This is a genomic window from Actinoplanes solisilvae (assembly GCF_003999975.1).
In the GTDB taxonomy this organism is placed as follows: Bacteria; Actinomycetota; Actinomycetes; order Mycobacteriales; family Micromonosporaceae; genus Actinoplanes; species Actinoplanes solisilvae.
The window spans coordinates 112122-169390 of record NZ_RJAC01000015.1; the positions used below are offsets into that span (position 1 = coordinate 112122).

Here is a 57269-nt window from a genome sequence, read left to right on the forward strand (position 1 = left end):
CCGGGCGCCTGCAGCGTGTACGACTTGAGCAGTTTGCCGCTGTGGGCGTCGACGACGCGGGCGGTGCCGGCGGTGCCACCCGAGACGAAGAGCCGGCCATGGTCGTCGATCTTGAGACCGACCGACGGGTTGCCGGCCCCGGGTCCCTGGCTGATCACCTTGCCCTTGCCGCTGCGCAGATCGGCGCGGTAGATGTCGCCGTCGACCCGGGAGCCGAAGTAGGCGTACGGCTTGTCGCCGATGGTGATTCCCTCAGGCTGGAAACCGTCGGGCAGGTCGAAGGACGAGGGCCACCGTGCGGAGGAATGTGCTGCGGCAGGCGACGCGCCTGCTACCACGGCGAGCATCGTGGAGATGACAATCGCGAGAGTACGTCTGGACACGGACGACTTCCTTTCCAGGCGGAGCGGAGCTGTCACCGACTACATACCCCGCACGACCGGCATCGGTTCGGCTACCGCTCCACCGCCCCTCTCCCCCTCTCGCCCCTTGCAAGATCAAGTAATATTGCACTTATTGCGATGTACGCATACATTGGCCGAGCGCTGGTGCACCGACGGAAGGTTGAGACATGGGAGCGGGGCACGACCACGGAGGCCAGGCGCTGCGGGCGGGGGCCAAGCACCGCAAGCGGCTCTGGTGGGCCGCCGGCCTGCTCGCCGCCTTCCTGGCCGTCGAGACGGTGGCCGCGTTCATCACCGGCTCGCTGGCCCTGCTCTCCGACGCCGGCCACATGTTCACCGACGTGCTCGGCATCGCGATGGCCCTGGCCGCGATCACCGCGGCCGGCCGGGCCGCCACCGACTCGCAGCGCACCTTCGGCCTTTATCGGCTGGAGGTGCTGGCCGCGCTGGCCAACGCCGTGCTGCTCACCGGGGTCGCGATCTTCGTGCTGATCGAGGGCGTCCGCCGTTTCAGCGACCCGCACGATGTGCCGGCCGGCTCGATCCTGGTCGTCGCCGTGGGCGGCCTGATCGTCAACCTGATCGCCTTCGGGCTGCTGCGCGAGGGCGCCAAGGAGAGCATCAATGTGCGCGGCGCCTACCTCGAAGTCGTCGGCGACCTGCTCGGCTCGGTCGGCGTCATCGTGGCCGCCGTGATCATCGCGACGACCGGCTGGTCGTACGCCGACCCGATCGTGGCCGTGATCGTCGCGCTCATGATCCTGCCGCGCACGTTCGCGCTGGGCCGCTCGGCGGTACGCATCCTGGTGCAGGCCGCGCCCGCGCACCTGGACATCACCGAGGTGCGCGCCCGGCTGGCCGCCGTCCCCGGCGTCTGCGACGTCCACGACCTGCACGTCTGGACGCTCACCTCGGGCATGGACGTCGCCTCGGCCCACCTGAGCCTGGAACCCGCGGCCGAGCTCGGCGCGGTGCTCACCACCGCCCGCGAGGCGCTGCACGACGACTTCCACATCGACCACGCCACGCTTCAGGTCGAGCCGGTGGCCGCCGACGGGCCGTGCTCTCCGGCCGGATGGTGATCGAGCGGTCGCAGACTATGGCGATCATCACACCTCACGGTGCACGATCTCCTCAACGGTCACCGCGTGTGCCGACCGGCATCGGACGAACAGGTTCATCTCTACGCTTGGTGACCATGCCATCACGGGAGGACAGCATCATGACCACGGTCACCCACCAGCCCAGAGTCGCGTGGGACGGCGCCCGCGCGATCGTGCACGCGGCGGGCAGCCCGCACTCCGAGGGCTTCGCCGCCCGGGTGCTGAGCCGCCTCGGCAGCGAGATGTACGGCCACTTCGCCGACACCCGCCAGCGCCTGCTGACCGCCCTGGTCGAGACCGGCGGCGACCGGTACGCGGCCGACGTCGAGGCCGGCAAGTGGCGGGTGCGTCTGGAAGATCTGCTGCGCACCCGGCCCGAGCTGACCGGCCCCGTGGCCGAGCTGACCAACGAGGGTTTCGAGCTGTAGAAGGGCGTCCCCGGCATCCTCGGGGCCGGGGCCGCTTTTGCGGTAATCCGCCCCGAGCGGTCCGCTAGCGACAACAATGCCCAGTATGGGCGACGCTCGTGTGATGGTTTTCGCGCCGGCACCTCAACTGACGGTGACTATCGAACAGCAACACAACCAGGCGGAGCTGCATGTGCACCCGGGTGGTCAGGGCATCTGGCAGACCCGCATGATCACCTCGCTCGGCGCCGAGGTGACGCTCTGCACGGCGGTCGGCGGTGAGGTGGGCCGGGTCCTCAAGCCCCTGCTCGACTTCAAGGGCGTGCAACTGCGCACGGTGCCCCGCGAGAGCGGCAGCGGGTGGTACGTGCACGACCGCCGCAACGGCAAACGCCAGGAGCTGGCCGAACACCCGGGCGCCCCGTTCACCCGGCACGAGCTGGACGAGCTCTACAACCTGGCGCTCGCCGAGGGCCTGCGAGCCGGCAACGCCATCCTCAGCGGCCCGGCGCACCCCTCGGTGATCCGGCCCGAGGTCTACGGTCGCCTCGCCCACGACCTGCGCGCCCACGGCTGCCGGGTGATCGCCGACCTGTCCGGGGAGCACCTCAAGGCCGTCCTCGGCGCCGGGCTGAACGTCGTCAAGGTCAGCCACGAGGAGTTGCTGCGCGACGGCATGATCAAGGACGACTCGGAGAAGTCGCTCACCGACGCACTGATCAAGCTGCACGAGGACGGCGCCGAGATGGCGCTGCTCTCGCGGGCCGACGCGGGAGCACTCGCCCTGTTCAACGAACAGATCTACCGGGTCGGCATCCCGAAGCTCACCATCGCCGACCACCGCGGCGCCGGCGACTCGATGACCGCCGGGGTCGCCGCGGTGCTGGCCCAGGGCGGCGAGATGACGCAGGCGATCCGCACCGGCGCGGCCGCCGGGGCGCTCAACGTCACCCGGCACGGGCTCGGCACCGGGCACATGGACGCCGTCCACGTGCTCTCCGAGCGCGTCAAGCTCACCCCGATCAAGAAGGCACGATGACAAGAATCCTGGTCACCAACGACGATGGCATCGACGCGCCCGGCCTGCGCTGGCTGGCCCGGGCGGCGGCCCGCGAGGGACACGAGGTGGTGGTCGCCGCGCCGGTCACCGAGGCCAGCGGCAGCAGCGCCGCGATGACCGCGGTCGAGGAACACGGCAAGATCATCCTGCACAAGCGTGAGCTGCCGCACGCCAAGCACATCCCGGCGTACGCGGTGGCGGCCTCACCCGCGTACATCGTGCTGCTCGCGCTGCGGGAGGCGTTCGGCGAGCCGCCCGAGATGATCTTCTCGGGGATCAACCGGGGCGCCAACGCGGGGGCCGCGGTCGTGCACTCCGGCACGGTCGGGGCCACGCTCACCGGGTCGTACGCGGGTCTGCACGGGCTGGCGGTCTCGCTGGACGTGCTGTCGCCCCGGGCCGGCACGGCGCGCAGCGGAGGGGCGGCGCTCGCCGCGCTCGATCACGAGGAGGACGAGAAGCGGCACTGGGGCAGCGCGGCCGAGCTGGCGGTGCGGCTGGTGCCGACGCTGCTGCACACCCCGGTCGGCACGATCTTCAACCTCAACGTGCCCGACCTGCACCTGGACGGCATCCGTGGGCTGCGGCGGGCGTCGCTGGCCCAGTTCGGGCAGGTGCAGGTGAGCATCGTCGAGGAGGGCGAGGGATTTGTGCGCACGGCCGTGCAGGCGGCCGACGACACCCTGCAGCCGGACACCGACCTGGCCGCGCTGGCGGAGCACTTCGCGGTGGTCACGCCGATCCGGCCGCCGCACGAGATGACCGAGGTGAAGATCAACCTGGAGGCCGTGCCGGTGCACGCCTCGGCGCTGCAATAACCCAGTCTTCGCACGGTCAGCGCCCCTTGCGCTGTCGCCGGCCCGGGAATGCCGACGGCCTCCGGCCTGTCCCTCGATCGAGGGACGGACCGGAGGCCGTTGGTTAAGGCTCCGTGGCGCCGGCTGCCCCCGCCGGCCCCTTCAACAGACTCCCGGTGTCAGGCTCCGGACACCGCCGGCTGGGCCGCGGTGGCCTCGCCGAACGGCTGCGGGTTGCCGAACAGGCCCAGCAGCCCGGTCACCCAGAGCTGGCGATGCGCGAAACGGCTGGGTCGGGTGACGATCAGCTTGATGTCGCTGACCTGCGCGAGCTGGAACGCGGCGACGAGCGCGCTGATACCCACGGAGTCGATGAAGGTCACATTCTGAAGATTGAGCTCGATGCGTACGAATCGTCCGGTGTTGAGCTGCGTCGCCACAGCCTCGCGGATCTCGTATGCGTTTTCGACGTCGATCTCGCCGCTGGGCGAGACCTCCACCACGTCGTCGGCAAGCGTCGACGTCATTATCGACAGCGTCACGCCAATTCCCTCCACCCGCCCGGGATTTCCGAGCGTCGTTCCTGTCGCACGAGCCACGGACGAGCGATCTGATCTCGCTCGGCATGACCCGCGCCCGGGGTTCGTAGAGACTCCCCCCGGAAGGTTCGGTGAATCTGACCGAAAGGTTAGGACCCGAACCTGTCAGACACCTGAGTGCCCTGTGTGAACCGGGTCCAGAGTACCGGTGTGCAGCAAGTCGTTTCCGAAACGTGATGACGTCCACAGCGGACACGTTTGCTGAACGGCGGCCCAGGGCAGGGTTAACCTGCAACGGCGAGCGCGGGAGGTAACAAGGATGTTCTCCAGCAAGAGCAAGACGGAACGCACGGCCGCGCAGGCCTGGGACTATTTGACGGCCGCCATGACGGCCGCGAGCGAGGCCGCGAGGGACACAAGCGGCAAAGCGGCCAAGTTCGCCGGCAAAGCCAGTGACGAGGGTCACAGGTTCGCCGGGAAGGCGGGCGGGAAGGCCGACGTGGCCTGGTCGCGTGCCAACGCCGCGGCGGCCGCACTGGCCGGACGTAAACCGTCCCGGCCGTGGGGTCTGATCGTCGGGGCCGGGCTGCTCGGCGTGGCGGTCGGTTATGCCGTGGCCGTCTCGGCGCGCACCGCCCTCGAGATGCGGGCCGAGCAGGAGGAACTGGAGCTGGCCGAGACCGCGGTCGTGGTCACTCCGACCTTCGACAAGTAGGCCGGGTTTTGTCACACCCCGCTTCTAGGCTCGGGGCATGGAGGCACAGTTCTTCGACACCCCGGCCGAGCTGCGCGCCTGGTTCGAGCAGCATCACGAGAGTGCGCCCGAGCTCTTCGTCGGTTACTGGAAGAAGAGTTCGGGCCGCTCCGGGGTCACCCACCCCCAGGCGATCGAGCAGGCCCTCTGCTTCGGCTGGATCGACAGCGTCGGCCGCAGCCTCGACGAGCAGCGCTACCAGGTGCGCTTCACCCCGCGGCGCAAGGGCAGCGTGTGGAGCGCGATCAACGTAGCCAAGGTCGCCGAGCTGATCGAGGCGGGCCTGATGCGCCCGGCCGGGCTGAGCGCCTTCGAGCTGCGCAAACCCGACCGGGTCGCGGTCTACTCCTACGAGCAGCCCGCCGACGCCGTCCTCGACGACGAGCAGACCGCTCTCTTCCAGGCCGACGAGGCCGCCTGGCAGTGGTTCTCAGCGCAGCGCCCGTCCTATCGACGGGCGGCAGTGCACTGGGTGGTCAGCGCCAAACGGGCCGACACCCGGCAGCGCCGGCTGGCCCAGCTCATCACCGACTCGGCCGCCGGCCGCAAGGTGCCCCCTCTCGTCCCCCGGTGAAAGCCGGGGCTCGGTACAGTTGAGCCCCGCTCGGCTTCGCCGTCTCCCCGCTGTGGCCTGGCCACCCGAACAGATAAGGTCCGTTGGTGCTCACAGTCGGCCACCTCCTGGGCAACCGTTATCGGTTGGACGAGCGCATCGCCACAGGCGGGATGGGTGACGTCTGGCGCGGCACCGATGTCGTGCTGGGTCGCGTCATCGCCGTCAAGGTGCTGCGCGCCGCTATGATGTCCGACCCCGAGTTCGCCGCCCGCTTCTACGGCGAGGCCCGCATGATGGCCGCGTTCCGTCACCCGGGCGTGGTCGAGGTCTACGACTACGCGTCCGCCGCCGAGTCCGGCGGTGACGACGACGTGGCCTACCTGGTCATGGCCTACGTCGAGGGCGAGCCGCTCTCGGCCCGGGTCAAGCAGGGCCCGATGCCGGTCACCGAGGTCATGTCGATCGTGGCGCAGGCGGCCGACGCGCTGCACGCCGCCCACGAGAACGGCACGGTCCACCGCGACGTCAAGCCGGGCAACCTCATCGTCAAGCCCAACGGCACCGTCGTGCTGGTCGACTTCGGTGTGGCCCGCTCGGCCGCCGTGACCAGCGTGACGGCGGTCAACGCGATCGTCGGCACCGCGCTCTACATGGCGCCCGAGCAGGTCGCCAAGGGCAACGTCACCGCCGCCACCGACATCTACGCGCTCGGCGCCGTGGCCTACCACTGCATCGCCGGCGAGCCCCCCTTCGACGGCGACAACGCTCTGCAGGTCGCCCTGCGCCACCTCGAGGACGAGCCGCTCCCCCTGCCCGACTACGTGCCCCTCGAGGTGCGCGAGCTGATCCAGCGGGCGATGGCCAAGCAGCCGGCCGACCGGTTCCAGACCGCCGCCGAGTTCGCCGAGGCGGCGTTCGCCGCGGCCGGCCCGCTCGACTGGAAGAGGCTGACCGGCACCTCGATGGTCGCCCCGCTCAGCCCGGCGGCGCCCACCCGCGCCGTGCCGATGCCCCGTGACCTGCCGCCCGTGCAGCCGTCGACGCTGACCTCGACGCCGACCCGCGCCCAGCGCCGGTCGCGCAGCCAGACCGCCCTGCTGTTCGCGGTGATCGGCCTGCTCGTCGTGGCCGGGGGTCTGGCCTTCGCCATCGCGATGAACGGCGGCGGCGACGACAAGAACGCGGTGAACAACCAGAACCCCGCACCCGCCTCCCAGCCCGTCACCGACGCGACCAGCGAAGAGGCACCCCCGTCGAGCGCGGCGCCCACCATCCGCTCGACGAAGCAGGGCAGCGTCCCGAGCCGCACGCCGTCACGCAGCGCCTCGGCCCCCACCTCGACCCCGACGTCGAAGCCGACCACGACGCCGCCGACGTCGAAGCCGACCTCCACCCCGCCGTCGACCGAGCCGACGAACACCACCGAACCGACCGACACGCCGACGACGCCCGAGACTCCCCCGACAACGCCCGACACCGGCTCGGGCGGCGGAGTCCTGCCCTTCCCGTAAAGCCCTTGACCCTCACACTGTGTCAGGGCGGAGTGTGAGGGGACCATGTTCAGTATCGGAGAGTTCGCCGGCCTCGGGCGGGTGTCGGTGCGCATGCTGCGGCACTACGACGCCATCGGTCTGCTGCGGCCCGCGCACGTCGACCCGTACAGCGGCTATCGGTTCTATGCGGCCGAGCAGTTGCGGCTGCTCAACCGGGTCACCGCGCTCAAGGATCTCGGGTTCAGCCTGCACCAGGTGCAGACGCTGATCGACGAGAAGGTCGACCCCGCCGAGCTGCGCGGCATGCTGCGCCTGCGCCGGGCCGAGCTGGCCGCTCGGATGGAGCAGGACACCGTACGCCTGACCCAGGTCGACGCGCGCCTCCGGATGATCGAGAGCGAGGGACACATGGACACCGCGGACGTCGTCCTGAAGAGCATCCCGGCGACCCGGGTGGCGACGCTGGCCGCCACGGCCACCAGCTATGACCACCCGACGTCGATCAGCGAGAACCTCAGCCCGCTCTACCCGCGGCTGATGGAGCTGATGGAGAAGCACGGCGTGCCGATGACGGGCTCGCCGATCGCCTACTACACGGCGGCGCCCGTCTCGCCCGGCGACGAGACGATCGGGGTGCACGCGGCCTTCCCGATCGGGGACGGCCCGGTGCCCGGCGACGCCGGCTTCGACGTGGTGGTGCTGCCGCCGGTCCGGCAGGCGGCGACCGCGATCCACCACGGCGCGATGTCGGAGGCGTTCCGCACGGGGCAGAAGCTCGCCGAGTGGATCGACGACAACGGCTACCGGGCGGTCGAGCCGGGCTTCGCGGTCGAGGTCTACCTCGACTGCCCGCCGGGCGAGTTCGACAAGTGGGTCACCGAGCTGCAGGTCCCGCTGCAGGAACCCTCAGCTCGGTAGCGGGGCGGCCGATGGGGCGGGTCGGCCGGAAAGCAACCGAGCCGCTACCGAGGGAGCCCGCCGATGACTGCCCCGATCCCGTCCGCCGAGTACTCGACCGCGCCGCCCTGGGTGACGCCGGAGCTGGCGCCCGTGCCCGTGCCGGATCCGGGACCGCACACGTCGCACGGCCGGCTGCTCGTCCGCTTCCCGGAGGAGATGGCCCGCGCCGCGCGGCCGACGGCGCCGTCGTGGGCCCCGGTGGTGTTCTGGACGCTGCTGGCCGTCGTGCCGGGGCTGATCTCGGCGACCCGGCGCGGCGCCGAGGCCCGGCGGGGCGGCAACGAGCGGTACCCGTACTGGATCGCCTTCGGCACCGTGCTGGCGACGGGCGTCGTGACGTTCCTCAGCCTGGCCCCGGGCGCTGGCTCGGGCTGAGGCATGTCACGACTCCTGCCTGCCCCCGCAGTGACACTAAGTGATCTCGACGGTGCTCGGACGGAATAGCCGCCGACCCGGGCCGACGGGAAGCAATCGGACAGTCATCAGTTCACGGGCAACGGCCCGTTGACGCCGGACGTTGCCGAGGTCGAGCCAGGTCTGCCCAGGGTCTCCTGCCGCGAGCACCTCGGCAAGCGCCGGCTTGCCAGCAGACCCGGCGAACTGCGTAGCGATCTCCGCTAATCGGTCATCGATGATCTGCCGTGCCTCTGCCACCTCCGCTTCGGTGAGCGTGCCGATGGCGAACATACGCGGTATGGCCTTGCGCCGCTCGCGAAGTTCCTCTGCCTCAACCTGTAGCGGCCGGAGGTCGGCGGCAGGCTTGGCGACCAGGCAAGGCAAGTCGGGGCACTGAAGCCGTTCGACAGTGACCAGGGAGACGTAGTCGTCGATGGGTTCAGCGACGCGCGTGATCAAGCATTTCGGGCACTTGTAGATTCGAGCCTGCGTGCCCCGGGAGGCAATGCCCCGGTAAGTGGCCTTCATAGCAACGTCAGTCATGCAGCGCCCGCAGAGGTAGAAGCCGCTGCCCAGCCAGCGCAGAGCGTTATCACCGGCGGGCTTACGACCTGGCATGGCCAAGATGTCGCATGCCGCTTTCCAGGTCGTCTCGTTAACAGTGGGCGGCCAGGCCCCAGGACCCCGGTACTCGCCGAGATGCCACCGCTGGGCGCAGTAGCGGGGGTTCTTCAACATCGACCGGACGCTGGTCACGGTCCATGCACCGCCGACAGTGGTGTTCCAGGATTCGTTCAGGGCTTCCGCGATGCTCGTAAGCGTCGAGCCGTCAAGCAGCATCGAGTAGGCGCCGCGCACGGCCTCGGATTCGCCATCGACCAGCTCCGTGCCGAGGTAGCCGAAGGCCCGGCGACCTCCCGGGGCAGGCCACGGTCTGCGCGCTGCCGGGACTCGCGGCGCTGCCGGTCGGACTTGGCGTCGATCTCGTGCCGGGCCACCGCGCCGAGCATCCGTGCGACCAATCGTCCCGCGGGGGTCGAAACGTCCAAGTCTGAGCCACGCACGAGGATGATCGCGACGTTGCGCCGATCGCAAAGTTCGATCAGCCTCTCTAGGTCGGCGGTACGACGGACCAGCCGATCGAGGGACCAGGCCACGATCGCGTCGAGGGTGCCGGAGTCGACAGTGATGAGGAGCCGCTCGTAGTCCGGCCGCCGCCGGCCGGACGTCGCAGAGTGGGATTTGTCGAGGTACTCACCCGCCACGGCGCCGCCACGCCGACCGACCAGGTCGCGGCAGTCAGCTAGCTGTCTCTCGATGCCGAGGCCCTCGCCGGTGCGGTCATCGGAAAGTCTGCAATAGATAGCGCACCTCACCTCGTCAACTCCCGTCGGCAGTGCGGGAAAGGCACCCTGGTGTGCCCGTTATCGAGGCGGGGAGCGGCGGAAACCAGGCGTCGGAGCAACGACACAGCACCGACCGGGCACCTGGCGGTATCGAGCTCACCGAGGACGCCCTGCCCGGACACCGACCGCCGCCGGCACAAGTCCTGATATGGCGTGGCAGGCCTATCTCCACAGAGGCGCGGCCACGCGTTGATCTCCAGCACACGCCAACACGTCCCCGGCCAAGCCCAGCAGACCGAGACGGCATTGCCGCTGAGAGCAGATCAAACGCCAGCCGGTCCGGGCGGTGCGATTTACCGCCGGAACCGATGTCTACGTCACGATGTCTAGGCATGCGACCATCATGTCATACGACTAGCTTATGCGCGACCACCTTCGATCCGACCGACGTTTGCGGGCATCGCAGTAGCCGTCGATATTCACATCTGCTCGGGGATCGGGATGCCGAGCAGGTCGAGGCCGAGTTCCAGGGTCGCGCCGGTGCGCGCGGTCAGGGCCAGCCAGCTCGGCGACGTCGTGATCGGACGGCACCGCTCGTAGAAGCCGGAGAACGCCGCCGCCACCTCGTGCAGGTGGACGGCGAGCCGGTGCGGTTCGCGGAACTCGATGGCGGCGGCTACCGCCGGCTCGAAGCCGAGCAGGGTCAGCGCGAGCCGCCGCTCGGCCGGGTGCTCGAGCACGATGGTCCCGGGCGAGACCTCGGCGTCGCGCAGCAGCGACCGGATCCGCCGGACGGCGTACTGCAGGTAGGGGCCGGTGTTGCCGGTCGCGGCGAGCATGCGGTCCCAGTCGAAGACGTAGTCGCCGCGCCGGTCCGAGGACAGGTCGGCGTACTTGATCGCACCGATGCCGATGGCCGGCGAAGTGGCGCGGGCGTCCGCCTCGTCGAGCAGGTCGGCCAGCTTGATCGTCTCGCCCGACCGGGTCTTGAGCATCTTGCCGTCCGGGCCGAGGACCGAGCCGAAGCTGATGTGCTCGGCCGACACCCCGTCGTGCAGCCAGCCGGCGTCGCGGGCCACGGCGAAGACCATCTCGAAGTGGTTGCGCTGCGGGGCGCCGACGACGTAGAGCATGCGGTCGGCCTTAAGGTCACGGACGCGATGCCGCAGGGCCGCGAGGTCGGTGGCCGCGTACCCGAAACCGCCGTCGCTCTTGCGCACGATGACCGGAAGCGGTTCGCCGTCGCGGCCGAGGAAGCCGGCCGGGAACGCGCAGAGTGCCCCCTCGCTCTCGACCAGCAGCCCTTTCTCGGTCAGCTCGTCGACCACCGAGGCGAGCTGGTCCTGATAGGAGCTCTCGCCGGCGAAGTCGTCCAGGCCGAGCGTGATGCCGAGCCGGGCGTAGTCGGCCACGAAGTGCCGCGTCGACTGCTCGACCAGCCGCCGCCACATCGCCCGGGTCGCCTCGTCACCGCTTTGCAGCGCCACCACCCGCAGCCGGGCCCGCGTACGGAATTCGGGGTCGCCGTCGAACTTCGCCCGCGCTTCGCGATAGAAGTCGGTGAGGTCGCTGAGGCTGTTCGTCTCGTCGTTGTTCACGTCGGACATGTGCTCGATGAGCATGCCGAACTGGGTGCCGAAGTCGCCGAGATGGTTGGCCCGGACCACGTCGTGACCGGCCCACGTGAACAGCCGGGCCAGCGCGTCGCCGATGACCGTCGAGCGCAGGTGGCCGACGTGCAATTCCTTGGCGACGTTGGGGCTGGAATAGTCGATGACCACCCGCTCGGCGACGACCGGGGGCGGCGAGTCGGGCTCGGCCAGCAGGGTGGCGAGCACGTCGTCGGCGACGGTGAGGTTGAGGAAGCCGGGGCCGGAGATCTCGACGTCGGCCAGGCCCGCGAGGTCAGCGGCCGCAGCCACCTCGGCGGCGATCTCGCGCGGCGGCCGGCCCAGCCTGCGGGCCAGTGCAAGCGCGGCATTGGACTGGAAGTCGGCGTGCTGCGACGACCGCACGGCCGGATCGACCGGCTCGCCGGCGACGGCTTCGAACGCCGTGGCCAGCCGGGCGGCGAGCAGAGCTTCGAGATTCATGATCAAACCCATCGACGTACGCGGGGAAGCGGGTCGACCGGTCTGGCGGAGAGGAACCGGCGGGATCGACCCGCCGGAGGACAGCAAGACTCAGCGGCGGTCGTCGGAACGCCGGCGTCGCTCGCTGAAGGTCTGCATGCGGTCAGCGTAGCGCACGATGCACGATGGGATCGTGGACGTTTTGTGGGACGCGGACGAGGCCGGCGTACTGCGGCTGCCGTCGGGGCGGCTGGTGCGCGGCCGCGGCCTGCGCAAGCCGATGCCGTCCGGGCATCCGCCGGCCTTGGGGATCTATCTGCTCGGCCGCCGCCCGCCCGAGTTCGGCTGGGACAGCCGGTGGGTGCGATGGCGCGACGGCTGGCTCCCGGCCGATCGGGCGTACGCGATGGAGGTGCTCGGCGAGGCGTTGGAGCGCTCGGCATCGGAGCGGGTCGAGTTCGCGTGCCTGGGCGGGCTGGGCCGGACCGGCACCGCGCTGGCGACACTCGCGGTCCTCGACGGGGTGCCGCCCGAGCAGGCCGTGGCCTACGTGCGGGCCAACTATCACCGGCGGGCGGTCGAGATGCCGTGGCAGCGGAGCTTCGTCCGCGCGCTGAAGAAACCCGGGCACTGATCAGAAGCGGCCATTAGTCTGAAGCGGCACGCCGACGCCCTGGGGGACCGATGATCGTCGTGGAGCGCACGCTGGCCGTCAACGTCGCCCCGGCGCCGGCCCTGAGCTATCTCACCGACTTCGGCAACACGGTGCGGTGGGACCCGGCCGTGCGCCAGGCGACCCGCAAGGACAGCGGGCCGATCGGGCCGGGGTCGCGCTGGCATCAGGTGTGCCGCGTCCTGGGAATCACGACGGAGCTGACCTACACGCTGGTCGAGGCCGGGCCCGGACGTTTGGTGTTCCACGGACGCAACGAAGGCTGCACATGCGTCGAGACGGTGACCGTACGGCCGGTCGAGGCGGGCAGCGAGGTCACCTATCGGGTCGAGCTCGAGATGCACGGCCTCGCGAAGCTCGCCACCCCGGTGATCAAGGTGGAGTTCGAGAAACTGGGGACGGCTGGGGCGGCGGCGCTGACCGACGCGCTCAACGCCCGCACCGGTGAACTGCACTTCCCCGGCGCTGAGATCTTTGAGCCGCCCTTCGGTCAGGAAGCCCAGGCGTGAGACCGGCCCGGCCTCCCCCTCGAGGCCGGGCCGGTGCGCTCGTCACGCTTTCGTGGCGACGATCTGCAGATAGGCGGACGGGATGCGGGCCGTGCCGTCCTCGGCGGTGTTGTAGCGGCCGACCAGTTCGACCAGGTCGTCGTAGAGGGGCTTGCCGCCGTCGGGGCCCAGAGCCTCGAACGCCTTCAGGGTCGGGCCGTAGTTCTCGCGGAAGTAGTCCGCGAACTGCTCCGGCGAGGTGAATCGGAAGACGAACTCACGGCGCTCCGTACGTACATCGGAGACGCGGTCGCCGAGGAGCTCGCGGACGCGGGCCTCGCTGCCCCACTCGACCGGCCCGCGAATACCGGGCGGCGGCGGGACCCGCCGGCCGACCGTGCGGAACATCTCGCCGATGAAGCCGTCCGGGGTCCAGTTCGCCATCGCGATCGTGCCGCCGCTGCGCACCACCCGGGTCAGCTCAGAGGCGACCTTCTCCTGGTCGGGGGCGAACATCGCGCCGACCACGGAGACCACGGCGTCGAAGCGGCCGTCGGCGTACGGGAGGTTCTCGGCGTCGGCGATCTCGATCGTCAGGGGCAGGTGCTCGGCCTCGGCCCGCTCCTTGGCCCGGGCGAGCAGCTCGGGCACGTAGTCGGTGGCGATCACCCGGGCGCCGCTGCGGGCCGCCGCGATCGAGGCGTTGCCGGTTCCGGCCGCGACGTCGAGCACCTCGTGCCCCGCCGAGAGATCCGCCGCCAGCACGGTCTCCTCGGCCATCGGATGGATCAGGGCCGCCACCGCGCCGTAGTCGCCGCTCGCCCAGGTCTTCTGCTGCTTGGCCTTCAGGCCTTCCAGTACCAGTTCGCTCATGTCCTAGACGTTAAAAACTCGCGGGCCCCCGCACATGGGGATTGCTCCCTATGTTGGCCGGCCACGGCGACACAGACATAGTGTCCGACTCGACGGCGGACGCCGCCCCGACCGGAAAGGGCTCTCTGATGGATCTCGGAATCAACGGTCGCACCGCCCTCATCGTCGGCGGCAGCGGCACACTGGGCCGCGCCGTCGCCGCCGCCCTGCTGGCCGAGGGCGTACACGTGGTTCTCGCCGCACGAGACCGGGGCCGCCTGGAAGAAGCCGCCCGCAGCCTCGACGGTGCGGTCACGTTGCTCACCGTCGACACCACCGACGAAGCCACGATCCGGGCCGCCGTCGAGCAGGCCGGGCCCGTCGACATCCTCGTCAACGCGGCCGCCCCGCCCGCCCAGACGCTCGACCCGGCCCGCAGCCACGAGGCCGACGAGGTGCTCACCGCGTTCGAGACCAAGACCGTCGGCTATCTGCGCACCATGAACGCGGTTCTTCCCGGCATGCGCGACCGGGCTTTCGGCCGGGTGGTCAACATCAGCGGCCAGGGTGCCAACACGACGGTCTCGGCGGCCGGATCCGTCCGCAACCAGGCGGTCATCACCGCCTCCAAGGTTCTGGCCGACGCCTATGCCGGCACCGGCGTCACCGTCAACGTCGTCAACCCCGGGACCGTCACGGCCGACCCGTCCCCCACAATCGCTCCTGCCACGGCCGGCGAGTCGACTCCCGAGCAGGTGGCCGCCCTGGTGACGTTCCTCTGCTCGGCTCCGGCCGCCGCCATCTCGGGCGATTCCGTCGCTGTCGGCCATCGAGTGCGCGGGGTTCAGTAGCGAGCGGACCCGCCCGGTTGGCGGACGCCTCACGCACGAGGAGCGGACGCCTCACGCACGAGGAGCGGACGCTCAGTCGCCCAAACCGCGAGCGAACCTGCGCCGTGCAGGCGGGACAGCCGCGATCACGCGCAACACGGCGCGAAAAAGGGCCCGGCTGATCACTGTGGAGTGGGCCGCCTGCCGGGCATTGCGCAACGACAGTCGTACGGCGGCGAAGCCGTAATCGAGCATCTCGCGCTCGTACTGCTCGACCGCCGCGAGCAGCGGCATCTCCCCGGCGTGGGCCGCGCTGAGCTTGCGGCGCAGCAGGTCGGCGTCGCGCAGCGCGGTGTTGGCGCCGACCCCGGCCATCGGAGTCATGCTGTGGACAGCGTCGCCCAGCAGCGTCACCCGGCCTGTGGATAACTCGGGTACCCCCGTCGCCGAGGCGAGTAGCGTCGAGCCCACCCCCTCCCCGGGTGGGTGGGGCGCTTTACGGACGGGTACCGCGGCGACCGGTGCTGGGCTCACCGGTGCCGGGCTCACCGGTGTGGCGCTTTTGACCCGGAAAGCGTTGACCGTGGCGGGATCGCTGTTGGCGATGAGGCGGTGAAACTCGGGGGCCCAGCCGCGCAGGCGATCGCGGACGAGGCTCAACAGTGCGTCCGGAGCGAGCTGCTCGACGTCGGCCGGGAAGCGGGCGGTGGCGTCGGAGTAGCCCCAGAGAACCTGGTCGCCGTCCGGGCTCGTCCAGGCCGCGGTGAAGAGCGAGCCACGGCCGCGCGGGATGACGACGTTCGCGCGGGTGAGCAGGGACGGCGGCAGTTCGGCCGCGGCCAAACCAGGCGAATCGCCGGCCATGAACGTGCCAACCGGTAACGCGCCAACTGAGGACTCGTCAACCGGCGACGCGCCGGATGGGGACACTCCGGACGGGGACGCTCCGGACGGGGACGCTCCGGACGGGGACGCTCCGGACGGGGACACTCCGGACGGGGAGAGGCAGCGGCCGGCGATCGTGAGTACGCCGGTGTCGATGCGGGCCGCGGCGGCGGGGATCAGCTGGGCGCGCACCCGGGAGTTGGCACCGTCCGCTCCGACCAGCGCCGAGCCGCGCGCGGAGGAGCCGTCGGCGAAGTGGGCGACCACGGCGTCGGGCTCCTCCTCGTACGAGATGAAGGTCTTGCCGGTTTCGAGGTCGAGGCCTTCGAGCAGGACCGTGCGGAGCTGGATGCGGCCGATGCCGTGGTGCCGGTCGGCCGGTCCGGCGCCCGGGGTGTTGATCTCGTCTTCGGCCAGGCCGAGCAGGTCGGTGCCCTGGTCGGTGAGGAAGCCGAAGCCGCCGCCGGGTGAGACGGCCCGGGTGAACGCCGTCCAGCCGGCCGGTGGCAGGCAGTCGCGCAGGGCCCGCGCGCCGGCCGGGTTGATGTGGATGCGGTAGCCCTGCAGCCAGTCGCTGCGCTCGTGGGTCTTCTCGAAGACGCGGACGGGGACGCCGGCGTGGCGCAGCCCGTGCGCGAGCGTGAGGCCGCCGATGCCGCCCCCGATGACCAATACGGGTAGGGAGTCCATGAATCGATTTTCAAACGTCCGGTTGAATCTGTCAACCAAACGTTTGATTGATAGGGTCGAAGTCATGCGCCGGTCCCCTACTGGCGGGGAGCGCCGCCGCGACCCCGACCGCACCAAGGAACGGATTCTCGACGCGGCGCTGGTCGAGTTCGGCGAGCACGGCTTCGCGGGCGCCCGCATCGGCGCGATCGCCCGCCGCGCCGAGGCCAACCAGCAGCTCATCTCGTACTACTTCGACGGCAAGGCCGGCCTCTACCAGGCCCTGCTCGAACGTTGGCGCACGCTCAGCGCGGGGCTCAACCGGCCCGGGGCGCCGCTCGACGAGGTGGTCGCCGCGTTCACGCACGTCGGCGAGGATCAGCGGCACTGGGTGCGGCTGCTCATCTGGCAGGCGCTCAGCGGCGACCGCGACGAGGGCGACGCCGGCTTTCGCCGGGCGATGGTCGACGACCTGCGGCGACGCCAGGCCGACGGCGAGATCGGCGCCGATCTCGACCCGGCCTACCTGCAGCTCATGCTTTTCGGCGCGGCCCTCGCACCGGCGCTGCTGGCCGGCTTCGCCGAGGATTTCACCGGGTTGCCGGCCGATTCACCCGAGTTCCTCGACCGCTATCGCGAGCAGCTGAAACTGCTGATCCAGCACCTCAGATGAGGCCGCGCTCGCGCGCCTCGGCCGCCGCCCGGCCGCGGGACGAGACGCCCAGCTTGCCGAGAACGGCCGAGACGTGGTGGTCGACCGTCTTGGCCGAGAGGGTCAGCCGGCCCGCGATGTCGGCGTTGCTCAGGCCCTCGGCGATCAGCAGCAGCACCTCCTGCTGGCGGCCGGTGAGCCCGGTCGGGTCGGCGGCCGTCGACGCGCGCGGGCCCCGGGGCACCCGCAGGCCGCGTTCGCGCAGGTCGGCGCGCAGACGGCGGGCCGGGACGACGGCGCCGAGCCGGTCGAAGACGCGCAGGGCCTCGGTGGTCGCTTCGGCGTCGCCGTGGGCCAGGCAGTTGGCCGACTGGTAGAGGCAGCCCAGCTCGGCCCAGCTCGCGGCCGCGCCCCGCCAGTCGCCGTCGATGACCAGGCGGAACGGCTCGGCGGCCTCGGCCGGTGCCTCGCCGGCGAGCTCGCCGCACCGCCACAGCCAGAACGCCAGCTCGCCGACGAACCACGGCTGTCCGGCGCGCAGCGCGACCTTGAGACCGCGGCGGGCCTCGGTCGCGGCCCGGGCGGGGTCACCGGCGAGCCAGTACGCCTCGGCGAGCACGATCGCGGGCGGGCAGAGGAACTGGGACTCCCCCGTGGCGTAGCCGCGCTCGGCTGCTGCGAGCGCGTCGTCCTCGGCCCCGGGCCGCCCGCGCCGGATGCCCAGCGTGGCGTGGGCGACCATGGCCGGCACCAGGCCGGGGCTCACCATCGGCGGGCCGGCCAGGGCCTGCGTGACGTCGTCGGTGGCCGAGGTCCAGTCGCCGCGGGCGATCTGCAGCCGGGCGCGGTGGCCGAGCAGGTGGCGGGTGTAGCCGTCGAGGTCGCGGGCCAGCAGGAACGGGATGACACGGTCGAGGGCCTGTTCGGCCACGTCCAACTCGTACCAGTCGACGGCGTAGCTGGCCAGGTTGACCAGGGCCCGGCCGGCGTGGTCGTCAAGGCCGGCCGGGGCCGCGAGCTCGTGGGCGCGCCGCAGGTCGGCGATGCCGGTCTTGTCGCCGGTGTTGACCCGGGCCGACCCGATGTTGATCAGCGCGTGCACCTCGGTGTCGAGGTCGCCCAGCCGCTGGGCCAGTTCGGTCGCGCGGATGCCCCAGCCGATCGCCCGCTCCTCCTCGTTCGCCAGCATGAACAACTGGGACAGGTTGCTGTAGGCGGCGGCCAGCTCGGGGCCGGGCGGTTGCGTCTCGAGCACCTCGACGGCCCGGAAACCTAGCTCGCGGGCCTCGTCGGGACGCCCGTTCCACCAGCTCATCCGGGACACCCAGCGCAGGCTGACGCCGAGCGGCACCGGGTCGCCGAGCTCCATGCGCAGGGCGAGGGCGGCCCGGCACGCGTCCATCGCCTCGGGGAGCGCACCGTGATAGGCGGCGAGCGTGTATTCCTCGAGCAGCTCGGCCCGTTCGACGGCGGGTTGGTCGGCGGCCAGCGGGATGGCCCGGGCGTAGTGGGCGGCGGCCTGCTTGTGGGCGCCGACGGAGGCGGCTCGGCGGGCGGCGACGGGTGTCCAGCGCAGCACGGCCTCGGTGTCGCCGGCGTGGTGGGCGTGGTGCACGAGCCAGGCCGGGTCGACACCCGCGCGACCCTCGTGAGCGGCCAGGATCTCGGCGTGCAGGGCCTGACGGCGTACAGGGGAAAGGCTCTCCTCGACGGCCAGGCGCAACAGCTCGTGGCGGAAGGCGACGCCGCGCCCGCTGGCCGTCAGCACCCCGCGGGCCAAGCACTCGTCGACCTCGGTGAGCCGGTCGCCGAGCAGCCCCAGACCGGCGCGCGAGGGCACGACCGAGACCAGGTGAGCGACCTCGCGGGCGCCGGGCGTGAGCGTGGCCAGCCGGCTGAGGATCAGATCCCGTACGGTCGGGGGGACGCCCTCGGCCGGCGCGGCGAGCACCTCCGTGACCAGCAACGGGTTGCCTCCCGTGACCTGGTGCACGTCTGGAGCCGAGCGGCCGGCGCGACGAGCCAGCTCCTCCACGGCCGCCGGGGTGAGCGGCGGCAGGCTGACCCGGCTGATCAGGCCCGGCGGCAGTCCGGCCAGGACGGTGCGCAGCCGGTGGTCGGGGCCGACCTCGTCCTCACGGTAGGTGAGCAGCAGCAGGGCCCGGTAGAGCGCGAGCCGCCGCCCGAGGAACGCGACCATGTCGAGCGTCGCCTCGTCGGCCCAGTGCAGATCTTCGAGTACGACCACCGGCCGCGCGGCCTGCGGCGGCCGGTCGAGCGCCTCGAGGAAGAGCTCGAACACTTCGCCGCGCGCGCCGTCGCCGATGCGTTCGCGCAGCCGGCCGCCGAGGCGACGGGCGATGTCGTGCAGCGGGCCGAGCGCGCGCGGGGTGAGCAGCGGGTCGCACGCACCCCACAGCATCTGGGCGCGTGGCCCGGCGCTCTCGGCGAAGGCGGTGGCGAGCGTCGACTTGCCGGCGCCGGCCTCGCCGCTGACCACGGCGACGCGCCCCCCGGCCGCGCAGCCGGCGAGCAGCCTGTCCAGCGTGGCGAGCTCCTGCGAGCGTTCCAGCAGAACCGTCACACGGTCCAGCTAAACAGCCTGCTCAGCCCCCTGCCTAGCACCTGTCCGGCCAGCTTTTGACCCCCCAAGCGGAGCGGATCAGGCGCCCAGCGACGCGCGGCTGTCGACGCGGGCCAGGCCGAAGATGTCTTCGACCAGGTCAAGGGCCTTGATCCACGGGAACGGCTCGGTGCTGCCGGGAACCCAGCCGTCGACCGGGCCGAAGAGCACGCGGACGCCCTCGGCGCGCAGTTCGTCGAGAGAGCGGCGGAACGGGCGGCGACCGGCGAGCGGCTCGTTGACCGCGGGCACCAGCACCGTCGGCACGCCCCGGCCGATCACGTCGGCCATCGAGCTGAGCGGGTAGGTGTCGGCGATGCCGTTGGCCAGCTTGTTGATCGTGTTGAACGTCGCCGGGGCCACGATCATCGCGTCGGCCGGTGGCGAGATGCGGGTGCCGTCGGGCGCGAACCGGTAGGTGGTGCGGATCGGGCGGCCGCTGATGCGGGCGACCTCGGACGGGTCCATGAACTCGAGGGCGTTCTTCGTCGCCGTCACATCGACCGTCCAGCCGCGCTCGCTCGCGGCCGTGATCAGGTCGAGCACTCCACCGGCGTCCGGTCCGCCGCTGACTACCAACCGTAGGTCACCCATGGTCCCGATTCTCCTGGATTGCCGGGTCCCGCCGCAGAGTTACGGGCAGGTTGTATGCCCGCCTCACGGTACCCGCTTGATCGCGAGGATGTGACCCCCGTCACGCATTGGAAACGACGCCGGAAAGTACATCGCATTGACCACGGACTATGAGTTGGCCTCCATTGTCGACGGAAACGACGTATTAAGGGGTGGGAAACGAGGCGGAAATCCGGCGCTCTGAAACTGGCCCTACTCATTGATGGGCATGGCTGAGCTCCCCGTGCGGGGGCAAGGAGGCTTCATGTTCGGATATCGCGGGCGCCGGTCGGCGGCCGTTCTCGTTGCGATCGGAACCGTCGCCGCCCTCACCGCCTGTGGGGCCAAGACCGGCGACGCCGTCGGCTCGGCCCAGGCCGGTGGCGGCGCCGTCGTCGACACCTCCGGGTCCGCCGTCAAGGTCGGGCTGCTCAACTCCCTCTCCGGCACGATGGCGATCAGCGAGGTGACCGTCCGCGACGCGATCAAGCTGGCGGTCGACGAGATCAACGCGGCCGGGGGCGTGCTCGGCAAGCAGCTCGAACCGGTCAGCGAGGACGGCGCCTCCGACTGGCCGACCTTCGCCGAGAAGGCCCAGAAGCTGATCAGCCAGGACAAGGTCGCCGCGGTGTTCGGTTGCTGGACGTCGTCGAGCCGCAAGGCGGTCAAGCCGGTCTTCGAGAAGAACAAGGCGCTGCTCTTCTACCCCGTGCAGTACGAGGGGCTCGAGGAGTCGCCGTACATCTTCTACACCGGCGCGACGACGAACCAGCAGATCGTGCCCGCGCTCGACTACCTCAAGTCGGCCGGCAAGACGTCGGTCTACCTCGTCGGCAGCGACTACGTGTTCCCGCGCACGGCCAACAAGATCATCAAGGCGTACGCCGCCGCGAGCGGGATGAAGGTGCTGGGAGAGGACTACGCGCCGCTGGGCTCGACGGAGTTCTCGACGATCGTCAACAAGGTGAAGGCGTCCGGCGCGAGCGCGGTCTTCAACACGCTCAACGGCGACAGCAACGTGGCGTTCTTCAAGGAGTACAAGTCGGCCGGGCTGACCGCCGAGGCGATGCCGGTGCTCTCCGTCTCGATCGCCGAGGAGGAGGTCAAGAGCATCGGCACGCAGTACCTGGCCGGGCAGCTGACGGCGTGGAACTACTACCAGACGACCAAGGGCGCGGCCAACGACAAGTTCGTGAAGGCGTACAAGGCGAAGTACGGGGCGGACAAACCGACCAGCGATCCGATGGAGGCGGCGTACACGTCGGTCTACCTCTGGAAGGCGATGGTCGAGAAGGCCGGCTCGTTCGAGATCGAGAAGGTCAAGGCGGCGGCGAACGCGGGCGGCATCACGTTCGAGGCGCCCGAGGGGCTGGTCACCGTGGACGGGCCCAGCCAGCACGTCTTCAAGACCGCGCGGATCGGCAAGATCGGAACCGACGGGCTGATCGAGGAGGTGTGGAACTCCGGCCAGCCCGTGAAGCCGGATCCCTACCTGAAGAGCTACAGCTGGGCCACGGGCCTCTCTTAAGTGCTCTCGGGGTGAGGTCTCGCGGCCTCACCCCGTACGGGAAAAGGGGTTGGGTCTTGTCGCTTCTTGTCGGTCAACTCTTCAGCGGGGTCAGCATCGGGGCGGTGCTGCTGCTCATCGCGCTCGGGCTCGCGCTGACCTTCGGCCAGATGAACGTGATCAACATGGCGCACGGCGAGTTCATCATGGCCGGCGCCTACACCGTCTATGTCCTTCAGCAGGTCGTGACCAGTGCGGGAGCGTCGCTGCTGATCGCGCTGCCGGTCTCGTTCGTCGTGGCCGGCCTGCTCGGCGTGCTGCTCGAGGTGCTGCTGATCCGGCGGCTCTATGCCCGGCCCCTCGACACGCTGCTGGTCACCTGGGGCGTGTCGCTGATCCTGCAGCAGGCGGCGCGGGACATCTTCGGCGCGCCGAACGTGCAGACCCGCGCGCCGGAGATCCTCACCGGCAGCGTCCACCTGACCGACGACATCGCGATCGCCAGCAGCCGGCTGTTCATTCTCGGACTCGCGCTGGCCGCCGTGGCCGCGTTGACGATCGTGCTGAGAACGACGTCGCTGGGCCGGCGGATCCGGGCGGTCGTGCAGAACCGCGACCTCGCGGCCGTCTCGGGCCTGTCGACCGGGCGGGTCGACCGGCTCACCTTCTTCATCGGCTCGGGCCTGGCCGGGATCGCCGGGGTGGCGCTGACCCTGATCGGGCCGATCGGGCCGGCGATGGGCACCAACCTCATCGTCAACGCGTTCCTGGTCGTCGTCGTGGGCGGCATCGGGCAGCTCAAGGGGACGGTGATCGTGGCGTTCGTGCTCGGCGTCCTGCAGGCCACCGTCGAATACACGACCACCGTCAGCGTGGCCAGCGTGATCGTCTTCGTGGCGATCGTGGCGTTCCTGCAATGGCGGCCCCAAGGCTTGTTCACCCTGCGAACTAGGAGCCTGGCATGAAACGTGCTGCGCTTGGTTTCGGTGTTACCGCGGCGCTGCTCTTCGCGGTGGCGCCGCTGGTTCTCGGCGACTTCCGGCTCTCATTGCTGGCCAAATACCTCTGCTTCGCGATCGTGGCGGTCGGCGTCGGGCTCGCCTGGGGCCGCGGTGGCATGCTCGCGCTCGGTCAGGGCGTCTTCTTCGGCCTCGGCGGCTATGCGATGGCGATGCACCTCAAACTGGCCGACGCCGGTCCGGGAAACCTCCCCGACTTTATGATCCTTTACGGTCAGCTCGACGCGCTGCCGTGGTGGTGGGCGCCGTTCGCCAACCCGATTTTCGCGCTGCTCGCAACCGTGCTGCTGCCGATGCTGGTGGCCCTGCTGCTCGGTCTGCTGATCTTCCGGCGACGGGTGCGCGGCGCCTACTTCGCGATCCTGTCGCAGGCGCTCGCCGCGGCGTTCGCGATCCTGCTCATCGGCCAGCAGGGCACGACCGGCGGCACCAACGGGCTCACCGACATCCAGGGCTTTTTCGGGTACGACCTGAACGACCCGGTCAACCAGCGGATGGTGTACTTCGTCGTCGCCGCGGCACTGCTCGCCATGCTCGGGGTCGCCTGGCAACTCATGCGCAGCCGCTACGGCGAACTGCTCGTGGCCGTACGCGACGGCGAGGAGCGGGTGAGGTTCCTCGGCTACGACCCGGCCAACGTCAAACTCGTGGCGTACGTCGTGGCCGCCGGCATGGCGGGCCTGGCCGGCGCGCTGTTCGTGCCGGCCGTGGGCATCATCTCCCCCGCCCTGATCGGCGTCGTGCCGTCCATCGAGTTCGTCATCGGCGTCGCCGTCGGCGGGCGGGCCACCCTGGCCGGGCCCGCGCTCGGGGCGATCGCGGTGGCCTGGGCCAAGACGGCCCTCTCGGAGCGGGTGCCGTCGGCGTGGACGTACTTCGAAGGCCTGCTCTTCGTACTGCCGATCGTCTTCCTGCCCGGGGGCATCGCCGCGCTGTTCAAGTGGCGGCGACGGGCTCGTCTCGTTCCGCCGGCCGAGGTGAAGGAGAAGGTGGCGGCATGACCGGTCTCAGCGTGCGCGACCTGCGCGTGGTGTTCGACGGCTTCGTCGCCGTCGGCGGCGTCGACCTCGAGGTGCCCGAGGGTGACCTGCGCTTCCTCATCGGTCCGAACGGGGCCGGCAAGACCACCCTGATCGACGCGGTCACCGGCCTGGTCAAAGCCACCGGCCACGTCGCCTTCGACGGCCGCGAGCTGCTCGGCCGCAAGGTGCACCGGATCGCCCGGCTCGGCATCGGGCGTACGTTCCAGACCGCGGCCGTCTTCGAGGAGCTGACGGTGCTGCAGAACCTCGACATCGCGGCCGGCTGGGCCCGCAGCCCGATCAGCCTGCTGCGCGCCCGGCGATCCGTCCCGCCCACAGTGGAGAAGGCTCTGGCGACTGTACGGCTGAGCGAGGTGCGCGACGAACCCGCGGGCACCCTGGCCCACGGGCAGAAGCAGTGGCTCGAGATCGGCATGCTGCTCGTGCAGGACGCCCGGCTGCTGCTGCTCGACGAACCGGTGGCCGGCATGAGCCAGGATGAGCGGGACGCGACCGGCGAACTGCTCGGCGAGCTGAGCCGCGACCGTACGGTGCTGGTCGTCGAGCACGACATGGACTTCCTGCGCCGCTATGCCCGTACGGTCACGGTCATGCACGCCGGGAAGGTGCTCTCGGAGGGAACGGTGGCCCAGGTGCAGGCCGATCCCCGCGTGCAGGAGGTCTATCTCGGACACCCGGTGAAGGAGGCGTCGTGACCCTGTCCTTCGCGGACGTGCACGTCGGCTACGGCCGCAGCGTCGTCCTGCACGGCGTGTCGCTCTCGGTTCCGGCCGACGGGGTCGCCGCCGTGCTGGGCCACAACGGCGCGGGCAAGAGCACCCTGCTGCGCGCGGCGATGGGCCTGTTGCGCCCGCGCCGGGGCACGGTGTCGCTCGACGGTGAGGACATCACCCGGCTGGCGCCGCATCAGCGGGTCGCGCGCGGCATGGCGTACGTCCCTCAGGGCCAGCAGAGCTTCCCACATCTCACCGCGGCCGAGAATCTGCAACTGGTGGCGGACGGGCGGCGCGACGGAAAGGTGGCGACGGCCGAGGCGCTCGACCTGTTCCCCGCCCTGAAAGACCTGCTCACGCGCCGGGCCGGGCTGCTCTCGGGCGGCCAGCGTCAGCAACTCGCGATCGCCCGCGCCCTGATCACCCGGCCCCGCCTGCTGCTGCTCGACGAGCCCACCGAAGGCATCCAGCCCTCGGTGGTGGCCGAGATCGAGCGGACGATCCTGGCCGTCGCGGGCCGGGGCGGCATGTCGGTGCTGCTGGTCGAGCAACATGTCGGATTCGCCCTGGAGGCGGCGCAGCGCTACCACGTCCTCGAAGCCGGGCGGGTCACGTCGTCCGGCGACGGCGGCGCGGGCGCCGAGTCAGCCGTCCGCCAGGCCCTGACCGTCTAGGGACGTCGTACATCTGCTGGAGCAGCCCTCGCGGCCGACGCCGCGGGGGCCTTCCTGTTCCTACCGTCGCGGCGGGAATCTTGTCCGTCCCGGAGTTGAGCGGGGCCGGGCCGCCACGCGACCCGGCCCCACGGTCACTTCAGCCCGAAGGCCCGCGTGATCGTCTGCTCGACCCGGTTGCCCTGCGAGTCCCGAGCACCGGCCCGCAGCGTGACGTGCTGCGCCGAGCGAGGTGCCCGCAGCGAGGTCGTCCAGCCCTCGCGGGTCTGGTGCATGCGCTGGCTGACCCAGGTGAGACCGTCGTCATAGGACACGTCGAGCGTCGCCGACCGGATCGTCCGAGCGCTCGGCCCGCCGGGCAGGTGCGACGGCACGATGGTCAGCTCGGCCGAGCGCGAGGCCCGGTGCTGCAGATCCGTGTCGACCCGGTAGTCGAGCTGGATCAGCGGCAACCGGCCGGCCGCGCCGCCGCCCGAGGTGAAGTCCCAGGCCGTACGCGTCTTCACCGAGTACGGGTAGACCTCCGGGTCCCGTTCCGTCGTGGTGACGAGCTGGTACGGGAGGCGCTTGGGGCTCAGCTCGACGGTGCTGTCGAAATAGCCGCCCGTCGTCTGCTCGACGAGCTTCTTACCCTGGTAGAGCGCCAGGTTCTGGTCGACCTGACCCGGAACGGCCAGTCCGGCGTGGTCGGCTCCCGAGTCACCCCAGCCGGGGATCTCGACCCGCACCCTGTTCTCCGATCGGGTCGGCAGGGTCACGGCGTCGTTGATCCTCGGGCGCTGGATCGCGCCGAGCCACTGCTCGCTCGTGCGGCTTCCGGCGGCGTACGTCTTGCTGCCGCTGAGCTGGATGGAGAGCACGTCGCTCATCTCCGACGACCACCGTACGCCGTCCTGCACGGTGACGTAGTCGGTGCGGAAGCGGTCGGTCAACGCCGGCAGGGTCGAACCGACGCGGGTCGTCATGTCCGGGTTGAAGTCGTACCGGCGCTCGTAGATCTCCCGGCCCGAGGTGCCGCGGAAGTCGACGTCGACCCGGGCGAGCTCGCGCTCCGACGGCTTGTAGGTCACCGACTTCGGTACCGCGCCGGGCCAGTATCGGACCAGGTCGTAGAGGTAGTCGGTCTGCGGGTGAGCGGTCACGCGCAGGTTCACCCGGCCCTGTCCGAGCTGCCCGATCAGGCGTTCGCCGAGGTCCTTGGTCAGGGTCGCCACCGCCAGTTTCGTACGGCTGGTGCCGTCGAAGTAGCGGCCGGGCTCGTCGTTGACGATCAGGAGCAGCGCCGCGCCCGCCTTCTCGGCCGCTTCGACCTGGCCGTCGAGGTCGGACCGGCGTACGACCGCCGCCTTGCCCTTGACGTCGACCGCGGCGAACTCGGCCTTGGTGCCGTTCCCGGCGAAGACGGCCGGGACCTGCTTGGTGCCTTCGGCCGGTGCGGTCGAACCGGGCAGCAGGATCAGGTCGTCCAGGGAACGACCGTCGTGCTCGATGGCGAGAACCGGCTCGATCTTGCGCCAGCGGGCGGTCACCGACATCTCGCCGTCGCGCGCCTTCTGGCCCGGGGTCACCCAGATGCTGTCGAACCAGCGCGGGAGGACGTACGCGTCGGTGACGCTCGCCGTGCCGCCCAGCGTGCGGTGATAGTCGAGGCGCATCTCGGCGTTCGCGGTCGGCTTCGGCGTGATCGCCTGGATCTCGCGCGTGCCGGCCGCCTTCAACTCCACCGTGGTGTTGCCGTCGACGGTCACCGTAGGCTGGGCCACCAGGGCGACACCGCGAGAGCTGGGACCATGCGTGCCCTCGACCTCGCCCCACATCCACACCGAGTAACGACCCTCGGGCACCAGTACGTCGAGGTCGCGCCCGTCGGTGATGAAGTTGTAGTAGCTGCCCGCCGGGTCACCCTCGCGGATCATGTTGATCACGCCGGGCATCGGCTGGCCGTCGCGTCCGGTGGGCTTGATGACGAGGTGGCGGGGCTGGTCCTCGGTGCTGACCCCGATGACGGTGTCGGCCACGCGTCCGGCCGTGCCCGACGCGACGACCTCTCCCGTGAAGAGACCCTTTTCCTGCGTACGACCCAGGTCCGCGGACACGGTGACGTCGGCGCGGCCATCGGCGGGGACGGTGACCCGCGTGGCGGACAGGGAGAAGAGGCCTGCGGGGGCGCTCAGCGCCAGGTCGAGCGTGACGGCGGCGGCGCCGGTGTTGGTGTACGTGATCTGCCGCTCGATCACGCCGGTCGGCTCGTCGTCCCGCGGGTGGATGCCGAGGTACGCGGTGGCCGTGGCGAACACCGTCGCCTTGGTGCTGGCGGCGATGTCGAGCCGGCCGCTGCCACCCTCGTACGGGTTGTAGTCGGGCGTCTCCTTGGCCGTGCTCACCAGCGCGTCCTTGAGCTGCGAGCCGGTCCAGCCGGGGTGCTGGGCGGCGAGCAGGGCCGCGGCGCCGGCGACGTGCGGGGTCGCCATCGAGGTGCCGTTCAGCGACGCGTAGGGGCCTTCGCCGTTCGCGTACTGCGAACGGGCGGCCAGCACGCCGACGCCGGGGGCGGTGATCTCGGGCTTGAGCGCGCGGTCGACCAGTCGCGGGCCGCGGCTGGAGAATTCGGCGATCCGGTCCTCGGAGTCGACCGCGCCGACGGTGAGGGCGGCGTCGGCCGCACCCGGTGTACCGACGGTCGTGTCGGACGGGCCGCTGTTGCCGGCCGCGATGACGAACAGGGCGCCGGTCTCGGCGCTGAGCGCGTTGACCGCCTGGCTCATCGGGTCGGTGCCGTCGGTGGCCTCACCGCCCAGGCTCATGCTGACGATCTTGGCCTTGCGGTCCCGCGCGGCCCACTCCATGCCGGCGATGATCCACGAGTCGTAACCGCCGCCGCCGTTGTTGAGCACCTTGCCGATCTGCAGGTCGACGCCGGGAGCGACGCCCCGCTCCTTGCCTTCGGAGGCCGCGCCGGTGCCGGCGATCGTCGAGGCGACGTGCGTACCGTGGCCGTGCGAGTTGCAGTCGGTGACGTCCTCGTCGGGCACGAAGCTGGCGGTCGCCTCGATCTGGCCGGCGAAGTCGGGGTGCTCGGCGTCGATGCCGGTGTCGAGCACGGCGACGTCGACACCCTCGCCGACGTTGCCGGTCGCCCACACCTGCGGGGCGCCGATCTGTGCCACGGAGTCCGCGAGGTTGGCCTGCACCTTGCCGTCGAGCCACACCTTGCTGATGCCGTACGCGAAGCCGGGAACGGTGCTGCGGGCGCCGGCCGCCGGGGCGGTCATCGACGTCCAGAAGTCCTCGGCCCGGTCGCGGTCCGTGCTGATCGCGCGGGCCTGGATGCTGGGCAGGGCGCGGACCTCGGTGCTGGCCTCGGGCAACGCGTCGGTGCGGCGCCCGGCGGCGGCGTTCTGGTAGCCGAGGATCAGCGGCAGCCGCCCGGCCGCGTCGTCGCCGTAGCCGTCGCGCACCAGCAGGCTGACGTTGAACAGCCGCTTGTCGAGAAGACCCCGGCCCACGTACGGCATGACGCTGTCGGGATAGACGTAGGTGTCCGGACCGACGGTGGTGACGTGGGCACCAACGGGTTCACCGTCCGGACCCTCCACAGTGGTGACACCCGGCCGGACGGTGACCTTGTCACCGTTGATCAGAGTGATCGTCGTGCTGGTCGCTGGGCTCGCTGGGTTGGCGGCGGGGCGGGGGGCCGGTTGGGCGTTGGCGGGCGCCGGCGGGGTCACGGCCAGCGCGGTCACGGCCGCGACGATGAGCGGCACGGACCTGCCGGGGGAAGGAAGGGTCAACGGAATACCTCGACTCGATCAGAGGCCTGAAGTGCTGGTGACGCTACAACAGCCTTGATCGATATTTAGCTTCTTGATCAACTCCGTTAACCGCATCGAAACAGAGTGAGTGCCTGCCGGAAACAAACGGGCCCTCTCGACGTGGGTGCGGAAGAACCGCTGGCTCGTCTGACCGACCCGGGGAGACCATCGACCTCTCGGGGATTCCACTTGACTCATCGACCAGGGTGTAGGTCATGAGTGAGCATGTGGTCGGTTATGACGGGATGTGGATGCCGCCGGGCGAGGACCCACGGGCGTTCGACGTTCCCGAGGGCGAGCTAGCCAACATCCGCGGGTACCTCACGAACTATCGGCTCACCCTGGGCCTGAAATGCGAGGGGCTGAACCCCGAGCAGCTGGCCCGCCGTTCGGTGCCGCCGTCGACGATGAGCCTGCTCGGCCTGGTGCGGCACATGGCCGCGGTCGAGCACCACTGGTTCCAGCGCACACTGCAAGGCCACCACGACGTCCAGCACCCGTTCTGGTCGACCGGGGACTCCGACTTCGACTTCAACGGCGCGGTCGCGGAGGACGCGGTCGTCACGGAGGCGTTCGAAGCCTGGCGGGAGCAGATCGCGCTGGCCGACAAGTGGCTCGACGCCCTTGCGACCGATCTTGGCGCCATTGTGCGCACGCCGCGCGGTCAGGAGGTGAGCGTCCGCGACGTGCTGGTGCACATGGTCGAGGAGTACGCCCGCCACTGCGGCCACGCGGACCTGCTGCGGGAGTGCGTCGACGGGCGTACGGGTCAGTAGGCCTCTCAGCCGATCACCTCCAGCGCCTGCAGGATCATCTGGACGAGCCGGCCCAGCGCGATGATCAGGATGATCGCGACCGGGATCGGCCACCACGCCAACTTGTTGTCCATGTCCTTCGGCTCCCGTCTTTCCGCAGCTCAGTCCACTGAACTCGGGGAGGCGGGGGCTTGCCAGTGGAGAATCGTCACAGTGTCGGCCGAGTGCGGGAGGATGATTTCGACAACACGTTCTTGTCGTACCCCCTCGGCATGATGCCGGCCATGGACGACTGGCTCCCCCTGATCCCCGGCCCGATCCCAGGCGATCGCGCCGTGTGGAAAGCGGCCTCCGACGAGCGACGGCTGGACGCCCTCCGCTGGCATCAGGCGATCACCTCGCCCCGTCGTCCCTATTACGCGGCGATCCCACCGATTTACGACATGACCGCCGAACCGGTGCCGTGGCACACCGGTGACCTCGATTGGGCCCTGCACGCCGCGGCCAAGTGCGGCTCGTTCTACGACGGGCGCGTCTACCACCTGCCGGCCGTGATCGCTTCGCAGCTGCCGCTTGACGAGCTGGCGCCCTACCAGCCGATTCTTCAGGCCGTGCTCTCTCAGATCGCCGGCAACCGTGACATGCCCCTCGACATCCGGCGTCCTCTCACCGAACGTTACGGCCAGGTTCTCGCCCGGCTCGCGCCGGGCATGCCGGTCCACCTGCTCGCCGGCCACGACGCCTTCGGCCCGGCGGCCCGGCGGCGGCTCGGCGCGCGCGTGGCCGATCCGGCGGTCATCGCGGCGATCGGCTTCGCGACCACCCTGTCCAAGCTCGCCCCGGCGAAGAGCTGGCTGCGCGAGGCCGAGGCCGTGAACGTTCCCTCGGCGGCGCGGGACGTGCTCGCCGCTTTCGCCGACACGGCCGTGACCGTCTGGGCCGACCACGATTTCCTTCTGCGCGGCCTGTGCTGGATGGCCGCCCTCGACCCCGGCGACGAGACGACCGCGCTGCTGGCCCGGGTCGCCGAGGTGGCCGGCGAGCCCAGCGGCCGGTCGGCCGACCCGCGAGCGTCACGCACGGCTGCGGCGGCCGTCGAGATCCTCGTCGACCGGCCAGGTGACGAGCCCGCCCGCGCGCTGGCCCGGCTCTCCGTCACCGTCCGCAGCAAGCCGCTGCGCAACCGGGTGCGGGCCGCGATCGACCGCATGGGTGTCGACCTTGAGGTCGCCGTCGAGGAGCACGATCTCGGCCGTTCGTGGCCGACGCCCGGCGGTCACACGCTCACGGTCGAGATCGTCGGCGAGAAGGCGGTCGTTCTGTGCCGGCCGTTGAAATCGCTGCCCGCCGCCGCGCGCGAGCACGCCGCCGAGCCCAAGGCGCTGGCCAAGCAGGTCAACCGCACCCTCGCGGCCGAACGCGTGCGGCTCGAAGACCTGCTCACCCAGGACCGCACCTGGTCGTGGGAGACCTGGCACGAGCGCTACCTGCGTCATCCGGTCACCGGCACGATCGCGCGGCGTCTGCTGTGGGAGGCCTCCCCCGACGGCCTCTCCTGGAAGGCCGGCCTGCCCGAGCTCACCGGAGAGCTCGGCGGTCCGGGTTGGACGGTCCGACTGTGGCACCCGGTGCTGGCCGGCGCCGCCGAGGTGGTGTCGTGGCGCGATCAGATCACCGAGGCCGGGTTGCGCCAGCCGTTCAAGCAGGCGTTCCGCGAGGTCTACCGGCTCACCCCGGCCGAGGAGCAGACGGGCGTCTACTCCAACCGCTTCGCCGCCCACATCCTGCGCTACCGCCAGGCCGGCACGCTGATGCGCGTCCGCGGCTGGTCGGCGCCGCTCCTCGGCTCGTGGGACGGCGGCTCGCACAGTTCGGCGACGCGCGAGCTGGCCGCCGGCACATGGCAGGCGAGCCTCGAACACATGCTGGCCGACCGGGTCGCGCCCCCGAACTACCAGGTCGAATACTGCACGACCGACCAGGTGCGGTTCGCCCGCCGCGAGGGTCGCCGCTGGCACGAGGTCGCGCTGGCCGAGGTGCCGCCGCGGGTGCTGAGCGAGGCGATGCGCGACGTCGACCTGTTCGTCGGCGTGACGTCGATCGCCGCCGACGACGCCTGGGCCGACCGCGGCGACCATCCCTTCGGCGGCTACTGGCAGTCGGCCGGCTTCGGCGAGCTGACCGGCGCCGCCGAGGTGCGCCGCGACGTGCTGGCCCGGCTGCTCCCGCGCCTGGCGATCGGCTCGCGGTGCGAGCTGACCGAGCGGTTCCTGCGGGTGCGTGGCACGCGGGCGAGTTACCTGATCCACCTCGGCTCGGGCAACGTCCTGATCGAGCCGAACGCGTACCTGTGCATCGTCGCCGGCCAACGGCCCGCCCGCGTCGCCCTGCCGTTCGACGACGACGAACGCCTCTCGCTGATCCTCTCCAAGGCGTTCCTGCTGGCCGCCGACGACAAGATCACCGACCGCTCCATCCTGCGACAACTTCCCTAGGAGATTCCGATGGCCGACGTTCTGCTGCGCGACGAGACCATGACCGGCCGGGAGCTCGCCTCCTGGACCCTGCCCGGCCTGCCCGAAACCATCACCGCCCGCGAGCTGCTGCGATGGCGGGTCCGCGAGGAGGCCGCCCGCTACAGCGCGACCCTGGGCGGCCTGTTCCGGGGCCTGGTCCGCCCGGCCGCCGCCACCGAGACCGCCCAGGGTTTCCGCCTGCCCGGCGCGACCCGCGTCGACTGGGTGGCCCAGGCCGACGCCGCCTGCGAGGCGTTCGGCCGCAACGGCTTCATCATGCTCACGGCCAACCGTCAGATCGAGGACCTGGACGAGTCGATCGACCTCCGCACCGACAACGAGGTCGCCTTCATCCGCCTCATCCCCCTGGTCGGCGGCTGACCGTCGCCGCAGCGGCCGGTTGACCCGCGGCGATAGCGTGGCCTTGTCTACGATGGGCGGGCAATCACGCCCGGGCAGTTCACTCGCATGCGGAGTCCGGGTCAAGAAGCGTTGGAGGGCACGTGCCGGGGCCTCAGCCGTTGAGTAGCTTCGAACCCCGGCAGGTGGGGCCGTTCACCCTTCGCGGAATCCTCGGCCGGGGCGGGCAGGGCACCGTCTACCTGGGAGAACACTCCTCGGGACAGCAGGCGGCGGTCAAGGTGCTGCACCTGAACGAGGGCACCGAGAAAGCGCGCCAGCGCATCGAGCGCGAACTCGCGAAGCTGCGGCGCGTGCCGCGGCACTGGACGGCCGAGGTGCTCGACGCGGGGGTGGCCGGCGAGGTGCCGTACATCGCCACCGAATACATCGAGGGCAAGACCCTGCACGAGGTGGTCAAGAGCGAGGGTCCGCTCTCCCGGGCCAGCCTGCACCGCGTCGCGTTCCAGACCATCGACGCGCTGACGGTCATCCACGGCAGCCGGGTGGTGCACCGCGACTTCAAGCCGGCCAACGTGCTGCGCGGCCCCGACGGGTGGGTGGTGATCGACTTCGGCATCGCCGGCATCATCGGCGTGCCCGACACGACCCAGCCGCGGGGCACGCTGCTCTACATGGCGCCGGAACAGTTCGGGGCGGCCACCGGGGTCGGCGAAGACGCGTACGCCATGGATGTCTTCGCCTGGGCGTCGACGATGGTTTTCGCCGGCACGGGGAAAATGCCGTTCCAGGGCGAATCGATGTTCGAGGTCATGCGGACGGTCGTCGAGGACGAGCCCGACCTGCACGGGCTGGACGGTCCGCTGGCCGAGGTGCTGCGCCGCTGCTTCATCAAAGACCCGGCCGAACGCCCGTCCGCGACCGAGGTGCACGCCCTCCTGCGCCGGCACGACACCGAACCGGCCCTGACGACGACCGCGCCGGCCCTCACCGCGCCATCTGCCACCGCGTCGTCTGCCACCGTGCCGTCTGCCACCGTGCCGCCGACCGCCGTGCCACTGCCGGTCATGCCCCCGGCCACCGTGGCGCCGGACGCTGCGCCGCGGCCGCAAGCCGCCAAGACCCGGCGTCGCTCCCCCGGCCTGGTCGTCGTTTCCGCGGCCGCCCTCACCCTGCTCGTGCCGAGCGCGGTCTGGGCCGCCACCGAGATCCGCGACCGCGCCGCGCAGCCGGCCGGCCCGAGCCAGACGTCCCAGACCCCGTCGGCGCCTCCCGCACCGCAGGCCCTGCCGGCCGGCCTTCAGAAGCTGGTCCCGCAGTGGTCACCGACGAGCTTCGCCTCGGGCGTGCTGCGCGCGAACCAGGTCGAGAAATGGGTGCACCACTCCAAGGGCATCAGCGTGTCGATCATCCGCTACGACAACGACACGGCCTTCTCGATGGAGTACGAAGCCATCTGGAACCTGCACGAACGCTCGAAGTCGGCCAACTGGAGAAGCGGAACGGCGAAGAACTCGACCGGCTTGAAGGGCCGCTACGTCGAGTACGAGGTCGTTTGGGAGGACGGCACCGAGAACACTTCGATCTGGTGGGACGACAGCACAACGAACGCCGACAGCCACACGGTCATCATCCTGCAGGCGGTGAGCACGACCCCGCGCGCGACCGCCCTCAACCGCCTACGCGACCTGCTGAAGTCCCACAACTTCACGATCCCGGGCTAATCCAGCGGCCCCACGACATAGCCGAACTGCGCCACCGATCCCGCCCCGTCGAGCGCCTCCAACCGACGCGCTCGACATCGGTGGTCGTCGTCTCGACCGGTGCCAGCATGAACGGGACGAGCCGAGCGACGTTCCGCCCACCCCGCCTCGACCCGCCCGAGCACGTCATCGACAATCCCCTGATCAGCGCGGACGCCCGGATCAACACAGGCGGCAATGTCCTACAAAGGCACCGGCGAGTCACCCGTAGGCATCGGCCCAGTACGCCGCCCGCCGGGGGTATTCCTTCAGCAACGCGGCCTTCGATCAAGCCCTGTCCCCACGGCGAGTCCAGTCGATCGCGGCGCGACGCTCGGCCATGTCCATGCGCCTGCGATCCCGGTGTTCGCGGCGACCTGTGCTGCGTCCTCGGGTGCTCGTGCGATTGCGGCGGCGTCGGGCGTCGCGACCTCGGTGACCCCGGCGACGCCCGGGGGCCGCGCCGGGCGGCCGGGGCCGCGCCGTCGCGGGTTGTGTCGTGCGGTGCTCTGGGCCTCCCGCTCACCCGGCCGAAGCTAACAAGCCACGTCCATCGATTCCTCGGCGGCGGCGGCCGCCGGGTCTACCGGCCGGCCGCTGTGAGGCGGTTCCAGAGGAAGGTCAGGGTCAGGGACCAGATGGTGGCGGCCTGTTCGTTGTCGGCGGCGGCGCCGTGGCCGCCCTCGAGGTTTTCGTAGTAGGAGACGTCGTAGGCGTGGCTCAGCAGCAGGGCGGCCATCTTGCGGGCGTGGGCGGGGTGCACCCGGTCGTCGCGGGTCGATGTGATGAACAGGATCGGCGGGTACGGGCGGCCGGGCTCGACGTTCTGGTAGGGGGAGAATTCGCGCAGGTAGGCCCAGTCGGACTCAACGTCGGGGTCGCCGTACTCGGCGATCCACGACTTGCCGGCCAGCAGCTTGGTGTAGCGGCGCATGTCGAGCAGCGGGACGGCCGCGACCACGGCGCCGAACAGTGACGGGTAGCGGGTCAGCATCGCGCCCATCAGCAGGCCGCCGTTGCTGCCGCCGCGGACGCCCAGCTGGGCCGGGGTGGTGATGCCGCGCGTCACCAGGTCGGTCGCGACGGCCGCGAAGTCTTCGAAGGCCTTGACGCGGTTCTCGCGCAGCGCGGCCTGGTGCCACGCGGGACCGTATTCGCCGCCGCCGCGGATGTTCGCGATGACGTAGGTGCCGCCGAGGGCGAGCCAGCCTCGGCCGATGACCCCGCTGTAGCTCGGCAGCATCGGGATCTCGAAACCGCCGTACCCGGAGAGAAGCGTCGGTTTGCCGTCGCCGCCGACGACGAAATAGGGGATGCGCGTGCCGTCGGCGGAGACGGCGAAGAACTGGCGTACGGACATTCCGGCGGTGTCGAAGAACGTGGGTTCGTGCTTGAGGATCTCGAGTTCGCCCCCGACCGTTCCGAGGCTCAGCGTCGTCGGCGTGAGAAACCCCGAGGACGAGATCAGGTACGAGTCGTCGTTGTCGGGATCGGTGTCGACGATCCACGTCTGGTCGAACTCGGCGCCGCCGGGAATGGGCTGCCGGCTCCACCCGGCCGGGCCGGGCGTCAGGGCGTACACCTGGGTCTTGACGTCGGTGATCGTGACGAGCAGCAGGTGGTTGCGGGTGCGTGCGAAGGACCTGAGGAACGTACGCTCGTCCGGTTCGAATAGAACGCTGAGTTCGCGCTGTCCGCCGAGATAGTCGTCGAGGTTCGCGGCCACCAGGGAACCGGTCGGGAAGACCGCGTCGCCGACCGTCCACGGCGAGCGGAGGCGGATGAGCAGCCATTCGCGGTGCAGGCTGCAGTTCGCGTCCTCCGGAATGTCGATCCGGACGAGGCCTTCCCGGTCGAGATAGAACTCGCTGCGGTAGAAGTCGACCTGCCGGCTGACGATGCTGCGCTCGAATCCCGGGGTCGCGTCGTGATAGGCGCTCACCGAGACGTCTTCGGGTTGTCCTTCGAAGACCAGCTCGGCCGACGCGAGCGGGGTGCCGCGCCGCCACCGCTTGATGACGCGCGGATAGCCCGAGGACGTCAACGATCCGGGCCCGAAATCGGTGCCGACGAAGAGGTGGTCGGCGTCGATCCAGTCGATGTCGCTCTTAGCCTCGGGCAGGAAGAATCCGTCCGGGACGAAAGCGCGCGTGGCGAGGTCGAATTCGCGCACGACGGTGGCGTCGGCGCCGCCGCGGGAGAGGCTGATCAGGCAGCGGTCGTGGGTGGGCCGCAGCACGGTCGCCCAGCTCCACGTCCAGTTCTCGCCCTCGGCGCGGTTGAGCGCGTCGATGTCGAGCAGCACGTCCCACTCGGGTTCGTCACGACGGTATTGCTCCAGCGTGGTGCGCCGCCAGAGACCGCGGGGATGGTCGGCGTCGCGCCAGAAATCGTAGTAGAAGCCGTCGCCGTGCCATTCCGGATAGGGGATGCGGTCCTTGTTGTCGAGCACCTCACGAATGGCGTCGCGGGTCCGCTCGAGGCCGGGGCCGCCCAGCGCCTTCAGCGTCTCGGCGTTGCGGTCGGTAACCCAGCCGACGGCGTCGGGCGAGTCCAAGGCCTCGAGCCAGAGGTACGGATCGTCGGCATCCCGGTTGAGCTCAGTCACCCGTCGAGCGTAGCCGCGACCTGGCTTTCGCCCTCTCACACAGGTTCACGGTAAGGCCAGGCACGCTTCATGCGGGCTTCGATCAAGATCCCTAGCTTCGATTGGTCCGGTCCGGTGGGCGTTCATCACCGTCCGTATCCGGACCTTTGCTCAATCGAAGGAACCACATGAAACACAAGGGCTTGGTGGTGGGCACGATCGCCGCAGCGGCAACGCTGTTGGCGACGCCGGCCACCGCGAGCGCCGCTCCGGCTCAGCCGCAGCCGCAGCCGCCCGTGACCGGCGGGATCCCGCTGGTCGACACCGTCGAGAAGATCGGTCCGGGGATCGATCTCAAGAGCGTCAAGGCGCTGGAGAGCACCGGCTGGTACGACGCGCGTTTCCTCACCGTCGACCTGTCGAACAAGGCCGTCGGCACCGACCTGCTGACCGCGGGCCCGGTCGCGTCGGGCGGGCCGCTGAGCGAGGCCGCGAACAAGGCCGGTGCGGTCGCCGGCGTCAACGGCGAGTTCTTCGACATCGGCGGGAGCACCGCCGCGCTGGGCGCCGAGATCCAGGACGGACGGCTTCTCAAGACCTCCGACGTCAACGGCCGTCAGCACGTCGGCGTCAGCAAGGACGGCATCGCCCAGCTCGTGGACGTCGCGGTCGACGCGAAGGCCACCTTCGCCGGCGCGGACCACAAGGTTCTGACGATCAACGCCGCGAACGGTGGCGGTGTGCCTGCCGACGGGCTCGTCGCGTACACCCCGGGCTGGGGAACTTACAGCCGCGGTCGTGGGTTCGCCGGGGTCGACGCGGTGGAGGCCGTGGTCGTGGGCGGCAAGGTCGTGTCGGTCGGGGCGCCCGGCGCGGGACAGCTTCCGGAGAACGCGTTCACGCTGGTGGGTCGCGACGCCGCGGCCGTCTCGCTGCGGGCGCTGCAGGCCGGTGACGCGGTCGCGCTGAACTACGAGATGTCGAACGACGCCACGAAGGCGATGAAGTTCGCGCTGGGTAACGGCGGCACGGTCGTCAAGGGCGGCAAGGTCGTTCCCGGCCTCGACCCGTCGATCGCGCCGCGCACCGCCCTGGGTTTCAAGGACGGCGGCCGTACGCTCGTGCTCGCGACCTGGGACGGACCGGGCGGCACGGGCAAGGGTGGCGTCGGCATCGACAAGGAGGCGCGTGACCTGGCCGCGCTCGGTGTCGAGACCGCGGTCAACCTCGACGGCGGCGGCTCGACGACCATGGTCGCCCGCGAATTGGGGGGCGACCAGGCCACCGTACGGAATGTGCCCTCGGACGGACATGAGCGCAATGACCCGAACGGGGTCGGCGTGTTCGTCACCAAGGGCGACGGCAAGCTGCACGACCTGATCATCACGCCGGCCGACGACCCGAAGGTCTTCCCCGGTCTGCACCGCACGCTGACCGCGCGGGGTGTCGACAACCACCAGGCGCCGGTCGCCGTGCAGCCGAATTCGGTGCGCTGGTACGCCATCGGCGGCTCGGTGAAGTCCGGGGTGGTGCAGGCGCCGTCGCGCGAGTCGAGCGACGTGCTGGTCACGGCTACGTCGGGCCACGAGATCGCGACCTCGAAGGTCAAGGTGCTGGGCGCGCTCGACTCGGTCGAGCTGTCGGCCGGCCGGCTCTCGATCGCCGAGGCGACGCCCGAGCAGGCCGCCACGGTGAGCGTCACCGGGCGTGACGACGAGGGCTACACCGCCCCGATCGACCCGGCCGACCTGAAGCTCGACTACGACCACAGCGTCGTCGACGTGCAGTCCGTCGACGGCAAGCTCAAGGTCGTCCCGCTCAAGGCCGCGGCCACGATCCTGACGATCTCGGTCGCCGGCAAGTCGGTACAGCTGCCGATCACGGTCGGGGTGCAGAACGTCACGGCGTACGAGTTCACCGACGACGTGCTCGCCCGCTGGCGCAACAACAGCACCGCCGCGACCACGTTCTCGAAGGACGCCGACGGCCTGAAGATCGACTTCCCGGCGATGCGCAACGTCGGCATCTCGGCGACGTCGGTCGCCGGCCGGGTGCCGGTGGCGGGACAGCCGCTGCGCGTGCGTGCCCGCATCAAGTCGAGCATCTCGGTGCCGAGCGGCCTGACCTACCTGGGCTACTACGACGGCAACGGCAAGGCGTCCGGGGTCTACGGCACGGCGCTGGTCGCGAGCAACGACTGGCAGAACGCCACGTGGACGCTCCCGGCCAACACGGTGTTCCCGATCTCGATCGCCAGCTTCCAGGGCATCAACACCAGCGTGGCCGACCAGCGCGCGGGCACGTTCATCATCAACCGGTTCGAGGCCGACGTCCCCACCTCGATCGACCTGCCGGCGCAGGAGGACCTGGTCGCCGACCGGCTGATCTCGGCCGACGGCACCCTGCCGCGTGGCTCGTTCAAGTTCGCGTCGATGTCGGACGTGCAGTTCACGGCGGACAACCCGGCCATGACCAAGGTCGCCACGGCGGAGATCCGGCGGATCCGGGCCACCAACCCGGATCTGATCATCCTGAACGGCGACATCACCGACCGTGGTCTGCCGCAGGACCTGTCGCTGGCTCGTCAGGTGCTGACCGACGCGGGCTGTGACCTCGTCGCGGCCGGGCAGTCGCCGTCGGGCAAGGCCGGCACGGTGCCCTGTTACTACGTGCCGGGCAATCACGAGTCGTACGGGCTGAACAACACGCAGTCGGATCTGACCAACTTCACCAACGAGTTCGGGCAGCCCTACCGGACGTTCGACCACAAGGGCACGCGGTTCATCCTGCTGGCCAGCTCGCTCGGCACCCTGCGTACGTCTGCCTGGGCTCAATGGCCGATGTTCCAGCAGGCCCTGGCCGACGCCGCGACCAACAAGACGATCAAGAACGTGGTCGTGGCGGCCCACCACCCGGTGGACGACCCGGCCGAGACCAAGTCGAGCCAGCTCACCGACCGCAACGAGGCGGCGCTGATCGAGAAGATGCTCACCGACTTCCGCGGACGCAGCAACAAGGGCGCGATGATGATGGGCTCGCACGCCCAGATCGCCAACGTGCACCGGCTCGAAGGGGTGCCGTACTTCGTGCACCCGTCGTCGGGCAAGGACCCGTACGGAACTCCGGACCGGGGCGGTTTCACCGGGTGGGTCGACTGGTCGGTGTCCTCGGGGTCGGATTGGCTTTCCGCCGATGTCCGCGCGTTCGCTCAGTCGATCACGCTGAACACGCCCGCTCAGGTCGACCTGGGCAAGAAGGTCGAGCTCAGCGGCAGCATCGTGCAGCCGTCGGGTGTCGACAACGGATCGCGGGTCGTGCCGCTGCGCTACCCGATGTCGGTGCACTGGAGCGGCTCGTCGAACCTGGCGATCGGCACCGGTTCCTCCGCCGTGGCCGACGCCCGGCGGGCCGGCAAGGTCGCGATCCTCGACCCGGCCACCCGGGAACTGACCGCGCTTCGCCGCGGTGTCGTGACCGTCGCGGTGACGAACGAGTCGATGCGGGAGTACACCGGCGAGGAGTCGCTCGCGCCGGTCACGACCTCGAAGACGATCCAGGTGGGCCCGGCGGCTCCGGCCGGTCCCGGTTTCTCGGCGACCACGCCGGCGTTCACGGCCCAGCCGGTCGGCTGGATCGGCCAGGTCCGCGACGTCAAGGTCACCAACACGGGTGACCAGCCGCTGCGCATCTCGTCGGTCAAGGTCGAAGGCACGCGTACGCCGTTCCGCGTCGACCGTGACCGCTGCGAGGACCGCACCGTCGCGCCCGGCGCGAGCTGCACGGTCTCGGTCCGGTTCGCGCCGGTCCAGCCCGACGTCACGTACACGGCGTCCCTGGTGTTCAAGACCAACACCACCGCCCGCACCGAGTCGGTCGCCCTGACCGGCACCAGCACGAAGTTCCACTGGCACGCCTGGCCCCTGGCCGACTGACGAGCCTTGAGCGAGGGCCGGGGACCTGGTGTCCTCGGCCCTCGTCCGGTCAGGCGGCGATGTCGAGCCGGACCACGGCGCCGATCTCGACGAGCTGGACCGGCGGACCGTTCGAACTCGCGAAGTCCCTGGTCATGACCGGTCGAAGGCGTCGACGGACCCGATGACCGGTTCGATCCAGCGCGGCTCCACGCCGCTGCGCCCCAGCGCGAACCGGATCCACTGACGCAGCGCACCGGGCAGCGCGGCCTGCTGGGCGGGGTCGAGGATCGCGCGGCGCGGCATCCAGTCGGTCAGGAAGAGCAGGACGTGGTTCGGGCTCCAGCGCAGCGGCCCGCTGATGATGTAACGCTCGCCGTAGTCGAAGAACAGCTCGGCCAGGGGTCGTACGTCGGGCCCGGTCTCGGCCACGAACTCGTCCAGCAGGCGCTCACGCTCGGCGACGTCGGTGGGCTGCCAGTCGCGCCACTCCGGGAGGTAGGAGCGGGAGCGCGACCAGGCCAGAGCGCGCGGACCGACGTACGCCTCCTCGTCCTGACGCGGCACGGTGAGATCGGTGGTCCGCAGGGCGTCGGCCAGCTCGGCCAGCACGTCGCCGACCGGCGCCTCGATGGCCAGGATGGGCGCCTGACCGGGCTCCTGACGCGCGTTCCAGGTGGCGACGGCGTCCGCGGTGAGCAGGATGATCTCCTCGACCAGCACACCACCGGCGAGCTGGATCTGCGCCATGAGCGTGTGCGGCACCGACCCGCCGTATTCGACGAACAGAACGTGCTCGCTGTCCCAGACATCGGCGGCCCGCCAGGCTTTCACCGCTTCGAAGGCGGGCTCCGCGGCCCACGGCGGCGCCGGGCGGCTCTCCGACATGATCGCGACGGCCTCGTCGAGCAGCGGCAGATCGTCCGGCTCGGCCAGTCGCCGCAACGCCGCCAGCGCGGCCAGCCCCTCGGGCGACGGCCGGGTCGCGGCCCGTCCCACCACTTCCAGATGCAGGATGTGCTCCCACCGCAGGTCACCGGGGCCTGTGGCCAGCCAGGCGCGGCCGAGCCAGTCGCTGGCCCACTGCTCGACCTCGAGCACACTTCCCTCGTTCACGATCGAGCCGGCATCGCGCAACAGCCCGTCCGACAACCGCATTTCCCGTACGGGCCGCGGCCCGCGCTTCGGCTTCCCTCGCCCCGATGGACGCCCGCGACTTTTCGGCATGCCCAAGTCCAGCACATCCCGCACGCCGCGCCGATAACGCCAGGCAAACGTCGTAGCCAAGTATCTGATTATCAGATAACCTGGACATCATGCGGACGATGACCGCCACCGAAGCGTCACGAAACTTCTCTGAGCTACTCGACGCGATTGAGCGCGGCGAGACCGTGACCATCACCCGAGGAAACCACCCCGTGGCCGAGATCGGGCCGGCCCGTCACCGCACGGGCGCAGACCTTCGTGCTGCGCTCGCTGACATCCCCACTCCGCACGATAGCTTCGCCGAGGACATCGCCGAAGCCGTGGCCCTGCTGGAACCAGAGCGTGGTGACCCATGGGCCGACGCCTGATTCTCGATACCAATATCCTGATCGCTTACGAGCGCGGCACGATCGACCGCTCGGCACTCGACAATGACGAAATCGCCGTCGCAGCGGTCACCATCGCGGAATACCGGGTCGGCATCGAACTGGCCGACACCGCCGAACGTGCTGCCTCCCGAGCCCGAGCCCTCGCCGCGATCAGTAACGTGGTTGACGTTCTGGCATACACGGACGCCACCGCCGCCCACCACGCCCGCCTGATCGCGCACGTCCGCCGAACGGGCACTCCGCGAGGCGCGCACGATTTGATCATCGCGGCTCATGCAATCGAGACCGGCCGCACGGTCCTGAGCGCCGACGTCAAGGCCCGTTTCACTGGCCTCCCTGGCGTCTTGGCCATCGGCACGCCATAGACGTCGCCAACGGCGGCAGGCACCAACCCGAGGATCAACTCGACGGCCGACGGCCCTCTTTGAGGTGGTCGCGGATCCATGCTTCGACGTCCTCGATGCGCCAGACCTTGCCCATCTGAAGCTCGTCGTAGGGCTTCGGAAAGGTCGGGTTCGAGGTGATCTGGTAGACGCGCTGGCGGCTGAGCCGACCCAGTCGCTCGCGGATCTCGCCCGGCCCCATCAAGTGCTTACCCATGCTCCATGACTATAGGCGCTAGACAAGATGCCGCGCACGCGGTACCCCCTTCCAGCAACCCCGCGTAAGCCCTACCCCGGAAGCAACAGCTCGTCGTGGATCGCTCCGGCGCGGACCATGTCATGGTCGGGCGGCTTTGGAGTACCGACGGGCAATAGAGTCGGGCGGGTGAGCCGCACGGTTAATCAGAACGTCAATGCCCTCGTACGGTTCTGTGGTCGCCGGGATGTTTCCGGGCTGACGCCGGCGGCTCTGGGTGGCGTGGCTGACGTGGCCATTCTGTTCGGCGGGAGTGTTCTGGGCGGGGCTGACGTCTTCGCCGACGCGATGCGGGCGGGCGTGGCCCGGCGATATCTGATCGTGGGCGGGCAAGGGCATTCGACCGACCTGTTGAGGGAAAGCCTGGGCGGCGACAAGCTGACCGAAGCCGCTCTGTTCGACCGCTATTTGCGGGAGCGCCACGGGCTGGCCGTCGATCTGCTCGAGCACGAGTCGACGAACTGCGGCAACAACGTCACCAACGCGCTCGCCCTCCTGCGGGCCGAGAAGCACGAGAAGCTGATCGCGGTTCAGGACGCCACCATGCAACAACGAATGGACGCGGGCTTTCGAAAGCACGGCGTACAGGTCGTCAATTTCGCCTCGCACCGCACCGAAGTGGATGAGGCGCTGAACTACCGGGATCCGCCGGCCGGCATGTGGCCGCTCGACCGGTACGTCTCCCTGCTGCTGGGCGAGGTGACCCGGTTGACCGACGACGAGCACGGGTACGGCCCGGCCGGCCGCGGCTTCATCGCCCACGTCGACGTGCCACCGGAGGTTCGCGACGCGGCCGACCACCTGCGATCGTCGACCGCCTTCACCGACCGCGCCGCGAACCCCAGGTGGGCCTAACGAGCCGCGCGCAGCCGGTTGGCGAACTTCGCCAGGCGTTCGCCCTGGTAGCGGGCAGCCTCGAGCTTCTCCTCGCCCGGCGCGCCGGCGCCGCCCGGGTGCGAGGTGCCGTACGGGTTGCCGCCGGCCGCGAAGACCGCGGGGTCGGTGTAACCGGGGGCGACGATGACCGAACCCCAGTGGTAGAGCGTGTTGTAGAGCGCCAGCAGTGTCGACTCGTTGCCGCCGTGGTTGTTGCCCGCACTGGTGAAGCCGGTCGCGGGTTTGTCGGCCAGGACGCCGCGCTGCCACAGGCCCCCGGTGCTGTCGAGGAACTGCTTGAGCTGTGCGGTGATGTTGCCGTAGCGCGTGGGCGAACCGAAGGCGTAGGCGTCGGCCCACTCCAGATCGTCGAGGGTGGCGATCTCGACGTCGCTGGTCGCGTCCGCGTGCGCCCGCCACGCCGGGTTCGTGTCGATGGCGCTCGACGGGGCCAGTTCGGCCACCCGGCGCAGGCGCACCTCGGCGCCGGCCTTCGCGGCGCCCTCGGCGATCGCCTGGGCGAGCTGGTGAACGGTGCCGGTCGACGAGTAGTAGATGACCGCAACCTTGCTGCTCATGAAGACGTTCCCTTCCGGCGGACAGCAATCGGATAGCTATCCGCTTGTTCGGGAGCGAGACTAACCGGATAAGAATCCGTTTGGCAACCGGGCCGGTAGTCTCGGGCGTCATGGGAGACGTACACCTCGAGATCGGCCGGCCTCCGGCGGCCGAGCGCGCCGACGCCGCCCGCAATCGGCAGCGCATCCTTGACGCGGCCGCGCGGCTGATGGCCGACCAGGGCCCCGAGGCCGTCACCATGAACGCCGTGGCCCAGGCGGCCGGCATCGGCGTGGGCACGGTCTACCGCCGCTTCGGCGACGTCACGCAGCTTCTTCTCGCCCTCGTCGACCACCGCGAGCTGCAGTTCCAGCAGAGTTTTCTCAGTGGACCGGCGCCGCTGGGCCCGGGCGAGAAACCCGGTGAACGGTTGCGCGCGTTCCTGCACGCCCTCACCGATCACGTCGCCGGGAACATCGAAGTCATGCTGGCCGCCGAGAATGCCTCGCCCACTGCGATCTACGCCTCAGGTCCGTACGAGGGCTGGCATTTGCATGTCTCGACGCTGCTGCGCGAACTCAGGCCCGGCGCCGACGCGACCGTGCTGGCTGACCTGCTGCTCTCCTTCTCGCCGCCCAGCCTGATCTGGCACCTCACCAAAGGGCGCGGGTTCACGACCGGCCAGATCAAGGCGAGCATCGACGAGTTGCTGGCCGGCTTCTGGCCGCAACCGGGTCGAACGGATCACTGATGATCACTTAGGATGCCCGCCATGCGGGGAGGCAAGGCTCGGGTGCGTGGCGTGTTACCGCTTCGGGCGATGCCACAGGGTGAGTTGCTCGACACTGCCCTCGTGCTGCTGCGGCTCCGCGCGTTGCCGATGTTCGTGCTCGCCCTGCCGCTGCTGGCGATCGAGCAGATCGTTCTCTGGTACGCCGGAGCGCCGCTGCTCGACGTCTATGCGGGCCTCGACGAGTGGTGGCCCGTGATCGCGGCCCTGTTCGCCTGCGAGGTGGCGATCGTCGGGGTGCTGGGGGCGTACGCCGGAAGTGCCGTCGTGCCCGCCCTGCTGGGCCAGAACGTGTCGCACTGGGCGCTGTTCCGGCGGATGCGGCCGCTGGCCCTGCTGGTCACGATGCTGCTGCCGGTCGTGGTCGCGCTCCTCGGCGCGTATTTCGGGATGATCGGCTGGATCGCCGGCTACGGCTTCCTCGGAATGGCCGGCGTGGCGCTGGTGGTCGACCGGTCCGGGTGGCCGTTCGGGGCGCTCGGCCGTTCGGCGGCGCTGGCGACCCGGCTGGGCTGGCGCGGCTTCTGGGGCCGGCTGCGCGCCTTCGCGGTCTGGCTCGGCATCCGGGTGGCCCTCGCGATCGGCCCGATCATGTTCCTCTGGCAGTTCGGGTTCGTCGCCACGGCCTACTTCGGCGACTGGTCGGTCCTGCTCATGTGGGGTCTGGCCGGCACCGTCTCGTGCGCGGCGCTGGCCTGCTTCGACGCCGTCCTGCTGATCGACACCCGGATCCGGACGGAGGGCCTGGACATCGCGCTTCGCCGTGCGGCGGCGAACGGCACCGACCCCGCCGACGTCGTGGTGCACACGCCGCCGCGGAAGTTCGCGCCGCCGGTCGTCCTTTACAGCCCGGCGTCGCCACCACCGGCGCCACCGGCGCCACCGGCGCCACCGCGGTTGCCCGGCATCGTCCGCCCGTCGGCACCGTCGGGACGTGAGTCGTGACCCGCGATTACGACGAGTTCCTGGCCGGGCTCTTCGACGTCATCAACGCGGCCTGGGTCGTGCTGATCATGCTCGCGCTGGCCGGGGCCGTGGGCCTGCTCTGGTACACCTACCCGGCCTGGCTCAGGATCCGTATTCGTATCCGTATCCGCATCCCTCGCCCAAGGTGGAAGTGGAAGCTTCCACGGTTCCGGCGGAAGCCCCGGAAGAAGAAGACGAAGAAAGAGGCCGTCAAGCCCGAGCCTCAGGCCGCGAAACCCGAGCCCGAGACGCCGAGCCCGCTGCGGCCCGTCACCCCCGTGCTGTCCACCGCCGATCGCCTGGCCGCCGAGGGTCGTTACGCCGAGGCCATCCGGGAGCGCCTGCGTGAGTCGGTGACGGCGCTGACCCGGCACGGCGTGATCACGCACGCCCCGGCCTGGACGGCACAGGAGATCGTGGCGATGGCCGGCGCGAACCGGCCCGCGGTCTCGGTGCCCCTGACCGGCGCGACCGACATCTTCTCCGAGATCTGGTACGGCCACCGGCCGGCCGGGCCCGATCAGGACGCGCGCATGCGCCGGCTCACCGCCGAGGTCAAGGCAGCCCTGGAGACGAGCACGCGATGAAGAAGGTCCGAAACTGGCGGTGGCTGCGTCTCGCCGTACCGATCGCGGTGGTCCTCGCGGTGTTCGTCACGACCGCCGTCCTGCACGCGTTCCAGCAGGCCGACCCGGCCGACAACGACTATCTCAACCCGGACAGCCAGGCCCCGATCGGGTCGGCGCGGCTGGCCGAGGCGTTGCGCAGCGAGGGCGTCAAGATCCGCAAGGTGGCGACGACGTTCGAGGCGAGCACGACCCTGTGGGCACAGCCCAACTCGACGCTGTTCGTGACCGCGCCGGAGTTCACGGACGTCGAGCACCTGACCGAGGAGCGCTGGTTGCCGTCCGGCAGCCGCGTCGTGCTGGTCCGGCCCGACAACGGTTTCCTCGACGAGGCGGGCTGGCCCGCGTCGACGGACGGCGAGCGTTGGACGGCAGCCGCCCCCGCGCCCGGCTGTGACCTGTTCACCAGCCCGGCTGCCGTACGCAAGCTCGCCTACCGCACGGAATTCACGAGCTGCTACGACGGTGGTGTGGTCGAGTTCCCGGTGGGCGAGATCACGATCGTGAACGTGGTCGGCGCGGCCGACCCGTTCCGCAACGACCGGCTCGACGAGCACGGCAACCGGGACTTCGCGCTGAACCTGCTGGGCCACAAGAATCAGGTGATCTGGCTCGACCGGCACGAGCGGGACCGGTGGCCGACCTCGGACGGCCCGCCGGTCACCGACCGTCCCGCGCCCGACGGGCTGGGTGACGGCATCGGGACCCCGGAGCCGGAAGAGACCTATGACGACAGCGGCGACGAACCCGAGAGCGACGAGACCCGCAGCGGCGAGGCCGAGAGCGGAAGCGACAGCGAGGACGAGCAGCCGACCCCGACCGCCGAGCCCGACGGTGCGGCGCAGCAGGCCCGCGAGCAGGCCAACGCGTTCCCGCCGAAGGCGTGGGCGGTCGTCCTGCTGGTGCTGCTGGCCGGGGCGGCGTTGGCGGCCGCGGCGGCCCGCCGGCTGGGGACCCCGGTCGCCGAGCGGCTGCCGTCGCGGGTGCCGGCCAACGAGACGATGCTCGGCCACGCCCGGCTCTACCAGCGCGGTGGCTCGCGCGGGCCGTCGCTGCGCATCCTGCGGCACACCAGCCGCCGCCGGATGACCGAGCATCTCGGCCTGCCGCCGGACGCGACCGACGAGGACCTCGCCGAGGCGACCGGGCTGCCCCTCGAACGCTTCACCGAGGTCTTCGACCCCGAGAGCCCGCCGCGGCGCGACAGCCACCTGGTCGCGGCCACGAAGAAACTGCGTGACCTGGAACGAGACGTCCTGAACGAAGGAGAAACCCAGTGACCCCCGAATCGCACGAGGCCCGCCTCGCGCTCGGCCGGCTGCGGGCCGAGGTCGGCAAGGCCGTCGTCGGGCAGGACCCGGTCGTCGCCGGTGTCCTGGTGGCGCTGCTCTGCGGCGGTCACGTGCTGCTCGAGGGCGTGCCCGGCGTGGCCAAGACCCTGCTGGTGCGCGCCGTCTCGGCGGCGCTCGACCTGGAGACCAGGCGCGTGCAGTTCACGCCCGACCTGATGCCCGGCGACGTCACCGGTTCGATGATCTACGACGCGGGCGCGTTCGACTTCCGCCCCGGACCGGTCTTCACCAACCTGCTGCTGGCCGACGAGATCAACCGCACCCCGCCCAAGACCCAGTCGGCGCTGCTCGAGGCGATGGAGGAGCGGCAGGTCAGCATCGACGGCCACCCGCGCCCGTTGCCCCAGCCGTTCCTGGTCGCCGCCACGCAGAACCCCATCGAGTACGAGGGCACCTATCCGCTGCCCGAGGCTCAGCTCGACCGGTTCCTGCTCAAACTGTCGGTGCCGCTGCCCGCGCGGGCCGAGGAGCTCGACGTGCTGCGGGCCCACCACCGCGGCTTCGACCCCGGTGATCTGAAGGCGGCCGGCGTCGGCCCGGTGGCGACCGCGGCTGACCTGGCGGCCGGGCGTGCCGCCGTACGGCAGGTTCAGGTCGCCGACGAGGTTCTCAGCTACATCGTCGACCTCGTCGCCGCGACCCGGGTGACGCCCGCGTTCGAGCTCGGCGCCTCACCCCGCGGCACGATCGCGCTGCTCTCGGTGTCGAAGGCGTACGCGTGGCTCAGCGGGCGCGAATACGTGATCCCGGACGACGTGAAGGCGTACGTCGTGCCGACCCTGCGCCACCGGGTGCGGTTGCGGGCCGACGCCGCGCTCGACGGTGTCACGGTCGAGTCGGTGCTGGCCGCCGTCCTCGCCGCCGTGCCGGCCCCGCGCTGAGGCGGCTGTGGTCACTCGTCGTTTCGCCGTGCTGGTGCTGCTCGGCGTCCCGTTGCCGTTGCTGCTGCCATCGCCCTGGCTCGCGGTTCTCGGCATCGTGCTCGTCGCGGGCGCGGTCGCGGGCTTCGACGCGATGGCGGCCGCGCCGCTGACCGGCATCGCGCTGCGCCGCGAGGGCGACCGCACGATCTGGCTCGGCGATCAGGCCACGGTCACCCTCACGGTCACTAACCGGAGCACCCGTGACCTGCGGCTCGACCTACGCGACAGCTGGGTGCCGTCGGCAGGGGCCGGGCCGCTGCGGCACCGGCTCGACCTGGCGGCGGGCGAGCAGCAGACCCTCACAACGACCCTTCACCCTGTACGCCACGGCGACCGGCCCGCCGCGCGAGTGACCACCCGGTCGTACGGGCCGTTCGGTTTCGCCTATCGGCAGCGCTCGCGCTCCTGGAACACCGAGCGCACCCCGGCCTGGAATCTGCGGGTCCTCCCGCCGTTCCCGTCGCGCCGGATCCTGCCCGAGAAGCTCGCCCGCATGCGGGTGATCGACGGTTCGCAGGTGACGCGGGGTCGCGGGCAGGGCACCGAGTTCGACGCGTTGCGCTCCTATGTGTCCGGTGACGACGTCCGTTCGATCGACTGGCGCTCCACCGCCCGGGCCGGACACGTCGTCGTCCGCACCTGGCGCCCGGAGCGCGACCGGCGCGTCTACTGCGTCCTCGACACCGGGCGGACCTCGGCCGTACGGGTCGCGGGCGTGCCCCGGCTCGACGCGTCGATCGACGCCGCGCTGCTGCTGTCCGTGCTCGCCACCCGCGCCGAGGACCGGGTCGACCTGCTGGCCCTCGACGCCTCGGTGCGCGCCCGGGTCGAGGAGGGCGGCCAGAACCAGAAGCTGACCCGCCTGATCGACGGCATCGCCACGCTGGAGCCGGCGCTGGTCGAGACCGACTACACGCTGCTCGCCGCCGAACTGCTGCGCCGCGGCCGCAAGCCGTCGCTGGTCGTCATCTTCACGGCCCTCGACACCGCGCCCATGATCGCGGGGCTGCTGCCGCTGCTGCCCAAGCTCGCCACCCGCCACCACGTGATCGTGGCTGCGGCGCGCGACCCCGAGGTCACCCGGCTCGCCGAACTGCCGGCGACGTTCACCGCGGCCGACGTGCACACGGCCGCGGCCGCGCAGCGCGCCCTGGCCGACCAGGAACGGATCGCCCACGTGCTCAACCGGTCGGGCGCGACGGTCGTCGACGCCGTGCCGGGCGAGCTCGCCTCCCGGGTCGCCGACCTCTACCTGCTGCTGAAGGCGACCGGGCGGCTCTGACCACCGTGTCGTCAGGCGGTCGGGACCAGGTACGCGGTCTGCTCCTCGTCCTCGGGGCGCAGAGCTTCGGTGGCGACCCGGCCGCGCCCCAGGGCGTACGCGAGGAAAAGCAGCCAGACGAGAGCGCCGATCGCGACGCGCAGCAGCGGCGGAAGGGCCGACGGGGTCACGAAGGACTCGAGGAGCCCGGCCACGGCGAGCGCGACGGCCAGCCCCACGGCGATGCGCACACCGGCGCGGCCCTCGTCGATCGCGGCCTGCACCCGGGTGCGGGTCAGGCCCGGCGCGATCCACGACCAACCGATGCGCAGGCCCACGCCGGCGCCGATGAACATGCAGGTCAGTTCGAGCAGGCCGTGCGGCGCGAGGAAGGTCAGCAGGGTGCCGGTCTGGCCCGCGTCGGCCATGACGCCGGCGGTCAGCCCGACGTTGAACAGGTTGAAGAACAGGATGTAGAACACCGGCAGGATGAGCACGCCCGCCGCGATGCACTTGGCCACGATCACGGCATTGTTGGTCCACACCTGCAGGCCGAAGTGCGTTGCCTCGTAGGCGCTGTAATAGTCGACGAACCGGTGGTCGACCAGCGCCTGGATCTCCTCGCGGTCGCTGAACATGGCCACCGCCGCCGGGTTGGTCGCGAAATACCACCCCATCGCGACGACGACGGCCATGGACACCACCGTCGTGACGATCCACCAGCGGCGCGCCCGGTAGAGCTCGGCCGGCAGCGTGTGGGTGAAGAACCGCCCCGACTGCCGCCAGCTGAACCGCGGCCCCCGCACCAGCGCCGCGCGGGCGGCGATGACCAGGTTGGACAGCTCGATCAGGATCACCGCGTCGGGCACCCGGCTGCGCACGATCGACAGGTGCGTGGTCGTGCGCTGATAGAGCGTGACCAGTTCGTCGGCCTCGTCGGCGTCGAGTCGCCGGCGCGAGACCAGCAGGCGCAGTCTGCGCCATTCGCCGCCGTGCTCGGCCACGAACGCGTCGAGATCCACTTGTCGCCCTCCGGTCGTTCCCCGCTGCTCCGAGAGGGTATCGGTTCCGCGCGCCCGGGGTCGCCCCGCCGGTCTCAGGCGTCGCAGCTGCGGCCCACCGGGGTGATGAGAACCAAGCGGTTCTGCACGGCCAGCGACGGGATGAGGTTGCCGTCGGCGTCGGTGTCGGGCTTGAAGCCGCTGAAACTGGTCCCCACCCCACCGGTGATCATGGCATCGCGGCGCACACCGAGGTCGGCCAGAACACCGGCGACCCGCTCGGCACGCTTGGTCGACAGCGGGAACGGCGACTTCTCGGGCAGCGCGGTCGTGCCGATCACCGAGAGCGTGACGTTCAGCTTCTTGAGGTCGGCCGCGATCGGGGTGAGCACCTCGCGCGCGCTTTCCGGGTCGCGGAACTGGTCCTTGCCGGGCAGGAAGCCGACCTGGTCGTCCCGGATCCGGTAGCAGTGCGTGACGTCGGGCGCGGGCTTGTCGTCGGGTTCCACGAGGGCGACCGGCGGCTGATTCGGGTTCGGCGCCTGCGATTCGTCCAGGGGGCTCGTGTCGACGCTGACCTTCGCGCCGGCCTCGGTCAGCACGGCCGACCACAGGTCCTTGACCCGGGTCACCGCGTCGCGGGACAGGGCCGGCTGCGGCTCGTACCGCGCGCCGAGCCCGGTGAGCAGCACGTCGACGTTCTGCAGCGACGGCAGGCTCTTGCTCTTCACGACGGCGTCGGCCTGCTCCTTGGGATCCACGGACAACGCGCCCGGCGCCTGCATCGGCAGGTCGCCCATGGTCTGCAGCCCGTTGTCGATCATGATGATGCGCTTCGGGCCGTTCCCCGAGACGCCCGCGAGCTGGTCGGCCGCGACGGCGAGGGCACCGAGCTGATCGGCCTCGGCGGTGTCCGCCCGCACCGCGCCGACCAGTTCGTCGATGCGAGCCAGGTAGTCGTCCACCAGGGCGTCGCAGGCGATCTCCGAGTCGCAGTCGTGCTCGATCTCCTCGGAGTAGAGCACCTCGGGCCGGCCCGAGACCCCGACGATGAACAGCGTGTCCCGGCTGAGGATCGCGTCCCTCAGATCGTCGCGGGCCTGCGCCACCAGGGCCGGCCGGGGCATGTTGCTGCGGCCGCCGACCACGACGGCCAGGCCGCCGGCCTCGTGCGGCGGCGTGATCGAGCCGCAACCGGTCAGGCCCAGGGCGGCGATCAGCAGCGCGGCGAGCAGTGGTCGTCTTGGCATGGTGCTCCGATCAGGCGGCCGGTGGCGGCGGAGGGGGCGGGATCAGGCCGTCGGTGGCCGACGGGTTGTGCAGGTGCCGGGCGATGTCCTGGGCGCTCTGCTCGTGCAGGGCCTGGCCGAGGAACTCCTTCTCCCCGACGCTGCGGTCGCGTGACTCCTGGTGCAGCCGGGCCAGCTCCTGCTGGGCGAGCATGCCCTGCTTGGCCAGGTAGGCCTCGTACTTGCGTTCCGCCGCCACCCGCGCGATCCGTTCCCGGTCCTTCTGGGCGTCGCGCAGCTCGGCCGAGCGGGGATCCCGGTACTGGTACGCGTGCGTCATAGCGAGCAGTCCGGTGAGCAGGTAGAGCGCGAGCAGCAGGATCGCCACGCGGACCGAGTCGTCGGACGCGCCGGCCGCGACACTGCCGGCCAGCCGGCCCTTGGCGTTGCCGCCCGAGATGATCGGGTCCTGGGCGCGCAGCCAGACGATCGTCGAGCCCACGCCCAGCCAGACGATCGCCAGCGCCGCCATCCAGACCAGGCTTCCGCCGTACCCCTCCCGCCGCGAACGGGCGAGCCGGCCCATCTCGTGGGCGGCGGCGACCGTGCCGAGGGCGATGGCGGCGACGAACCCCATGACGAAGTAGGTGTCGCGCTTGAAGAGCTTGGTCAGGGTCGACCAGAAGCCGTACGCGTCGGCCGCGGCCATCAGTGTGAGAACCGTCAGCATGAGCCACTCGCGGATCGACTCACGATGGTCGGCCAGGTGGCGCACCTTCCCGCCGTACTCCCGGACCGAGCGCATCACCACCGTGTCGGCGTCCGCGGGCACCGGGCGGACGGTCGCGTGCGCGACGACGGGCCGGGTGCCGTTCCTCGGCGTCGCCGGGTCCTGCGAGCGCTGACCGGGGATCTCACCCGTGCTGTTGTGATCGATGTCGCTCTTGCTTCCTCTGCCTGTGGTTGCTGCCGGGGGTGCGCGCCGGGGAGGCGGGCCGGCCGGTCCGGAACTCGTCCCGGAGCCGCCGGAGCCGCTGGTCGGCCTCCTCGAGCTGCCGGTCGGCCAGCTCGGCCAGGTAGGTACGCCGTTCGATATCGGCCTCGGCCTCGGCGAGACGCAGACGCAGCTCGACCGCCTGCTCGTCGTACTCGTCCTCGATCTGGTCGCACCACTGCTCCACCCAGGACCGGATGGTCGCGTTGAAGACGTGGCCGTTGCCCTCGTCGAGAGCGCCCGCGCCGGCCAGGTCGTCGATGCGGCGGCGCAGTTCGTGCGGGGCCTCGTACAGGGTCGGGGCGATGGTGTAGCGGTCGCCCACCCGTTCCATCGGCTGGAACGCGAGACGGGCCGGCTCGGCGGGCCGGCGCAACATCCACTCGGTGAAGTGGCGGAACATCGCGACCGGACCGCGCCGGGGTGGCCGTCCTTCGGGATCGGTGCTCACGGTGCCTCCTTCGGCGGGGCCGGGGATTCGGCGTAGGGCCACGGCGGCAGCCGCGGGATCGCGTTGTCCAGGATCGGGCGGACCAGGTCGGCCTGCGGGTGACGCCGCAGCAGGGCCTGGTCGTAGAGGGCCCGCTCACGCCAGAAAGTGGCCGCGAACCGGGTCTCGGCCTCGCCGGGCCGGCGGCGCCACGCCTCGATCCGCGACCGGGTCTCGGACTGTTCCTGACCCGCCCGGCGCAATTTCTCCTCGAGGTCGCGGCGCTCGGCGATCAGCTCGGCGAGACGCTTGGCGTGTTCGCGCACCCGGCGGGCCCGGACCAGATCGTCGGGATGATGCCGATCGCCGGGCTCGCGTTCCGGCGGCCCGGTGGTGCTGGGCTTCCGGCGCTCGGTCTCCGCGGTGCGGGTACGCACGTCGATCAGCCGGGCCCGGAGGTCGGCGATGTCGTGGCCCAGCCGCTGCACGCGGCGGGTCGCGTCGTCGATGGCCTCGGCGCACTCGGCTCGGACCCGGAAGACGTTGGCGAGGTATTCCCCGGCGAGCAGGTCGCGGGCCGCGGTCGTCGGCGCACCGTCCATCATGATCGGATCTGGTTTTCGCATCCGGCCGTCCAACCGGCCCTGGCGGCGCAGCATCAGCCGCCGGCGCCAGCCGATGCGTTCCGGATCAGCCCTGCCGCGGCGGCCGGCGATCAATGGCTCAACGAGTGCCGGCCCTTTCCGGCGCTGGTTGATCTCCGCATCCACCGCTGGACCCTTTCGATGATTCCGGCCTCACCACAGCCAATTGATCGAGCTTCCTACAGCGTTGCGCTCGAATCGTACGGCAAGTCGCCCGAACGTCACTCCGACGAGTGAACCGGCAGCGATGGAAAAGTGTTTCGGCTAGCTTTACCAATCGATCCGACCAGCCCGAACAATCGCGCGGAGGGGTTTATGAATGATCAATTCAGGTCGCCCGGGGGTGCGCCGACGACCCGGCCCAATCCCGGGGCGACGCTGCGCCCGATCGGCACCGGCGAGTCCTTCGAACTGGTCGTGAACGAGCCTCTCAAGCTGGGCCGCGGATCCGACAACCCGAAGATCAGCCGCATGCTGTCCCCGTTCACCGACGTCGGCCGCGAGCATGCCCTGGTCATTCTGGACAACAGCGGCTGCGTCGTGGTCACCGACCTGGACGCGGCCAACGGCACCTGGGTGGGCGGCGAGCGCATGACGTCCCGCAGTTCACGGACGGTACGGCTGCCGGCCAAGCTGCGGCTGGGCAAGGAGTGTTTCCTGACCCTGGTCGAGAACCCGGTCGGGCCGGTCACGGACGCCTCTTGACGGATCCGCCGCTGACCGATCCGGCCCCCACCGGCGATCCGGCCGGCACCACCCCGTTCCCGTTCCCGGACGAGTTGCGCGCCCGCGTCGTCGACGTCCAGCCGTTCATCAAGGGTCAGGCCGCCCAGCTCTACCGGGGCCGCCTGGGCCGGCACGGGCAGTGGGTGGTCGTCAAGGTCATCGAGCGGCCCGATCCGCCGGAGCCTCACGAGCAGATCTGGGAGCTGTGGCGGAAAGCGGACGAGAAATTCGTCGTGCCGTTGCTCGAATCGGGAATGACGGCCGACGGCCGAAACGCGTACGAGATCACCGAGCACGCGCCCTGGGGTTCCCTGCACCTTTACCTCGGAAATCCCACCCGGCCCGTCACCGACGGCGAGGGCCGGCAGATTCTGACCCAGATATCGGCCGCCGTGAATCACATTCATAAAGAGCTGCCGAGCACGCTGTTACACCGCGACATCAAGCCGCAGAACATCCTGGTCGACCAGCACGAGAAAGGCATCCGGTTCCGGCTCACCGATTTCGGCAGCGCGAAGATCTACGACCCGGCCGTGGTCACCTCGGACGAGCCGGCGGTCACCTGGGCCTATGCGGCGCCCGAGACGTTCCGGCACCGCAGCGAGCCGGCTTCCGACTGGTGGAGCCTCGGCATCACCATGCAGGAGCTGCTGCTGGGCCGCCAGCCGTTCCGCGACCTGCTGAAGGACGATGTCGAGCTCGAGAACCGGATGAACCTCGCGACCGCGCCGGCCCTCAACGACGTTCCGGAAGCGTGGCGCCCGCTCGTCTCCCGCCTGTGGCAACGACTCGAACATCGATGGACGTACCCCGCGGTCCAGGCCTGGCTCAACGACGAGGACGTCGACGCGCACGTCCGGGCCGGGCCGGACGAGCCGGCCACCGTGCCGTTCCAGTTCGCCGGCTTCGACGTACGCCGGCCCTCGGAACTGGCCGCCGAGATGAGCCGTCACTGGGCCGCCGCGGCGTCGCTGGTCATCGGCTACCAGTGGGGCGACCTGCTGACCTGGGGACGGACGGTGTCCACCGAGGTCAGCGACAACCTCGCGAAGCTCACCAAACGGCTCCGGTTCAGCGATCCGGGCGTCGAGCGCACCCGCACCGACCGGCTCATCGCCGAGGTCATCCTGGTCCTCGACCCGTACAGCAAACCGGTCTTCCGCGGTCGTGAGGTGAACCCGGAGAGCCTGGCCGAGACCGCCCGGGCCGCCTCGTACGGCGACCGCCGATCGCTGGAGTTCGTCGACTCGCTGTTCCAGTCGAGATCGCTGCAGGCGCTGTCCCGCCACGCCGGCTGCACACCGCTGTTCGACATCGAGGAGCGCTGGCGCAACTGGTACCTGCTCGGCCGTTTGCTGGTCGCCGAGGCCCTCGGTTCGGCCGGCATGCTGACCGACGAGCGGCTCTTCATCGCGCTGCTGCTGGAGGTGTCGGCCGACCCGGACGCCGCACCCGAGCTGGCCGCCCGCGCGAAGGGCCACATGTCGCGTACGACCAAGCGGGTCGGCTGGTACCGCAAGTGGTGGGAGGCGACCGGCGACGACGCGCCGCTCTACCACGCGCTGATCATCGCCGCCCACGAGCTGGCCGGCCGGCCCGAGCACCGGGTCGATCCGGCCGCCCGCAAGTACGCGCTCGAGCAGTACCGCCTGGCCGTGCAACAGCCGTCCCGGGGTACGGCGGTACGCGCGCCGCGACCCACGTCGGGCCGGGCCGGCGGGGTGGCGATGCGGGACCGGGCGAAGACCCGGTGGCGTGGCGTTTTGCCCGCTCTCGGCGTGCTGGCGGCCTACACCGGGTTCGCCGTCGCGGCCGGCACGGGTGTCGGCGCCGGCACGACGCGGTTGCA

Annotated in this window: 53 protein-coding genes (2 of these 53 cut by a window edge); 34 read left to right on the forward strand and 19 right to left on the reverse strand. The window is 70.5% G+C overall.

The features are described 5' to 3' along the window. Positions 1 to 383: the beginning of an SMP-30/gluconolactonase/LRE family protein gene (locus EER30_RS30730; RefSeq protein ID WP_127504138.1), read on the reverse strand. Its footprint begins 553 nt before the window's first position; the window shows 383 of its 936 coding nt (coding positions 1-383); its start codon is at positions 381 to 383; the stop codon falls past the left edge of the window. A gap of 188 nt (positions 384 to 571) precedes the next feature. Between EER30_RS30730 and EER30_RS30735 the strand changes: the two genes are divergently transcribed. The 4 genes from EER30_RS30735 (at position 572) to surE (ending at position 3792) form a co-directional block, all read left to right on the forward strand. Continuing rightward, on the forward strand, positions 572 to 1486 hold the full coding sequence (locus EER30_RS30735) for a cation diffusion facilitator family transporter (protein ID WP_127504139.1): 915 nt from the start codon (positions 572 to 574) through the stop codon (positions 1484 to 1486). Positions 1487 to 1602: 116 nt separating this feature from the next. After that, positions 1603 to 1935, forward strand: a complete 333-nt coding sequence (locus EER30_RS30740) for a hypothetical protein (RefSeq protein WP_240670402.1) — start codon at positions 1603 to 1605, stop codon at positions 1933 to 1935. Positions 1936 to 2038: 103 nt separating this feature from the next. Continuing rightward, positions 2039 to 2953, forward strand: a complete 915-nt coding sequence (locus tag EER30_RS30745; RefSeq protein ID WP_127504232.1) for a 1-phosphofructokinase family hexose kinase — start codon at positions 2039 to 2041, stop codon at positions 2951 to 2953. Then, positions 2950 to 3792: a 5'/3'-nucleotidase SurE gene (gene surE / locus EER30_RS30750; RefSeq protein WP_127504140.1), complete on the forward strand. Its 843-nt coding sequence runs from the start codon at positions 2950 to 2952 to the stop codon at positions 3790 to 3792. Before EER30_RS30745 ends, surE begins: the two co-directional genes overlap by 4 nt. Before the next feature lie 158 nt (positions 3793 to 3950). Here surE and EER30_RS30755 read toward each other — a convergent pair whose 3' ends face one another. Then, complete coding sequence (locus tag EER30_RS30755; RefSeq protein WP_127504233.1) at positions 3951 to 4313, reverse strand: STAS domain-containing protein; 363 nt, start codon at positions 4311 to 4313, stop codon at positions 3951 to 3953. 316 nt (positions 4314 to 4629) lie between these two features. On the opposite strand from EER30_RS30755, the gene EER30_RS30760 reads away from it, so the two are divergent. From EER30_RS30760 to EER30_RS30780, 5 genes are all read left to right on the forward strand, one after another. Continuing rightward, a complete protein-coding gene (locus EER30_RS30760; RefSeq protein ID WP_127504141.1) occupies positions 4630 to 5025 on the forward strand; it encodes a hypothetical protein in 396 nt (131 codons plus the stop codon). 37 nt (positions 5026 to 5062) lie between these two features. Next, a complete protein-coding gene (locus EER30_RS30765; protein ID WP_127504142.1) occupies positions 5063 to 5638 on the forward strand; it encodes a YdeI/OmpD-associated family protein in 576 nt (191 codons plus the stop codon). Between the two features lie 86 nt (positions 5639 to 5724). Further along, positions 5725 to 7131, forward strand: a complete 1407-nt coding sequence (locus EER30_RS30770) for a serine/threonine-protein kinase (RefSeq protein WP_127504143.1) — start codon at positions 5725 to 5727, stop codon at positions 7129 to 7131. A 45-nt stretch (positions 7132 to 7176) separates the two neighbouring features. After that, the gene (locus EER30_RS30775; RefSeq protein WP_127504144.1) at positions 7177 to 8031 is read left to right on the forward strand and encodes a MerR family transcriptional regulator; all 855 of its coding nucleotides are present in this window, start codon (positions 7177 to 7179) and stop codon (positions 8029 to 8031) included. A gap of 63 nt (positions 8032 to 8094) precedes the next feature. After that, positions 8095 to 8448 (forward strand): hypothetical protein, encoded by a 354-nt coding sequence (locus EER30_RS30780; RefSeq protein ID WP_127504145.1) that lies wholly within the window; start codon positions 8095 to 8097, stop codon positions 8446 to 8448. Between the two features lie 36 nt (positions 8449 to 8484). Here the strand turns inward: EER30_RS30780 and EER30_RS30785 are convergent, their stop codons facing one another. The 3 genes from EER30_RS30785 to argS all read right to left on the reverse strand — a co-directional run bounded on the left by EER30_RS30785 (position 8485) and on the right by argS (position 11908). Then, positions 8485 to 9327, reverse strand: coding sequence for a recombinase family protein (locus EER30_RS30785; protein ID WP_127504146.1), 843 nt, complete (start codon positions 9325 to 9327; stop codon positions 8485 to 8487). Further along, complete coding sequence (locus tag EER30_RS50035) at positions 9264 to 9845, reverse strand: recombinase family protein (RefSeq protein ID WP_164842531.1); 582 nt, start codon at positions 9843 to 9845, stop codon at positions 9264 to 9266. The genes EER30_RS30785 and EER30_RS50035 overlap by 64 nt, the downstream gene beginning before the upstream one ends. A gap of 449 nt (positions 9846 to 10294) precedes the next feature. Then, positions 10295 to 11908, reverse strand: coding sequence for an arginine--tRNA ligase (argS, locus tag EER30_RS30795; RefSeq protein WP_127504147.1), 1614 nt, complete (start codon positions 11906 to 11908; stop codon positions 10295 to 10297). Positions 11909 to 12080: 172 nt separating this feature from the next. Here argS and EER30_RS30800 point away from each other — a divergent pair, with 172 nt between their 5' ends. Together EER30_RS30800 and EER30_RS30805 are read left to right on the forward strand one after the other, a co-directional pair. After that, complete coding sequence (locus tag EER30_RS30800; protein ID WP_240670403.1) at positions 12081 to 12521, forward strand: protein-tyrosine phosphatase family protein; 441 nt, start codon at positions 12081 to 12083, stop codon at positions 12519 to 12521. A gap of 50 nt (positions 12522 to 12571) precedes the next feature. Then, positions 12572 to 13069, forward strand: coding sequence for an SRPBCC family protein (locus EER30_RS30805; protein WP_205650504.1), 498 nt, complete (start codon positions 12572 to 12574; stop codon positions 13067 to 13069). Positions 13070 to 13111: 42 nt separating this feature from the next. On the opposite strand, the gene EER30_RS30810 is transcribed toward EER30_RS30805, so the two are convergent. Beyond that, positions 13112 to 13921: a class I SAM-dependent methyltransferase gene (locus EER30_RS30810; RefSeq protein WP_127504149.1), complete on the reverse strand. Its 810-nt coding sequence runs from the start codon at positions 13919 to 13921 to the stop codon at positions 13112 to 13114. Between the two features lie 128 nt (positions 13922 to 14049). On the opposite strand from EER30_RS30810, the gene EER30_RS30815 reads away from it, so the two are divergent. After that, entirely contained in the window at positions 14050 to 14751 is a 702-nt protein-coding gene (locus EER30_RS30815) for an SDR family NAD(P)-dependent oxidoreductase (RefSeq protein WP_127504150.1), read from the forward strand. Between the two features lie 72 nt (positions 14752 to 14823). Here the strand turns inward: EER30_RS30815 and EER30_RS30820 are convergent, their stop codons facing one another. Further along, entirely contained in the window at positions 14824 to 16305 is a 1482-nt protein-coding gene (locus tag EER30_RS30820) for an FAD-dependent monooxygenase (protein ID WP_164842532.1), read from the reverse strand. Between the two features lie 64 nt (positions 16306 to 16369). Here EER30_RS30820 and EER30_RS30825 point away from each other — a divergent pair, with 64 nt between their 5' ends. Next, complete coding sequence (locus EER30_RS30825) at positions 16370 to 16957, forward strand: TetR/AcrR family transcriptional regulator (protein WP_164842533.1); 588 nt, start codon at positions 16370 to 16372, stop codon at positions 16955 to 16957. Here the strand turns inward: EER30_RS30825 and EER30_RS30830 are convergent. Beyond that, positions 16950 to 19520 (reverse strand): ATP-binding protein, encoded by a 2571-nt coding sequence (locus EER30_RS30830; RefSeq protein WP_127504153.1) that lies wholly within the window; start codon positions 19518 to 19520, stop codon positions 16950 to 16952. The two genes, EER30_RS30825 and EER30_RS30830, sit on opposite strands and share 8 nt — an antisense overlap. Positions 19521 to 19598: 78 nt before the next feature. Then, positions 19599 to 20153, reverse strand: a complete 555-nt coding sequence (locus tag EER30_RS30835; protein ID WP_127504154.1) for a flavoprotein — start codon at positions 20151 to 20153, stop codon at positions 19599 to 19601. A gap of 283 nt (positions 20154 to 20436) precedes the next feature. Between EER30_RS30835 and urtA the strand changes: the two genes are divergently transcribed. The 5 genes from urtA to urtE are packed head-to-tail and all read left to right on the forward strand — an operon-like array spanning position 20437 to position 25127. Continuing rightward, a complete protein-coding gene (gene urtA / locus EER30_RS30840) occupies positions 20437 to 21699 on the forward strand; it encodes an urea ABC transporter substrate-binding protein (RefSeq protein WP_127504155.1) in 1263 nt (420 codons plus the stop codon). Positions 21700 to 21755: 56 nt separating this feature from the next. Beyond that, entirely contained in the window at positions 21756 to 22643 is an 888-nt protein-coding gene (urtB, locus tag EER30_RS30845) for an urea ABC transporter permease subunit UrtB (RefSeq protein ID WP_127504156.1), read from the forward strand. Then, the gene (gene urtC, locus EER30_RS30850; protein WP_127504157.1) at positions 22640 to 23698 is read left to right on the forward strand and encodes an urea ABC transporter permease subunit UrtC; all 1059 of its coding nucleotides are present in this window, start codon (positions 22640 to 22642) and stop codon (positions 23696 to 23698) included. Before urtB ends, urtC begins: the two co-directional genes overlap by 4 nt. Then, entirely contained in the window at positions 23695 to 24435 is a 741-nt protein-coding gene (urtD, locus tag EER30_RS30855) for an urea ABC transporter ATP-binding protein UrtD (RefSeq protein WP_127504158.1), read from the forward strand. The genes urtC and urtD overlap by 4 nt, the downstream gene beginning before the upstream one ends. Continuing rightward, positions 24432 to 25127 carry an urea ABC transporter ATP-binding subunit UrtE gene (urtE, locus tag EER30_RS30860; RefSeq protein WP_240670404.1) on the forward strand — a complete coding sequence of 232 codons (696 nt, stop codon included), beginning with the start codon at positions 24432 to 24434 and terminating at the stop codon, positions 25125 to 25127. The genes urtD and urtE overlap by 4 nt, the downstream gene beginning before the upstream one ends. A 134-nt stretch (positions 25128 to 25261) precedes the next feature. Here urtE and EER30_RS30865 read toward each other — a convergent pair whose 3' ends face one another. After that, positions 25262 to 28918, reverse strand: a complete 3657-nt coding sequence (locus tag EER30_RS30865; RefSeq protein WP_127504159.1) for a S8 family serine peptidase — start codon at positions 28916 to 28918, stop codon at positions 25262 to 25264. Between the two features lie 236 nt (positions 28919 to 29154). Between EER30_RS30865 and EER30_RS30870 the strand changes: the two genes are divergently transcribed. The 4 genes from EER30_RS30870 to EER30_RS30885 all read left to right on the forward strand — a co-directional run bounded on the left by EER30_RS30870 (position 29155) and on the right by EER30_RS30885 (position 34294). Further along, positions 29155 to 29715 (forward strand): DinB family protein, encoded by a 561-nt coding sequence (locus EER30_RS30870; RefSeq protein ID WP_205650505.1) that lies wholly within the window; start codon positions 29155 to 29157, stop codon positions 29713 to 29715. A gap of 203 nt (positions 29716 to 29918) precedes the next feature. Beyond that, positions 29919 to 32189 (forward strand): DUF4132 domain-containing protein, encoded by a 2271-nt coding sequence (locus EER30_RS30875; RefSeq protein WP_127504160.1) that lies wholly within the window; start codon positions 29919 to 29921, stop codon positions 32187 to 32189. 9 nt (positions 32190 to 32198) lie between these two features. After that, entirely contained in the window at positions 32199 to 32591 is a 393-nt protein-coding gene (locus EER30_RS30880; RefSeq protein ID WP_127504161.1) for a hypothetical protein, read from the forward strand. A 140-nt stretch (positions 32592 to 32731) separates the two neighbouring features. After that, positions 32732 to 34294 carry a serine/threonine protein kinase gene (locus tag EER30_RS30885; RefSeq protein ID WP_127504162.1) on the forward strand — a complete coding sequence of 521 codons (1563 nt, stop codon included), beginning with the start codon at positions 32732 to 32734 and terminating at the stop codon, positions 34292 to 34294. A 601-nt stretch (positions 34295 to 34895) separates the two neighbouring features. On the opposite strand, the gene EER30_RS30890 is transcribed toward EER30_RS30885, so the two are convergent. Beyond that, entirely contained in the window at positions 34896 to 36920 is a 2025-nt protein-coding gene (locus tag EER30_RS30890; protein WP_127504163.1) for a prolyl oligopeptidase family serine peptidase, read from the reverse strand. A 167-nt stretch (positions 36921 to 37087) separates the two neighbouring features. On the opposite strand from EER30_RS30890, the gene EER30_RS30895 reads away from it, so the two are divergent. Beyond that, entirely contained in the window at positions 37088 to 40831 is a 3744-nt protein-coding gene (locus EER30_RS30895) for a phosphodiester glycosidase family protein (RefSeq protein ID WP_127504164.1), read from the forward strand. A gap of 132 nt (positions 40832 to 40963) precedes the next feature. Here the strand turns inward: EER30_RS30895 and EER30_RS30900 are convergent, their stop codons facing one another. Continuing rightward, on the reverse strand, positions 40964 to 41968 hold the full coding sequence (locus tag EER30_RS30900) for a hypothetical protein (RefSeq protein ID WP_127504165.1): 1005 nt from the start codon (positions 41966 to 41968) through the stop codon (positions 40964 to 40966). 167 nt (positions 41969 to 42135) lie between these two features. Here EER30_RS30900 and EER30_RS30905 point away from each other — a divergent pair, with 167 nt between their 5' ends. Then, positions 42136 to 42384: a type II toxin-antitoxin system Phd/YefM family antitoxin gene (locus EER30_RS30905; protein WP_205650506.1), complete on the forward strand. Its 249-nt coding sequence runs from the start codon at positions 42136 to 42138 to the stop codon at positions 42382 to 42384. After that, positions 42369 to 42770: a type II toxin-antitoxin system VapC family toxin gene (locus tag EER30_RS30910; RefSeq protein ID WP_127504167.1), complete on the forward strand. Its 402-nt coding sequence runs from the start codon at positions 42369 to 42371 to the stop codon at positions 42768 to 42770. The genes EER30_RS30905 and EER30_RS30910 overlap by 16 nt, the downstream gene beginning before the upstream one ends. Before the next feature lie 34 nt (positions 42771 to 42804). Here the strand turns inward: EER30_RS30910 and EER30_RS30915 are convergent, their stop codons facing one another. Continuing rightward, complete coding sequence (locus tag EER30_RS30915; RefSeq protein ID WP_127504168.1) at positions 42805 to 43005, reverse strand: helix-turn-helix transcriptional regulator; 201 nt, start codon at positions 43003 to 43005, stop codon at positions 42805 to 42807. Positions 43006 to 43173: 168 nt separating this feature from the next. Here EER30_RS30915 and EER30_RS30920 point away from each other — a divergent pair, with 168 nt between their 5' ends. Further along, positions 43174 to 43899 (forward strand): YdcF family protein, encoded by a 726-nt coding sequence (locus EER30_RS30920; RefSeq protein WP_240670405.1) that lies wholly within the window; start codon positions 43174 to 43176, stop codon positions 43897 to 43899. On the opposite strand, the gene wrbA is transcribed toward EER30_RS30920, so the two are convergent. After that, positions 43896 to 44498, reverse strand: a complete 603-nt coding sequence (gene wrbA, locus EER30_RS30925; RefSeq protein WP_127504170.1) for an NAD(P)H:quinone oxidoreductase — start codon at positions 44496 to 44498, stop codon at positions 43896 to 43898. The two genes, EER30_RS30920 and wrbA, sit on opposite strands and share 4 nt — an antisense overlap. A gap of 110 nt (positions 44499 to 44608) precedes the next feature. On the opposite strand from wrbA, the gene EER30_RS30930 reads away from it, so the two are divergent. The 6 genes from EER30_RS30930 to EER30_RS30955 all read left to right on the forward strand — a co-directional run bounded on the left by EER30_RS30930 (position 44609) and on the right by EER30_RS30955 (position 50417). After that, positions 44609 to 45229 (forward strand): TetR/AcrR family transcriptional regulator, encoded by a 621-nt coding sequence (locus EER30_RS30930; protein ID WP_127504171.1) that lies wholly within the window; start codon positions 44609 to 44611, stop codon positions 45227 to 45229. Positions 45230 to 45298: 69 nt separating this feature from the next. Further along, positions 45299 to 46213 (forward strand): hypothetical protein, encoded by a 915-nt coding sequence (locus tag EER30_RS47385; RefSeq protein WP_164842534.1) that lies wholly within the window; start codon positions 45299 to 45301, stop codon positions 46211 to 46213. Next, on the forward strand, positions 46210 to 46821 hold the full coding sequence (locus EER30_RS30940; protein ID WP_240670406.1) for a DUF4129 domain-containing protein: 612 nt from the start codon (positions 46210 to 46212) through the stop codon (positions 46819 to 46821). Before EER30_RS47385 ends, EER30_RS30940 begins: the two co-directional genes overlap by 4 nt. After that, on the forward strand, positions 46818 to 48140 hold the full coding sequence (locus tag EER30_RS30945) for a DUF4350 domain-containing protein (RefSeq protein WP_127504172.1): 1323 nt from the start codon (positions 46818 to 46820) through the stop codon (positions 48138 to 48140). The genes EER30_RS30940 and EER30_RS30945 overlap by 4 nt, the downstream gene beginning before the upstream one ends. Further along, positions 48137 to 49093 carry an AAA family ATPase gene (locus EER30_RS30950; RefSeq protein WP_127504173.1) on the forward strand — a complete coding sequence of 319 codons (957 nt, stop codon included), beginning with the start codon at positions 48137 to 48139 and terminating at the stop codon, positions 49091 to 49093. The genes EER30_RS30945 and EER30_RS30950 overlap by 4 nt, the downstream gene beginning before the upstream one ends. Positions 49094 to 49100: 7 nt before the next feature. Continuing rightward, positions 49101 to 50417, forward strand: a complete 1317-nt coding sequence (locus EER30_RS30955; protein WP_127504174.1) for a DUF58 domain-containing protein — start codon at positions 49101 to 49103, stop codon at positions 50415 to 50417. An 11-nt stretch (positions 50418 to 50428) separates the two neighbouring features. Here EER30_RS30955 and EER30_RS30960 read toward each other — a convergent pair whose 3' ends face one another. From EER30_RS30960 to EER30_RS30980, 5 genes are all read right to left on the reverse strand, one after another. Beyond that, positions 50429 to 51418: a stage II sporulation protein M gene (locus EER30_RS30960; protein WP_127504175.1), complete on the reverse strand. Its 990-nt coding sequence runs from the start codon at positions 51416 to 51418 to the stop codon at positions 50429 to 50431. Positions 51419 to 51492: 74 nt separating this feature from the next. Further along, positions 51493 to 52647: a hypothetical protein gene (locus tag EER30_RS47390; protein WP_164842535.1), complete on the reverse strand. Its 1155-nt coding sequence runs from the start codon at positions 52645 to 52647 to the stop codon at positions 51493 to 51495. A gap of 10 nt (positions 52648 to 52657) precedes the next feature. After that, positions 52658 to 53458 (reverse strand): hypothetical protein, encoded by an 801-nt coding sequence (locus EER30_RS30970; RefSeq protein WP_127504176.1) that lies wholly within the window; start codon positions 53456 to 53458, stop codon positions 52658 to 52660. Positions 53459 to 53540: 82 nt separating this feature from the next. Next, complete coding sequence (locus EER30_RS30975; RefSeq protein ID WP_127504177.1) at positions 53541 to 54071, reverse strand: hypothetical protein; 531 nt, start codon at positions 54069 to 54071, stop codon at positions 53541 to 53543. Beyond that, positions 54068 to 54820 carry a hypothetical protein gene (locus tag EER30_RS30980; protein WP_127504178.1) on the reverse strand — a complete coding sequence of 251 codons (753 nt, stop codon included), beginning with the start codon at positions 54818 to 54820 and terminating at the stop codon, positions 54068 to 54070. Before EER30_RS30980 ends, EER30_RS30975 begins: the two co-directional genes overlap by 4 nt. A 189-nt stretch (positions 54821 to 55009) precedes the next feature. Here EER30_RS30980 and EER30_RS30985 point away from each other — a divergent pair, with 189 nt between their 5' ends. After that, entirely contained in the window at positions 55010 to 55399 is a 390-nt protein-coding gene (locus EER30_RS30985) for an FHA domain-containing protein (protein WP_127504179.1), read from the forward strand. Continuing rightward, positions 55396 to 57269, forward strand: partial view of a protein kinase domain-containing protein gene (locus EER30_RS30990; RefSeq protein ID WP_127504180.1) — the 5' portion only. It continues 250 nt past the right edge of the window; only the first 1874 of its 2124 coding nucleotides appear in the window; its start codon is at positions 55396 to 55398; its stop codon lies off the right edge, out of view. The genes EER30_RS30985 and EER30_RS30990 overlap by 4 nt, the downstream gene beginning before the upstream one ends.

Coding starts and splice junctions, on each gene's coding strand:
- EER30_RS30735 (WP_127504139.1), top strand. CDS start 572: ATGGGAGCGGGGCACGACCACGGAGGCCAGGCGCTGCGGGCGGGGGCC.
- EER30_RS30740 (WP_240670402.1), top strand. CDS start 1,603: ATGCCATCACGGGAGGACAGCATCATGACCACGGTCACCCACCAGCCC.
- EER30_RS30745 (WP_127504232.1), top strand. CDS start 2,039: ATGGTTTTCGCGCCGGCACCTCAACTGACGGTGACTATCGAACAGCAA.
- surE (WP_127504140.1), top strand. CDS start 2,950: ATGACAAGAATCCTGGTCACCAACGACGATGGCATCGACGCGCCCGGC.
- EER30_RS30760 (WP_127504141.1), top strand. CDS start 4,630: ATGTTCTCCAGCAAGAGCAAGACGGAACGCACGGCCGCGCAGGCCTGG.
- EER30_RS30765 (WP_127504142.1), top strand. CDS start 5,063: ATGGAGGCACAGTTCTTCGACACCCCGGCCGAGCTGCGCGCCTGGTTC.
- EER30_RS30775 (WP_127504144.1), top strand. CDS start 7,177: ATGTTCAGTATCGGAGAGTTCGCCGGCCTCGGGCGGGTGTCGGTGCGC.
- EER30_RS30780 (WP_127504145.1), top strand. CDS start 8,095: ATGACTGCCCCGATCCCGTCCGCCGAGTACTCGACCGCGCCGCCCTGG.
- argS (WP_127504147.1), bottom strand. CDS start 11,908: ATGAATCTCGAAGCTCTGCTCGCCGCCCGGCTGGCCACGGCGTTCGAA.
- EER30_RS30805 (WP_205650504.1), top strand. CDS start 12,572: ATGATCGTCGTGGAGCGCACGCTGGCCGTCAACGTCGCCCCGGCGCCG.
- EER30_RS30810 (WP_127504149.1), bottom strand. CDS start 13,921: ATGAGCGAACTGGTACTGGAAGGCCTGAAGGCCAAGCAGCAGAAGACC.
- EER30_RS30815 (WP_127504150.1), top strand. CDS start 14,050: ATGGATCTCGGAATCAACGGTCGCACCGCCCTCATCGTCGGCGGCAGC.
- EER30_RS30820 (WP_164842532.1), bottom strand. CDS start 16,305: ATGGACTCCCTACCCGTATTGGTCATCGGGGGCGGCATCGGCGGCCTC.
- EER30_RS30825 (WP_164842533.1), top strand. CDS start 16,370: ATGCGCCGGTCCCCTACTGGCGGGGAGCGCCGCCGCGACCCCGACCGC.
- EER30_RS30835 (WP_127504154.1), bottom strand. CDS start 20,153: ATGGGTGACCTACGGTTGGTAGTCAGCGGCGGACCGGACGCCGGTGGA.
- urtA (WP_127504155.1), top strand. CDS start 20,437: ATGTTCGGATATCGCGGGCGCCGGTCGGCGGCCGTTCTCGTTGCGATC.
- urtC (WP_127504157.1), top strand. CDS start 22,640: ATGAAACGTGCTGCGCTTGGTTTCGGTGTTACCGCGGCGCTGCTCTTC.
- urtD (WP_127504158.1), top strand. CDS start 23,695: ATGACCGGTCTCAGCGTGCGCGACCTGCGCGTGGTGTTCGACGGCTTC.
- EER30_RS30870 (WP_205650505.1), top strand. CDS start 29,155: ATGAGTGAGCATGTGGTCGGTTATGACGGGATGTGGATGCCGCCGGGC.
- EER30_RS30880 (WP_127504161.1), top strand. CDS start 32,199: ATGGCCGACGTTCTGCTGCGCGACGAGACCATGACCGGCCGGGAGCTC.
- EER30_RS30895 (WP_127504164.1), top strand. CDS start 37,088: ATGAAACACAAGGGCTTGGTGGTGGGCACGATCGCCGCAGCGGCAACG.
- EER30_RS30900 (WP_127504165.1), bottom strand. CDS start 41,968: ATGCGGTTGTCGGACGGGCTGTTGCGCGATGCCGGCTCGATCGTGAAC.
- EER30_RS30905 (WP_205650506.1), top strand. CDS start 42,136: ATGACCGCCACCGAAGCGTCACGAAACTTCTCTGAGCTACTCGACGCG.
- EER30_RS30910 (WP_127504167.1), top strand. CDS start 42,369: ATGGGCCGACGCCTGATTCTCGATACCAATATCCTGATCGCTTACGAG.
- EER30_RS30915 (WP_127504168.1), bottom strand. CDS start 43,005: ATGGGTAAGCACTTGATGGGGCCGGGCGAGATCCGCGAGCGACTGGGT.
- wrbA (WP_127504170.1), bottom strand. CDS start 44,498: ATGAGCAGCAAGGTTGCGGTCATCTACTACTCGTCGACCGGCACCGTT.
- EER30_RS30930 (WP_127504171.1), top strand. CDS start 44,609: ATGGGAGACGTACACCTCGAGATCGGCCGGCCTCCGGCGGCCGAGCGC.
- EER30_RS47385 (WP_164842534.1), top strand. CDS start 45,299: ATGCCACAGGGTGAGTTGCTCGACACTGCCCTCGTGCTGCTGCGGCTC.
- EER30_RS30945 (WP_127504172.1), top strand. CDS start 46,818: ATGAAGAAGGTCCGAAACTGGCGGTGGCTGCGTCTCGCCGTACCGATC.
- EER30_RS47390 (WP_164842535.1), bottom strand. CDS start 52,647: ATGCCAAGACGACCACTGCTCGCCGCGCTGCTGATCGCCGCCCTGGGC.
- EER30_RS30985 (WP_127504179.1), top strand. CDS start 55,010: ATGAATGATCAATTCAGGTCGCCCGGGGGTGCGCCGACGACCCGGCCC.